44 protein-coding genes (1 of these 44 cut by a window edge) are annotated in these 57,671 nt (G+C 71.3%); 33 read left to right on the top strand and 11 right to left on the bottom strand.

Annotated elements, in window-relative coordinates:
• Positions 1 to 1,836 carry the 3' portion of a hypothetical protein gene (locus tag ACH4T9_RS24695; protein ID WP_396673718.1) on the top strand. Its footprint begins 78 nt before the window's first position, so only the last 1,836 of its 1,914 coding nucleotides appear in the window; the start codon falls outside the window, past its left edge; the stop codon is at positions 1,834 to 1,836.
• 131 nt (positions 1,837 to 1,967) lie between these two features.
• Here ACH4T9_RS24695 and ACH4T9_RS24690 read toward each other — a convergent pair whose 3' ends face one another.
• A complete protein-coding gene (locus tag ACH4T9_RS24690) occupies positions 1,968 to 3,200 on the bottom strand; it encodes a trypsin-like serine peptidase (protein WP_396673717.1) in 1,233 nt (410 codons plus the stop codon).
• A 266-nt stretch (positions 3,201 to 3,466) separates the two neighbouring features.
• Positions 3,467 to 4,654: an ROK family transcriptional regulator gene (locus tag ACH4T9_RS24685; protein WP_396673716.1), complete on the bottom strand. Its 1,188-nt coding sequence runs from the start codon at positions 4,652 to 4,654 to the stop codon at positions 3,467 to 3,469.
• Between the two features lie 288 nt (positions 4,655 to 4,942).
• Between ACH4T9_RS24685 and ACH4T9_RS24680 the strand changes: the two genes are divergently transcribed.
• The 8 genes from ACH4T9_RS24680 (at position 4,943) to ACH4T9_RS24645 (ending at position 15,137) form a co-directional block, all read left to right on the top strand.
• Positions 4,943 to 5,758 carry an ABC transporter permease gene (locus ACH4T9_RS24680; protein ID WP_396673715.1) on the top strand — a complete coding sequence of 272 codons (816 nt, stop codon included), beginning with the start codon at positions 4,943 to 4,945 and terminating at the stop codon, positions 5,756 to 5,758.
• Positions 5,755 to 6,537: an ABC transporter ATP-binding protein gene (locus ACH4T9_RS24675; RefSeq protein ID WP_396673714.1), complete on the top strand. Its 783-nt coding sequence runs from the start codon at positions 5,755 to 5,757 to the stop codon at positions 6,535 to 6,537. The genes ACH4T9_RS24680 and ACH4T9_RS24675 overlap by 4 nt, the downstream gene beginning before the upstream one ends.
• A complete protein-coding gene (locus ACH4T9_RS24670; RefSeq protein WP_396673713.1) occupies positions 6,534 to 7,529 on the top strand; it encodes an aliphatic sulfonate ABC transporter substrate-binding protein in 996 nt (331 codons plus the stop codon). The genes ACH4T9_RS24675 and ACH4T9_RS24670 overlap by 4 nt, the downstream gene beginning before the upstream one ends.
• A 29-nt stretch (positions 7,530 to 7,558) precedes the next feature.
• Positions 7,559 to 8,971 carry a sulfatase gene (locus ACH4T9_RS24665; RefSeq protein ID WP_396673712.1) on the top strand — a complete coding sequence of 471 codons (1,413 nt, stop codon included), beginning with the start codon at positions 7,559 to 7,561 and terminating at the stop codon, positions 8,969 to 8,971.
• Positions 8,972 to 9,081: 110 nt separating this feature from the next.
• Entirely contained in the window at positions 9,082 to 9,393 is a 312-nt protein-coding gene (locus ACH4T9_RS24660) for a YidH family protein (protein ID WP_396673711.1), read from the top strand.
• Positions 9,393 to 9,713 (top strand): DUF202 domain-containing protein, encoded by a 321-nt coding sequence (locus ACH4T9_RS24655; protein ID WP_396673710.1) that lies wholly within the window; start codon positions 9,393 to 9,395, stop codon positions 9,711 to 9,713. The genes ACH4T9_RS24660 and ACH4T9_RS24655 overlap by 1 nt, the downstream gene beginning before the upstream one ends.
• A 208-nt stretch (positions 9,714 to 9,921) precedes the next feature.
• The gene (locus ACH4T9_RS24650) at positions 9,922 to 14,283 is read left to right on the top strand and encodes a S8 family serine peptidase (RefSeq protein ID WP_396673709.1); all 4,362 of its coding nucleotides are present in this window, start codon (positions 9,922 to 9,924) and stop codon (positions 14,281 to 14,283) included.
• A gap of 287 nt (positions 14,284 to 14,570) precedes the next feature.
• Positions 14,571 to 15,137 carry a hypothetical protein gene (locus ACH4T9_RS24645; RefSeq protein WP_396673708.1) on the top strand — a complete coding sequence of 189 codons (567 nt, stop codon included), beginning with the start codon at positions 14,571 to 14,573 and terminating at the stop codon, positions 15,135 to 15,137.
• Positions 15,138 to 15,197: 60 nt separating this feature from the next.
• On the opposite strand, the gene ACH4T9_RS24640 is transcribed toward ACH4T9_RS24645, so the two are convergent.
• Genes ACH4T9_RS24640 through ACH4T9_RS24630 form a run of 3 tightly spaced genes read right to left on the bottom strand, consistent with a single transcriptional unit; the run spans position 15,198 to position 16,386 of the window.
• A complete protein-coding gene (locus tag ACH4T9_RS24640; RefSeq protein WP_396673707.1) occupies positions 15,198 to 15,434 on the bottom strand; it encodes a hypothetical protein in 237 nt (78 codons plus the stop codon).
• Complete coding sequence (locus ACH4T9_RS24635; protein WP_396673706.1) at positions 15,431 to 16,054, bottom strand: hypothetical protein; 624 nt, start codon at positions 16,052 to 16,054, stop codon at positions 15,431 to 15,433. The genes ACH4T9_RS24640 and ACH4T9_RS24635 overlap by 4 nt, the downstream gene beginning before the upstream one ends.
• Entirely contained in the window at positions 16,051 to 16,386 is a 336-nt protein-coding gene (locus tag ACH4T9_RS24630) for a PadR family transcriptional regulator (RefSeq protein ID WP_387021889.1), read from the bottom strand. The genes ACH4T9_RS24635 and ACH4T9_RS24630 overlap by 4 nt, the downstream gene beginning before the upstream one ends.
• 317 nt (positions 16,387 to 16,703) lie before the next feature.
• Here ACH4T9_RS24630 and ACH4T9_RS24625 point away from each other — a divergent pair, with 317 nt between their 5' ends.
• The 13 genes from ACH4T9_RS24625 (at position 16,704) to ACH4T9_RS24565 (ending at position 38,201) form a co-directional block, all read left to right on the top strand.
• A complete protein-coding gene (locus ACH4T9_RS24625; RefSeq protein ID WP_396673705.1) occupies positions 16,704 to 18,431 on the top strand; it encodes a substrate-binding domain-containing protein in 1,728 nt (575 codons plus the stop codon).
• A 159-nt stretch (positions 18,432 to 18,590) separates the two neighbouring features.
• Positions 18,591 to 20,636 (top strand): sensor histidine kinase, encoded by a 2,046-nt coding sequence (locus ACH4T9_RS24620; protein WP_396673704.1) that lies wholly within the window; start codon positions 18,591 to 18,593, stop codon positions 20,634 to 20,636.
• 89 nt (positions 20,637 to 20,725) lie between these two features.
• Complete coding sequence (locus tag ACH4T9_RS24615; protein WP_396673703.1) at positions 20,726 to 23,974, top strand: BTAD domain-containing putative transcriptional regulator; 3,249 nt, start codon at positions 20,726 to 20,728, stop codon at positions 23,972 to 23,974.
• A 101-nt stretch (positions 23,975 to 24,075) separates the two neighbouring features.
• Entirely contained in the window at positions 24,076 to 25,761 is a 1,686-nt protein-coding gene (locus tag ACH4T9_RS24610; RefSeq protein ID WP_396673702.1) for a bifunctional 3-(3-hydroxy-phenyl)propionate/3-hydroxycinnamic acid hydroxylase, read from the top strand.
• 1,138 nt (positions 25,762 to 26,899) lie between these two features.
• A complete protein-coding gene (locus ACH4T9_RS24605; RefSeq protein WP_396673701.1) occupies positions 26,900 to 28,993 on the top strand; it encodes a hypothetical protein in 2,094 nt (697 codons plus the stop codon).
• A 48-nt stretch (positions 28,994 to 29,041) separates the two neighbouring features.
• Positions 29,042 to 30,751 (top strand): GT4 family glycosyltransferase PelF, encoded by a 1,710-nt coding sequence (pelF, locus tag ACH4T9_RS24600; protein ID WP_396673700.1) that lies wholly within the window; start codon positions 29,042 to 29,044, stop codon positions 30,749 to 30,751.
• On the top strand, positions 30,748 to 32,280 hold the full coding sequence (locus tag ACH4T9_RS24595) for a hypothetical protein (RefSeq protein ID WP_396673699.1): 1,533 nt from the start codon (positions 30,748 to 30,750) through the stop codon (positions 32,278 to 32,280). The genes pelF and ACH4T9_RS24595 overlap by 4 nt, the downstream gene beginning before the upstream one ends.
• Before the next feature lie 37 nt (positions 32,281 to 32,317).
• Complete coding sequence (locus ACH4T9_RS24590) at positions 32,318 to 33,121, top strand: sugar phosphate nucleotidyltransferase (protein ID WP_396673787.1); 804 nt, start codon at positions 32,318 to 32,320, stop codon at positions 33,119 to 33,121.
• A complete protein-coding gene (locus tag ACH4T9_RS24585; protein ID WP_396673698.1) occupies positions 33,118 to 34,014 on the top strand; it encodes an NAD-dependent epimerase/dehydratase family protein in 897 nt (298 codons plus the stop codon). Before ACH4T9_RS24590 ends, ACH4T9_RS24585 begins: the two co-directional genes overlap by 4 nt.
• A complete protein-coding gene (locus tag ACH4T9_RS24580; protein ID WP_396673697.1) occupies positions 34,011 to 35,108 on the top strand; it encodes an endo alpha-1,4 polygalactosaminidase in 1,098 nt (365 codons plus the stop codon). The genes ACH4T9_RS24585 and ACH4T9_RS24580 overlap by 4 nt, the downstream gene beginning before the upstream one ends.
• Before the next feature lie 92 nt (positions 35,109 to 35,200).
• A complete protein-coding gene (locus tag ACH4T9_RS24575; RefSeq protein ID WP_396673696.1) occupies positions 35,201 to 36,547 on the top strand; it encodes a nucleotide sugar dehydrogenase in 1,347 nt (448 codons plus the stop codon).
• Positions 36,544 to 37,509 (top strand): NAD-dependent epimerase/dehydratase family protein, encoded by a 966-nt coding sequence (locus tag ACH4T9_RS24570; RefSeq protein WP_396673695.1) that lies wholly within the window; start codon positions 36,544 to 36,546, stop codon positions 37,507 to 37,509. Before ACH4T9_RS24575 ends, ACH4T9_RS24570 begins: the two co-directional genes overlap by 4 nt.
• Positions 37,509 to 38,201: a hypothetical protein gene (locus ACH4T9_RS24565; RefSeq protein ID WP_396673694.1), complete on the top strand. Its 693-nt coding sequence runs from the start codon at positions 37,509 to 37,511 to the stop codon at positions 38,199 to 38,201. Before ACH4T9_RS24570 ends, ACH4T9_RS24565 begins: the two co-directional genes overlap by 1 nt.
• Before the next feature lie 165 nt (positions 38,202 to 38,366).
• Here ACH4T9_RS24565 and ACH4T9_RS24560 read toward each other — a convergent pair whose 3' ends face one another.
• Positions 38,367 to 39,134, bottom strand: coding sequence for an IclR family transcriptional regulator (locus ACH4T9_RS24560; RefSeq protein WP_396673693.1), 768 nt, complete (start codon positions 39,132 to 39,134; stop codon positions 38,367 to 38,369).
• A gap of 119 nt (positions 39,135 to 39,253) precedes the next feature.
• Between ACH4T9_RS24560 and aceB the strand changes: the two genes are divergently transcribed.
• Positions 39,254 to 40,858, top strand: a complete 1,605-nt coding sequence (gene aceB / locus ACH4T9_RS24555; RefSeq protein ID WP_396673692.1) for a malate synthase A — start codon at positions 39,254 to 39,256, stop codon at positions 40,856 to 40,858.
• Positions 40,859 to 40,958: 100 nt separating this feature from the next.
• On the opposite strand, the gene ACH4T9_RS24550 is transcribed toward aceB, so the two are convergent.
• Entirely contained in the window at positions 40,959 to 41,756 is a 798-nt protein-coding gene (locus ACH4T9_RS24550) for an IclR family transcriptional regulator (protein WP_396673691.1), read from the bottom strand.
• Positions 41,757 to 42,103: 347 nt separating this feature from the next.
• Here ACH4T9_RS24550 and ACH4T9_RS24545 point away from each other — a divergent pair, with 347 nt between their 5' ends.
• From ACH4T9_RS24545 to ACH4T9_RS24515, 7 genes are read left to right on the top strand one after another with little or no spacing between them, the layout of a single operon-like run.
• The gene (locus ACH4T9_RS24545) at positions 42,104 to 43,813 is read left to right on the top strand and encodes an ABC transporter family substrate-binding protein (RefSeq protein ID WP_396673690.1); all 1,710 of its coding nucleotides are present in this window, start codon (positions 42,104 to 42,106) and stop codon (positions 43,811 to 43,813) included.
• Positions 43,810 to 45,312 (top strand): ABC transporter substrate-binding protein, encoded by a 1,503-nt coding sequence (locus ACH4T9_RS24540; protein WP_396673689.1) that lies wholly within the window; start codon positions 43,810 to 43,812, stop codon positions 45,310 to 45,312. The genes ACH4T9_RS24545 and ACH4T9_RS24540 overlap by 4 nt, the downstream gene beginning before the upstream one ends.
• 43 nt (positions 45,313 to 45,355) lie before the next feature.
• On the top strand, positions 45,356 to 46,846 hold the full coding sequence (locus tag ACH4T9_RS24535) for an ABC transporter substrate-binding protein (RefSeq protein WP_396673688.1): 1,491 nt from the start codon (positions 45,356 to 45,358) through the stop codon (positions 46,844 to 46,846).
• Positions 46,847 to 46,873: 27 nt separating this feature from the next.
• On the top strand, positions 46,874 to 47,863 hold the full coding sequence (locus ACH4T9_RS24530; RefSeq protein WP_396673687.1) for an ABC transporter permease: 990 nt from the start codon (positions 46,874 to 46,876) through the stop codon (positions 47,861 to 47,863).
• Positions 47,853 to 49,814 carry a dipeptide/oligopeptide/nickel ABC transporter permease/ATP-binding protein gene (locus ACH4T9_RS24525; protein ID WP_396673686.1) on the top strand — a complete coding sequence of 654 codons (1,962 nt, stop codon included), beginning with the start codon at positions 47,853 to 47,855 and terminating at the stop codon, positions 49,812 to 49,814. The genes ACH4T9_RS24530 and ACH4T9_RS24525 overlap by 11 nt, the downstream gene beginning before the upstream one ends.
• Positions 49,815 to 49,818: 4 nt before the next feature.
• Entirely contained in the window at positions 49,819 to 50,814 is a 996-nt protein-coding gene (locus tag ACH4T9_RS24520) for a succinylglutamate desuccinylase/aspartoacylase family protein (protein WP_396673685.1), read from the top strand.
• On the top strand, positions 50,811 to 51,821 hold the full coding sequence (locus tag ACH4T9_RS24515) for an ABC transporter ATP-binding protein (protein WP_396673684.1): 1,011 nt from the start codon (positions 50,811 to 50,813) through the stop codon (positions 51,819 to 51,821). The genes ACH4T9_RS24520 and ACH4T9_RS24515 overlap by 4 nt, the downstream gene beginning before the upstream one ends.
• Positions 51,822 to 51,863: 42 nt before the next feature.
• On the opposite strand, the gene ACH4T9_RS24510 is transcribed toward ACH4T9_RS24515, so the two are convergent.
• Entirely contained in the window at positions 51,864 to 53,471 is a 1,608-nt protein-coding gene (locus tag ACH4T9_RS24510) for an ADP-ribosyltransferase domain-containing protein (RefSeq protein ID WP_396673683.1), read from the bottom strand.
• Between the two features lie 204 nt (positions 53,472 to 53,675).
• Here ACH4T9_RS24510 and ACH4T9_RS24505 point away from each other — a divergent pair, with 204 nt between their 5' ends.
• Positions 53,676 to 54,353: a macro domain-containing protein gene (locus ACH4T9_RS24505; protein ID WP_396673682.1), complete on the top strand. Its 678-nt coding sequence runs from the start codon at positions 53,676 to 53,678 to the stop codon at positions 54,351 to 54,353.
• A gap of 24 nt (positions 54,354 to 54,377) precedes the next feature.
• Here ACH4T9_RS24505 and ACH4T9_RS24500 read toward each other — a convergent pair whose 3' ends face one another.
• Together ACH4T9_RS24500 and ACH4T9_RS24495 are read right to left on the bottom strand one after the other, a co-directional pair.
• Complete coding sequence (locus ACH4T9_RS24500) at positions 54,378 to 54,980, bottom strand: DNA-binding response regulator (RefSeq protein ID WP_396673681.1); 603 nt, start codon at positions 54,978 to 54,980, stop codon at positions 54,378 to 54,380.
• Positions 54,977 to 56,197, bottom strand: a complete 1,221-nt coding sequence (locus tag ACH4T9_RS24495) for a sensor histidine kinase (RefSeq protein ID WP_396673680.1) — start codon at positions 56,195 to 56,197, stop codon at positions 54,977 to 54,979. The genes ACH4T9_RS24500 and ACH4T9_RS24495 overlap by 4 nt, the downstream gene beginning before the upstream one ends.
• 120 nt (positions 56,198 to 56,317) lie before the next feature.
• Between ACH4T9_RS24495 and ACH4T9_RS24490 the strand changes: the two genes are divergently transcribed.
• Both ACH4T9_RS24490 and ACH4T9_RS24485 read left to right on the top strand, forming a co-directional pair.
• Complete coding sequence (locus ACH4T9_RS24490) at positions 56,318 to 56,698, top strand: hypothetical protein (RefSeq protein ID WP_396673679.1); 381 nt, start codon at positions 56,318 to 56,320, stop codon at positions 56,696 to 56,698.
• Positions 56,695 to 57,240, top strand: coding sequence for a hypothetical protein (locus ACH4T9_RS24485; protein WP_396673678.1), 546 nt, complete (start codon positions 56,695 to 56,697; stop codon positions 57,238 to 57,240). Before ACH4T9_RS24490 ends, ACH4T9_RS24485 begins: the two co-directional genes overlap by 4 nt.
• A 120-nt stretch (positions 57,241 to 57,360) precedes the next feature.
• Here the strand turns inward: ACH4T9_RS24485 and ACH4T9_RS24480 are convergent.
• A partial coding sequence (locus ACH4T9_RS24480; RefSeq protein WP_396673677.1) for a hypothetical protein occupies positions 57,361 to 57,671 on the bottom strand: 311 nt, incomplete at its 5' end.

The raw sequence follows: 57,671 nt of genomic DNA, 5'->3' as shown, positions 1-57,671 counted from the left end.
GCGGCCCTGCCTCCTCGGCTGCACAAGCGGCTGGACGCCACCGTCGGACGGCTGGCCGGTGTACCGGTCCGCCGGGTCGACGGCGGCGTATCGGTCGACTGCGGCGCCGAGGCCCTGGTCACCCTGATGCCCGGACCGACCGGCGCGGTCACCGACCCGCTCCAGGCGCGGTGCAGCTGCCTGCTGGCGCCCCGCTGTCTGCACCGGACGGCGGTCCTGGTCGCCTGCCCGATCGCCGACCGGGCCACCCATCCCGATCTGTCGTCCACCGCCGCATCGTCCACCCCGGACAACTCCGGCGTGGCCACCGGGCGGACCGGAGGCCCGGCTGGCCCGGCTGCCGGTCGTACCAGCCGGAGCACGGCACCGACGAAGGCGCAACGGGCCGCCGCGAGCGCGCTGTGGCGGGCAGCCGCCGCGGTGCTCGCGGCCGGCGTGCCGGCCGCCGGCGCGGTTCCCCAGGCCGAACTGCTGCGGGCCGCGCACAGCGCCCGGCTGGCCGGCCTGCCGAGGGCCGAGAGCGCCGCGCTGCGCACGGTACGTGGCCTGCGCGCCCATCGGGGACGACAGGCCGGCCACCGGCTGGCCGAGCTGGTCGAGGTGCTGCACGACCTGCTGTACGTGGCCGGCCGGCTGGCCGCCGGCGATCCCGACCCGGCGCTGGTCGGCATCCTCCGGCGGGCCTACCAGCCGGACGGCACGTTGGAGGTGTACGGCGTCTGCCGGGAACCAATGATCAGCGCGACCGGATACGCCGGGGTGGTCACCCACCTGGTCACCGCCGACGGGCGCCGGCTCTCCTTCGGCGACGTGAAACCGGGCGGCCCGGACCGGGCACGGGACTGCGCCCGGGCGGTCACCGAGATGGGCGCGGTCGCGGTCAACCACTCGGTGCTGGCCCGTGGCGGCCTGCGGATCACCGGCACCACCGTCTCCCCGGACGGCCGGCTCGGCGCCGGCAAGGGGGTCCGGGCCAGCCCGCTCACCGGGACCGACTGGTCCGCCGGACCGCTGGCGGAACTGTTCGCCCGCCCGCTCGCCGAGGTGGTGACCGCTCAACTCGCCGCCGACGACCCGGAGGACCCGGCCCGGGCCGGGACCGCGCTGGTCGGCTGTGACCTGATCGTGGTAGGTGCCGTCGGTGACCAGGTGCTGGCCCGCGAGCTGGCCCCCGCGACCGACGTCGGACCGGACCGTGCGCCTTTGCCGGACGGGCCGGTTATCCGGCTGGCGCCGGTAAACTCTCACCCGGTGCTGGCCCACGTGGCCAACCTGCGGCGGCTCGCCTCCTGGCCGGGCCTGCGGATCCGGGTGGTCGGCCGGCTGGACCCGGACCGGGCCAGCACGCTGCACCCGCTCGCGGTCGGCCCGGTGCCCGGTGCCGCCGCGACGCTCCGGCTGCCGGCAGGCTGGCACGGCCGGGTGGACCTCGGCTACGACGAGATCCAGGGCAGCCATCTACCGCCGCGCGAACCGGCCGCGATGACCGAGCCGGTTCTCGCCGTCGAGGCCGACGCGGTTGCGGAGTCCCCGCTGTGGCGGGTCCGCCGGCTGGTGGAGCTGGCCGTCTCCGGCGGTCGCCGCGCCGTCGCCGAGGCGGCCCGCGGCGAGGGCGGGCTGGCTGGTCCGCTGCGCCGCGCCGGCTTCACCACCGCCGCCGCGGTGGCCGCCGCGCTCGCCGACGAGTCCGACCGGCGTGGTCGGGATGCGTTCGGTCGGCTCACCGATCCCGACCCGGACCGGTACGCCTGGGCCTGGCTCGCCGTGACCGCCCACCTCGCCGCCACCGAGCGGGAGCTGATCCGGTCCTCCTGGACCGCCCCACCCGTCGGCTGACCTGCCGGAATCAGGGGTGACTGAGCTCCGGGCCGATGGGTGGCAGGCCAGGTGACCGCGAACCCGCGGATCACCTGGCCCCGGCGCCCGCCCGAGCCCCGGGCGGCACCGACCCTCCCGGACGGCCGTCCTCAGCCGTTGTTGTCGATCAGGCTGGCGATCTCGTTGTAGATCAGGTGTGCCTTCGCGCCCTGGTTCGACGGGCAGCCGCCTAGGTGGTGCAGGGCGACCACCCGGTGGCTGGCGTTCAGCACCGGCGAGCCCGAGTTGCCGCCGGAGGTGTCACAGCTGTAGCTGATGTTCGAGGTGTTGTAGTTCGCGTTCCGCACGCTGCACGTCGTGCCGTTCTGGGTGTCCTCGTAGATCGACAGTCGCTTCGGGCTGCCGTCGCCGTGCCCCGGGATGTAGATCCGGGTGCCGTTGGTGGTGGCGGTCGTCGCCAGGTACAGCGTGCCGAACGCCTGGATGGTGGCGAAGTTGTTCACCGAGTACAGGGCGTAGTCCAGGTCGCCGGAGCCGCCGCTGCTCACCTTGTGGAGGGTGGCGCCGCTCACCTTGGTGCCGGCGCCGGGGTTCGCGCCGCCGCAGGTGGCGCACTGGTAGTTGAACTGCATCTCGCTGCCGCTGACGGCGGACTGCGTGGAGAAGCAGTGCTTGTTGGTCAGCATCCGGTTGGTGTTGCCGACCCGCCAGGTGGTGCACATCCCACCGCCGCTGATCAGCAGCCGTGCCGCCGCCCTGCCGCGGGCGTACTCGGTGGGGTGGCTGCTCTGGTAGCAGACCACGTCGCGACGAGCGTCGGTGCTGCAGACGGACTGCGTGGAGAAGTTGTGCTCAGCGATCTCCGCGCGGTCGTAGCCGCGCCAGAACCGGTCGATGGTCGCGGCGTTGCCACGGGAAAGGCGGCTGCTGTGCAGCGTCACCACCGCGGTGTCGCCCTCCACAGACATCGCCCAGAAGCCCGGCTGTCCGTCGGTGGTGTAGTCCGAGCCGGTCGCCCGGTTCAGGTTGCGGTCGTACCGGTGGCTCTCCCGGCCGTCGGGGCTCGACACGGTCACGTGGTCGCCGGGGGCCAGTCGCAGTGAGCTGAAGTGCACCTTGACGTACGACGCACCGGGATGCCGGATGATCTGTTCCCGGCTGCCCCCGGCGTAGGACAACGAGCCGCCGACGGTGCGGAGCTCACCGACGGTGGTGACGCCCTCGGCCGAGAACTGGTCCGATTCGGGTGCCCGCTCGGACTGCGGTGCGAGAGGTTGAACCGGGTACGCCTCGGCGGCGGGTACCGACAGGAAACTCAGCCCGAGTGTGCAGGCGCCGAGCGCGACCGCCGCCGTTCGCAGACGGCGCAGGGTGTGCTTCATCGTCGCTCCTCTCCAGGAACCAGCACCCAGACGTGCTTTCAGCCTTCATACCCGAGCAAGCCAATACATGCAAATGTATCTATTGCTTTGCGCTGCGGGCGTTGTCCCGGCACTGCCCGCGCCCCAGCTCACGGATGGTACGAAGGCGTCGGTCGACGCGACGTCGACCAGGTCGGTGCGGAGGTGGTCGGCGTCGGCCCGGCCGACGAGCTCGCGCAGTAGCGCCGCCGCCGGCCAGCAAGGTGTGGTGGTTCGACGCGCCGGTCCTACACCGTGGGGAGGGCCGGCAAGGGCTCGGACACGTTGAGCCGTAGGGCGGCCGCGACCGCGCCCAGAGCGCCGCCCTCGTCGCCGAACTGGGCGGTCACGACGTCCAGGCGGCGCGGGTGACGGGGGATCGCCAGCTGACCGATCGCCGCCCGCACGGGCTCGAGCACCGCGTCGCCGGCGTGGGCCAGGGTGCCGCCGATGGCCACCTTGCCCGGGTCCAACTGCACCACCATCCCCGACAGGACCCGGCCGAGCAGCGTCGCGGCATGCCGGACCACGTCCTGGACGGTCGGCTCGCCGGCGCGTGCCCGCGCCACCAGGTCGGACGGGTCCGCGACGGTGACGCCGCGGCGGGCGCACCGCTCGATGAGGGCCGCCGGGCGGATCAGCAGCTCGAGGCAGCCCCGGCCGCCGCACGGACAGGGTTCGCCGTCGGGCTCGACGCTGACATGGCCGATCTCGCCGGCGGCGCCGTGGGCGCCGCGGGCGAGTCGGCCGTCGACGATCAGCCCCCCGCCCACGCCGTCACTCCACCGGACGTAGATGGCGTCCCGCACGTCACGGGTCGCGCCCCAGGTGCCTTCGGCCAGCGCCGCCAGCCGTGAGTTGTTGTCGGTGACGACGGCGACGCCGTACCGGTCCTGGATTCGCGCGCTGACCTGCTTCGCGGCCGCCGAAGGGCTGCCGCCGGCCGGACGGCCCCGGTCGGTCACCAGGCCGGGCAGGCCGAGGCCGATCGCCTCCAGCGCGCGCAGGTCGATGTCGTGCTCGTGCACGAGGTCGTCGGTCAGCTTGATCGCCGCGTCGGCGCGCCGGGCCGGGCCCGCCGTCAGCGTGACAGCGCGGCTGCCACGGGCCAGGATGTCGTGGCTGAGGGTGGCGACGATGACGGTGATCGTCGCCCGGCCGAGGTCGATGCCGATGATCTGACCGGCGGACGGGTTGAGGCTGACGGTCGTGGACGGGCGCCCCCGGCCACGGTGGCCGGAGAGCGCCGGCTCGCGCTCGACGACCACGCCGCGGGCGATGAGGTCGCCGATGATGTCGAACAGCGTGGTGCGCGACAACCCGGTCAGCCGGATGAGTTCGGCCCGGCTGAGCGGGCCGGCGTTGCGGAGCTGGGCAAGCAGGGTCTCGGTGTGCGCGAGCCGCACGCGTTGCATGGCATCCGGGCGTTCGATCACCGCACCATCATGACCGACGCCTCCGCCCGCGTGCCGGTCCGGCGGCGTGCGGCGCAGTGGCCCGTCGGGCAGCCCTGCGGCGGGGGCGGGCGTTTGTCCCCCTGCGTCACCCATGGGCCGGTGTGGCCGGAGGCCGGCGGCCTTGCGAGCACGGGGCAGCGGTCTGGGCTCGGCAATTTTAGTCCGAAGGGTTGACAGGATTAATCACGGCGCTCAAGATTCCCTTACCTTGAGCGCCGCCTCCCGGGCATGGGCGCCGACATCCGCCCTGGGCTACGGAGGACCACCGTGCCGATAGACGTTCAGCCGCCCCGGACCCGCGGGCCGGAAACCACCCGCGCGGCGTCCCCGCCGCGCCGCGCCGTGCCGCTGCTGGTGTGGAACGTGCTTGCCGTCGTGCTCGGCATCGGCATCTGGACCGTGCTCGCCCGGGCCGGGGTGTCGGGCCTTCCCGGGCCACGGGCGGTTGCCGTCCGCGCCGGGGAACTCGCCATGGACGGCACCCTGCTCGACGACAGCCTCGCCAGCCTGCGCCGGGTGCTCATCGGATTCGCGCTCGGCAGCGCCCTCGCGGTGCCGGTCGGCTTCCTCATGGGCTGGTACCGCACGGCGCGCGGCCTGATCGAGCCCTACGTGCAGTTCTTCCGCACGATCCCGCCCCTGGCCGTCATCCCGCTGGCCATCCTGCTGATGGGCATCGGGGAGACCCCGAAGATCTTCGTCATCTTCCTGGCCGCGTTCCTGTCCTGCGTCGTGTCCACGTACCAGGGCGTGGTGGGCGTCGACGCCACCCTGATCAACGCCGCCCGGGTGCTCGGCGCCGGGGACGCGGTGGTGTTCCGCCGGGTCGTCGTTCCCGCCTCCACCCCGTTCATCCTGGTCGGCATGCGCGTCGGCCTCGGCGCGGCGTGGGCGACCCTGGTGGCCGCCGAGCTGATCGCCGCGCAGGAGGGCCTCGGCTACCGCATGCAGCAGGCTCAGATCTACTACGACCTGCCGAGCATCTTCGTCGGCCTGATCACCATCGGCGTGCTCGGCCTGATCATGGACCGGCTTCTGCTCGTCGCGGAGAAGCGCCTCACCGGATGGCAGGAACGTCGATGACCGAGAAGATCTCCTTCCGCTCCACCAGCCGCGTCTTCGACGTGGGCGGCAAACCGTTCCACGCGCTGCAGGACGTCGACCTTGACATCGCCGACTGCGAGTTCGTCACCGTGGTCGGGCCGTCCGGCTGCGGCAAGTCGACCCTGATGAACATCGCAGCCGGCCTGATCGAGCCCACCGGCGGTGAGGTGCTCGTCGACTCGCGGCCGGTGAGCGGGCCCAGCCCGCACCGCGGCGTCATCTTCCAGCAGTACGCGCTCTTCCCCTGGCTGACCGTGCGCCAGAACGTCGAGTTCGGTCTCCGCATCGCCAAGGTCGCGCGGGCCGAGCGGCGACGCCGGGCGCAGCACTTCATCGACCTGGTGGGCCTCACCGACTTCGCGGACGTGCTGCCCCGGATGCTCTCCGGCGGCATGCGGCAGCGCTGCGCGATCGCCCGCGCCTACGCCGTCGACCCGGGCATCCTGCTCATGGACGAGCCCTTCGGCGCCCTCGACGCCCTCACCCGGGTGCAGTTGCAGGATCAGCTGCTGGCCACCTGGGGCTCCGAGCGACGCACCGTCATGTTCATCACCCACGACGTCGACGAGGCCGTCTACCTCGCCAACCGGGTCGTCGTCATGGCTGCCAGGCCGGGGCGGGTGTACGAGGTCATCGACGTCGACCTGCCGTACCCGCGTACCGAGGCCGTCCGCCTCTCGCCGGAATTCTCGCGGATCCGCAATCGGGTCTGGCGCGCCGTCTACCACCAGACCCCTCAGGAAGGTGCATCACAATGAGCCCTCTGTCCCGTCGCGCCGTTCTGGCCGGCCTCGCCGGCCTCGGAACCGCCGCCGCCCTCGCCGCCTGCGGCGACGACGAGCAGTCCGGAGCCGCCGGCGGCGAAGCGGTCAAGTTGGGCTACATCGCGGACTTCACCGGCGCGAGCCTCATGGCGATCGCCGAGGACAAGAAGCTGTGGGCCCAGCACGGCCTCAAGCCGGACCTGAAGGTCTTCACGAACGGGCCCCTGCAGGTGCAGGCGCTCGGCGCCGGCGACCTCGACTTCGGCTACCTGGGCCCGGGCGCGATGTGGCTGCCGGCCTCCGGAAAGGCCCGCGTCGTCGCCATCAACTCGCTCGGCTTCGCCGACCGGGTCATCGCCCAGCCGGGCATCACCTCCATCGCCGCGCTCAAGGGCAAGAAGGTCGGCGTGCCGGAGGGCACCTCCGGCGACATGATGGTGCGGCTGGCTCTGCGCCGCGCCGGGCTCTCCATCGACGACGTCCAGAAGGTCGCGATGGACGCCAGCACGGTGGTCACCGCGTTCGGCTCCGGCCAGATCGACGCGGCCGGCATCTGGTACCCGCTCATCGGCACGATCAAGAAGCGGGTGCCGGGCCTGGGGGAGCTGGCCAAGAACGAGGACTTCTACCCGGACATCAGCTTCCCGTCGGCCTACGTCGGGCGCAACGACGTGGTGACCGGCAAGCCGGAACTGGTGAAGAAGGTGATCGCCGTGCTGCGTGCCGCCAACGACGAGCGGGCGGCCGACGTGGACGGGGCCGTCGAGCTCACCGCGAAGTTCCTCAAGTCGGCACCGGTCGACCAGCTGCGCGCCGAAGCCACCAACGCCCGGTTCCTGACGTCCGCCGAGCTTGCCGCCAAGTCCACCGACGGCACCGTCGCCGGGTGGCTCACCAGCCTCAACGGGCTCTTCAAGGACCTCGGCAAGCTGCCGAACGCGGTGGACCCGAGCACCTACTACGACGCCGCCGCGTACGCGTCCTGAGCCTCAACCGCTCCAGAAAGGAACAACCCGTGCGGCCCAACATCGTCTTCATCATGGCCGACGACCACGCCGCGCACGCCGTGGGCGCCTACGGAAGCAAGATCAACGAGACGCCGCACATCGACCGCATCGCGGCCGGCGGTGCGCTGCTGGAAAACTGCTTCTGCACCAACTCGCTCTGCGCGCCCAGCCGGGCCACCATTCTCACGGGTACCTACAACCACGTCAACGGCGTGCAGACGTTGTCGACCGAGTTCGACAACCGGCAGCTCGTCTTCCCCGAGTTGCTGCGCCGCGCCGGCTACCAGACGGCGCTGATCGGCAAGTGGCACCTCGGGCACGGCCCGGAGCACGACCCCCGCGGTTTCGACCACTGGGAGGTCGTGCCCGGCCAGGGCCGCTACCGCGACCCCGTCTTCATCGGGATGGACGGCACCGAACGGGTCCGTCCGGGCTACTGCACGAACATCATCACCGACCTGGCCGTGGACTGGCTCGACCAGCGCGACCCGGAGCGCCCCTTCTGCCTGCTGGTCCACCACAAGGCGCCGCACCGCAACTGGGAACCCGACGACAAGCACCGCGACATGTACGTCGACGACGTGGCCGTGCCGGGCTCGTTCGACGACGACCACTCCGGGCACGCCGCCGCCGCCCGGGCCGCCCGGATGCGGGTCGACCGGGACCTGACCGCCCACGACATCAAGGAGATGCTGCCGCCCCACCTGGATCCCGACGAGGCCGCGCTCTGGACCTACCAGCGGTACATCAAGGACTACCTGCGCTGCGTCGCCAGCGTCGACGACAACGTCGGCCGCCTGCTCGACTACCTCGACGAGCACGGCCTGACCGACGACACCATCGTCGTCTACACCTCCGACCAGGGGTTCTTCCTCGGCGACCACGGCTGGTACGACAAACGGTTCATGTACGAGGAATCGCTGCGGATGCCGTTCATGATCCGCTACCCGGCGGAGATCCCGGCCGGCTCCACCAACGACGCGCTCACCATGAACGTCGACTTCGCCCAGACGTTCCTCGACTACGCCGGCGTGCCGGCCGACCCCCGCATGCAGGGGCGCTCGCTGCGGCCGCTGCTACGCGGCGAGGCCGTCGGCGACTGGCGGCAGTCGGTGTACTACCGCTACTGGGAGCACGACGACGACGAACACCACGTGTGGGCGCACTACGGCGTGCGCACCCACGACCACAAACTGGTCTACTACTACGCCGACGGGCTCGGCCTGCCCGGCACCTCCGCGACGCCGCAGGAGCCGGAGTGGGAGCTGTTCGACCTGCGAGCCGACCCGTGGGAGATGCGGAGCGTCTACGACGACCCCGCGTACGCCGAGACCCGGGCGGCGCTGACCGAGGAGCTCGCCCGCGTCCAGCGGGAATGTGGAGACACCCCGTGGCAGCCCCCGGCGCCGGTCGCGGGGTGACGGGCGGGTCATCTCCCACGCCGGTCGGCCCGGGCGAGCGGACAGGGCCGGCCGGCCGGAGCGAGCCGACAGGACCGGCCGACCGCCGTTGGCCGCGCCGGGTCTACGGGTTGGGCACGGAGCCGGACCCGCGGTTCACCCTCGCCAACGAACGCACGTTCCTCGCGTGGCTGCGGACCGCGCTGGGCCTCATGGTGGCCGCCGCGGCGGTCAAGGCCTTCGGTGCGGACGACTCGCAGTGGGCGGCGGTCGTGCTGGCGGTGCTCGCCGTCGTGGTGGCTGCCGAGGCGTTCCCCCGGTGGAGCCGCAACGAGCGGGCGCTGCGGCTGCAGCTACCGCTGCCGTCCACCCCCGTCGCGGTCGCGTCGGCGGTGGGGGTGGTCGCGGCCGGCGTGACGATCGCCGTCGTGGTGCTGACCTGATGGAGCTGCAGCGGCACGCCGACCGGGGCGCGCAGGCCGAACGCACCCTGCTCGCCTGGCTGCGCACCGCGCTGGCGACTGCCACCGTGCTGGTGGCCGTCGGCCGTGAGCTGCTGCCGCGTCATCCGTTCGCCGCAGCGCTCGTGCTGGCCTGCACGCCGGTCGCGGTCGCGGTGGCCGCCCTGGCCCGACGCCGGTACCGCACCGTCCGGCTGCCCACCCACCTCGGGCCCCCGGAGGGCGCCGCCCTGCTGGCCGCCGGCAGCGCACTGGTCGTGTCCGGCGGCGTGGCGGTCCTCGCCTACGTCCTCGCCCGCTGAGGGTGGGCCCACGCGCACCACCTGATGACGCGCGGTCGTCCGGCGAGGCCCCGGTGGGGTGAGCCGATTGATGTAGGTCATTGCCGAGCCTCTCGTGATCACTTAGGTTGTCACACGATCGCACCCTGTCGCACTGAGCACCTCCCCGCTCTGGTGAGGCCGCGAGACACGGACCAATCGCGCCGATCGGTGACATAAGGAGCTCACGGTGGCCCAGCCGCTCTATCGAAGAACCTTCCCAACCCGCAGGGCGAGCACTCGGCTGGTCGCGTCGGTGGCCGCAGGCATCCTGCTGCTCGCCGCGACCGCCGTTCCCGCCGCTGCGGCGCCCTCCCGCCTGCCGCTACCGGACGGCCAGGAGACACCTGCGGCACCCGCGGCGCCCGAGCGACCGGCACCCGAGCTTCCGCAGCCCAAGAGCGGGCTCTGGCTGTTGCGGATGGACAAGCCGTCGTTGGTGGCCGCTTCGAGGGCGACCACGGCACGCACCGGCAGGATCGACCCCCGGTCCGCCGCGAGCACCTCCTACGCCAAGGAGTTGGCGCGGCAGCAGGACGTGCTGGTGGACGAGATCGAGACCGCCCTGGGCCGCTCCGTGCGGGTCGCCCACACGTACCGGAACGTGATCAACGGACTGGCGGTCGCGGTCAGCGCGGACGAGGCCCAGCACCTGTCCGACCTGCCGGGAGTCGCCGCGGTCGTACCCGATGAGGCACTCACCCTGGAGACGGACACCAGTAACGCGCTGATCCAGTCGGCCGCCGTCTGGCAGGGACAGACCGCGGGGGAGGTCGCGACCCGGGGCGAGGGCGTCATCGTCGGAGTCCTGGACTCCGGGGTGAATCCCGGACATCCGTCGTTCGCGGCGGTGGACGGCGACGGCTACCGGCACACCAACCCGTTCGGCACGGGCAACTACGTCGGCGTCTGCGCACCGACCCACCCACGCCCCGAGGCGATCTGCAACGACAAGTTGATCGGCGCCTGGTCGATGGCCGCCGGCACCAACGCCCGAGACGACCACGGTCACGGCAGCCACACCGCCTCGACCGCCGCAGGCAACCGGCACCAGGCGACCATCACCGTCGGCGCGGACTCGCACACCCTCACCATCTCCGGGGTCGCACCACGGGCCAACATCATCTCCTACAAGGTCTGCGTGACGACGCTCTGCAACTCCTCGGCGACGATCGCCGCGGTGGACCAGGCGATCACCGACGGTGTGGACGTGCTCAACTACTCGATCTCCGGGCGCGACAACCCGTGGAACGACCTCGTGGACCAGGCGTTCCTCGAGGCCTACTCGGCCGGCATCTTCGTCGCCGCCTCCGCCGGCAACAACGGCCCGGCCGCCGGCACCGTCGCGAAGACCGCGCCGTGGAACATGTCCGTCGCCGCGGTCAGCCACGAGCGGGTCGTCGCCCACCGGCTCGACGTGACGGGGCCGACGCCGGCCCCGCCGGCGCTCACCGGCGTCGCCGCCGTGCTGGGGGAGGGCTCACCGAGCCCGCCCATCGAGGGAGAGATCCGGTACGCGGGCACGGTCGACCCGGACAACGCGCAGGGCTGCGCGGGCTTCCCGTCGGCGGCGTTCAGCGGCAGGGTCGCCCTGATCCCCAGAGGCGGCTGCGACTTCTCCGTCAAGGTGCGCAACGCCGCCACCGCCGGCGCCACCGGGGTGGTCGTGCACACCCAGTACGGCGGACCGCCGCTGACCATGGGCGCACTCACGGGGAGCGCCATCCCCGCCGTGATGGTCAGCCTCGCCGACGGGCAGCGGCTGCGCGCCCACCTGGCCGCCACCGACGGGCCCGTCTCAGTGCGGGTGGGCGCCGGCAGCGAGGTGCTTCGCGACGGGGACTGGACCGACGTGGTGGGCGACTTCAGCTCGCGCGGGCCCAGCCGGTTCGACATGCTCGCGCCCACCGTCGCCGCCCCGGGCCGGAACATCCTCGCCGCCACGATCGGGGCGGCCGGCAACCCGGCCCAGTACACCTTCATGCAGGGCACGTCCATGGCCTCGCCGCACGTCGCCGGCGCCGGCGCGCTGCTGGCGGCCCTGCACCCGGACTGGTCACCGACGCGGATCCGCTCCGCGCTGGCGGTCACCGCAGACCGCGACGGGGTGGTGAAGGAGGACGGTGTCACGCCAGCCGACGCGTTCGACATCGGCTCCGGCCGGATCAACCTGGGGCAGGCCGCCCGCACCGGGCTCGTGCTCGACGAGACGGCTGAGAACTTCGCCGCGGCCGATCCCGAGTCCGGTGGCGACCCGCAGACGCTGAACCTGCCGGCCGTCATCGAACACCACTGCCTGAAGGTCTGCACCTTCACCCGCACGGTGTCCAGCGTGGCCACCGTGGACGCGACCTACCGGGCGGCGGCGCAGGCCCCGGCCGGAGCCCGGATCACGGTCACGCCGACGCAGTTCACGTTGGCGCCCGGCGCAAGCCAGGAGCTGACCGTCACCCTGGACGTCACCGGCACACCCCGCAAGGACTGGCTCTTCGGCGCGATCAACCTGACCACCGACGCCCGGCACGGGTCGGACGGGCAACCGATCGCCCAGGCGCACTTTCCGGTCGCCGTCCTGCCGGCGTCCCCGGACCTGACCCTGGACCCGGCCACGCTGAGCAGCAGCCTGGATGTCGCGCAGACCGATAGCCACACCGTCAAGGTGGGCAACGCCGGCGGAGCCGAGCTCACCTGGCAGGCAACCGGCGACGGTACCGGCTGCTCCTGGCCGGCATGGGCGAAGGTGACGCCGGCAAAGGGAACGCTGGCCCCGTTCAGCAGCCAGGACATCAAGGTCACCCTCGACTCGACCGGCCTCGACGACGGCGGCGTGTTCCGAGCCGACCTGTGCCTGGCCAGCAACGACCCGAAGAAGCCCACACCGGCGATCGCGCTGGAACTGACGGTGGTGCCGGTACCGAAGATCGAGGTGGCACCCCGGTCGCTCTCGGCCCGGCAGCCGGCCGGCATGGTCACCAAGCAGTCGTTCACGGTACGCAACGCCGGGCACGGAGTACTGGACTGGCGGCTCGACGACCCGAACGCGGGCCCGGACGACGAGCGTATCCGGCTCCTGCGTGACGGCGTCCTGTTGATCCCCAACTCGGGCAGCGCCACCCGCGGGGTGATGGCGTTCGATCCGCACTCGGGGAACCTGATCGACCCGCAGTTCATCCCGCACACCGCGTTCGACCCGTCCACCAACCTGTACACGCCGTTCCAGATCATCGCCAAGCCGGACGGCAGCGGCTTCCTCATGTCCGACCAGGTCAACTCGGTGATCACCGAGCACGGCCTGGACGGCAGGTTCCGCCGCGTCTTCGCCCCGACCGCAGGCGTGCGGGACCCGGCGATCATGACCAACACCCGGGGCATCGCGCTCTCCCCGCGCGGGACCGTCCTGGTCACGGTCGCCAACGGGGACAACGCCAACTCCGTGGTCGAGTTCGACGCCGAGGGCAAGTACCTGGGCAGGTTCGTCGCGCCGGGGGCGGACGGGCTCAAGGGGCCGTGGTCGATCCTCTTCCGCGGCGACGACATGCTCGTCTCGGCCAGCGACAGCGACGCCATCCACAGCTTCAGCAAGGACGGCTCGCGCGCCAATGCCCGCTTCTTCAGCGGGCTGAGTTGGCCCGGCCAGCTCGTGGAGCTGCCCAACGGCAACGTACTCGCGGCGAGCTGGGGCAGTGGCTCCACCGCCGGAGTCTGGGAGCTGGACCGTGCCGGCAGGCTCCTCGGCGTCTACGCGCCCGGCGGCAGCGGCTACCAGGGCGTCCACCCCCTCGGCAACGGCAACATCCTGACCACCAGCTCGCGCGGTGTTCACGAGATCGACCGGGCCAATCACCTGGTCGGGGTCAAGAACGACAAGGGCGCGGCCCGGTTCATCACCCACGTACGGCTGCCGGACCTGCAACCATGCGTGACGCCTGACGAGGTGCCGTGGCTGAGGACGACGCGCATCGCCGCCGGAACCGGTGCCGGCCAGGCCAGCGAGGTGACGATCTCCCTGGACAGCACCGGGCTGGCCGCCGGCACGTACCGGGCCCAGCTCTGCGTAACCAGCGACGACCCCGCCAACTCCCTGGTGACGCTCCCGGTGAAGCTGGAGGTCACCGACCAGACCTGCGGCCAGGTGGTGAGCGGCGAGCACCGAGGCCCGTTGCTGGTCCGTGCCGCAGTGACCTGTCTCGCGCCGGGTGCCAGGGTGTTCGGGCTGGTGAGCGTCGAGAAGGGCGCTGGACTGGTCGCGCTCGACGCCGCAGTGACGGGACCGGTGGCCGCCGCCGGGGCCTCGGTGGTGGAGCTGACGAACAGCCGGGTCGACGGTCCGGTCTCGGTCACCGGTGCCACCGGCCGGGTCCTGATCGGCGGGACCCGGGTGACCGGGCCGGTCAGCCTGGTCGACAACCGTACCGGCGGCACCCCGATCCTGGTTTCCGGAAACCGGATCGACGGGCCGCTGCGGTGTGTCGGAAACCAGCCGCCACCGGTGAACGGCGGGGCGGCGAACACGGTCGGCGGCCCGAGGTCGGGCCAATGTAGTGGACTGTGATGCGGCGTCCGAGATAGCCCGTCGGTGAGGTAGCCGGATCCGCCGGTGTGGTCGCGGTCGCGGCCACACCGGCGGGTCACCGGCGCGCAGCCCGGCTTTCCCCTGCACGCCCTCGTCCCGGGCTTGAGCAACGCGACGTTCTCACGCTCAGCGAACGACAGATGCCGGCCCGACGTCGGCTTCAGACACAGTGGCGGCAGGCCGCCGCCCTGACGACGGCGCGGCGAGCAGTGCAGCTTGGTCAGGTCCGCCGTAGGAGCGTCGGAGGTCCCGGTTAGCATCCGCCGGTGACGCTCACACCTGACGACCTGATCGGCTACGTCGAGCGCGACCTCGACGCCGACCTCGCACGGTGGCTCTCCGGCCGTTCTCCCGTCACCGTTCCCGTGGAGACCCGGCCGGTGGCGCCGATGCTCGACCGCCTCCCGCCAGCGTCCGCTACGGCGCTGGCGGCATTCGACCGTCGCGTGCGGTCGGGGCGTATGCCCCAGTTCCTGGACGTGTACGACTGGTCCTACGGGTTCGACTTCGCCGCGAACGACTGCGGGATCCTGGACGCCGACTACCAGACGGAGCTCACCGACGACGACGTCTACCCGATCGGCGCCGACGGCAGCGGCAACCTCTACGTGGTGCTCACCGACGGGCGGGTCGGCCTCTGGTTCCACGAGGAGGAGGTCGTCGAGGGCGACAGCCGCTTCGACAACCTTGACGTCTTCCTCTGGTCAGCCGTGCGTTACCAGGCGGTGCGGGCGGGAGTGCTCGAGCGGGCCGTGGTCGAGGCCGACTTCCTGTCGCTGGGCCAGGACGGCGCGTTGCGGCCCGACATCGGGCTGCTCAGTTCCATGAAGTAGGGCGACAACCCGCACGGATGCCTCTGGCTCGCGGCCTCGCCGGGGCCCGGGGCGAGGGGTTCATGTGGGGGGACGTGACCTGATCGATCGGATAGGCACGGGGGACTGGCGAGCAGCGCGGATGAGCAGTGCCAGGCGTTCGGGGCGTTCTCGGTCGTTGACGACCCAGCCGACGAGGCTTACCGCCATGCCCGTGGTCACGAGGAGCAGGACGACCATGGGCCAGCCCGCCGCGGCGAGGACGGAAAGCACGCCGCCGCTGGCGATGAACATGCTCAGCCTTCGCGCGGAGGTCATCCTTGGTCTCCCTCATCGTGCCAGGGGTTCTCGCGAAGGCTTCGGCGAAGCGATGGCGCTGAGATCAGCAGCCGTGTGGCGTAGGCGAGTTGACGCAGCAGTCCGTCCAGTTCGGCGAGCTCCGCCCAGAACTCCTCGCCGTACCGGGGGCGCTCCACCTCGGGGATGATCCGCAGTGCCATCGTGAGGAGGCGGATCGCGGCGGGTCGCGTCCGCGGTCGTGCCGGACGAGCCCGCGCGGTGATGGTGATGGGGGCTGGAAGGACCGCCGCAGACGCCCCACCGGCTCTGAACGCTCGTTCCGTCCCGGCCCGGTAGCCGCGGAAGTAGTGGCTGGCGTTCGTGGCGATGGCGGTGGGATTCCGCATCACGTGCTGCGGAGCGTACTGCCCAGCCCAGGCAGGAAGGTTCATCGGGTTGCTGCCCGGCACGCGTCGCGGCAGCGGCCCACCGGGGGATGCGTGCCACGGGGGGATCCCGGCTACGCGCCGATCGCTCCGCAGTTGGGTCAGCACGCGGACCAGTACCTCGTCGGTGGCGTCGGGTGTCTGGTGGTGGCTGGTCGGCGGCTTCGACCGCGGTGCGGGCAGCGGCTGGCGCTCGCCGTCCGCCCCGGTCATGCGCACCCCCCGGACAGCCCCGGTCGCAGGGCCGTCAGGCGGTTCACGGTCGCGGACGCACGCGCGAGGGCGTCGCGCGCCTTTTCGGCCCCGTGCGGGGTCAGCGAGTAGTAGCGGCGGCGTGGCCGCCCGGCCTCGTGCGGGTCGCGGTCTTCCCAGCGCGACTGCAACCAGCCGATGCGTTCCAGCCGAGCCAGGATCGGGTGGAGCGTGCCGCTGGCGAGGCCAGCGGCTGCGCAGATCTCCAGCCCGTAGAGCTCCTGATTGGGGCGCTCCAGGAGTGTTCGCAGGACGAGTTGGGTGGACAGGGTCATCCGTACTTCGGGGGGCATGGTGGAACTCTACCAAGCTAGGTAGAGAACTACTAACGACCGCGCCGGGTTGCTGCCGGCGGTGATTGCGACGCGCCCGGCGGGGTCCGGCTGGACAGCGGGATCGTGGCGGGGTAAGACAGCACGGCGAGGCTCCCGGTCGGGGCATCGGATCCTGGTCGGTTGCTGTGCTACCTGGAACCTCGCCCTCATTGATGTCCGGGTTGCCCGTACCCACCGTGATCAGCATGATCACGATGAAAAGGCTCGATGTCGACACCGTCAGCCGACATGCTGGAGGACCAATGTTCACAGGTCGACCGAACGCTCGGCCGTGGTTGCCGTACACCGCGGCCATCGTGGCCGGGGTCGCGGTCATCGCGGCGGCCTACCTGATCGTCCGGCCGGCGGCGGACGTCGGGTGTACGCCGCTGGAGGTCAGCTCGTCGGTGGAGAAGGACGTACTCCTCGGCGAGTTGGCCGAGCGCTACAACAAGAGCGATCGGCGGTTCGGCGGCCGCTGCGCCACCGTGTCCGTGCATGGCCTGACCTCCGGTGCGGCGACGGATGCGCTGGACGGCGATTGGGCCGTCAAGCAGCCGGACCTCCCACGACCGCAGGTGTGGTTGCCGACGTCAACCCTGTGGACCGGGCAGTTGAAGCTGCTCGACGAGGCCGCCGGGCGCCCGGCGCAGACCTCCGGCCGATACCTGTCGATCGCGAACAGCCCGCTGGTCATCGCCGTGCCGCGCCCGAAGGGAGAGCTTCTCCAACGGCAGGGGCCGCTTGGCTGGGGCGAGATCCTGGGCTTGTCCGGGCGGACGGGCTGGGCCGCCTTCGGTCGCCCCGATTGGGGGCGGTTCACCTTCGGCAAGGTCAACCCGAACCTGTCCACCTCCGGGCTGGCAGCCATCATCGCGACGTACTACGCGGCCATCAACCGGGCCAGCGACCTGACCGAGAGCGACCTGGCAAATCCGAGGGTGACCCAGTTCGTCCGCCGGATCGAGGCCAATGTGTCCCACTACAGCGACGACGTGGTGGACCTGCTGAAGGACCTCGCCGAGGCGGACCTGTCCGGGCCCGGCACGTCGGCCTCGACCGACGTGAGCGCGATCGTGACGCAGGAGGAGCTGGTCTACCAGTACAACGAGGGGGAGTTGAGCCCGACCCGGGGTGAGAAGCCCAAGGTCCCGCTGGTCGCGCTCTATCCGAAGGAGGGCACGTTCAACCTCGACCACCCGTACGTGGTCCTTCCCTCGGCCGACCCGGAACAGCGGGCCGCCGCCGCCGACTTCCGGGAGTACCTCCAGGAGCCGGCACAACAGCGGAGCTTCAGCCGGCTCGGGTTCCGCGACCACGAGCGGAACGCGTCCGACCCGCTGGTCGCCTCCGTCCGCGGACGCGGGACAGCCGATCTCACCTACTTCGATCCGCCGAATCCCACCGTGGTCAAGGCGATCCTCAGCGGCTGGGACACGCTGCGCAAGAAGGCGAACATCCTCGTCGCCGTCGACACGTCCGGTTCGATGAACGCCAAGATCGGTAACCAGAGCAGATTCCAGGTGGCGACCGCGGCCGCCGCCAAGGGCTTCGGTCTGTTGAACTCCGAGGACCAGGTGGCGCTGTGGTCGTTCTCGTCCGAGACACCACAGCGGCCGAAATCGCCCTACAGCGAGGAGGTCCGACTGTCGGCGTTCGACCAGAAGGTCCTCACCAAGAAGATCAAGAGTCTCCATGTCGAAGGGAACACCGCGTTGTACGCCACCGTACGGGCGGCACGCCGTTACATGCTCGACCACTACGACGAGTCCCGGATCAACGCGGTGGTCGTGTTGACGGACGGCAAGAACGAGTACAACAAGGACACCAAGCTCGCCCGGCTGCTCCAGGACATCGCGCTGGATCCGCAACGTCCGGTCAAGATTTTCTGCATCGCGTTCGACGAGCAGTCCGACTTCGAGACCCTGGACCGGATCGCCAAGGCGTCCGCGGGCAAGGCGTTCGACGCCCGCGACACGGCGAAGATCGACGACGCGTTCGTCAAGCTGATCAGCAGCTTCTGACGCGGCAGTGGCGGTACGTGACCCTGCCGTAGGTGTTCGACGCCGAGACAGCGGCGGATGCGCGGTGGCACCGAACACCGCGACCCGGCAAGATACGTGCCACGCGGCCCCGGGGTCGGCCGCGCCGGACCGGGGCCGGGGCAGTTGCGGAGGTTCGGCATGACGGGTCCCGGCAGCGACCGGCGCAGCCCCGTCGTGGCGTGGGCGGTGCTGATCGTCACCAGTGGACTCACCGCGGCGTCGGTGGCCGCCTGGTGGGTCGCGGCCCCGCCGTGGCATCCGGGGCTGTCCTACTCCCTGGTCGACCTGGTGGTGGGCGCCGTCTACGGCGTGGTCGCGTGGCTCACCCTCCTGCGCCGCGCCCACCTGGCCGCCTGGATCATGGCCGCCGCCGGTGTCGGCGGCTCGGTCTCGGCGGCCGCCTCCTGCTGGGCCATGATCGTGCACCGGTGGCCCGACCTGTGGGGACCGGAGCAACTGCTCGGTGCCGCCCACTGGACCCGGATTCCCGGGATCTACGCGCTGATCGTCGTCCTTCCCTGGCTGCTGCCGGTGCGGCCCCTGCGCCGGGCCACCCGGATCGCCATCGGCCTCGGAATGGCTTTCATCGCGCTGGCCCAGGCCTGCGTGCTGACCCTCCCCGACGGGGGGAATGCGATCCCGGTCACCGATCCCACCCTGCTCACCGTGCGGGCGGCGATCGAGCCGTGGCGGGAACCCGTGCTTGTCCTGCTCGGACTGGCCGCGGCCGGCGGGGTCCTGGCCCGCCGGCACGCCGTGCCCGCGGGGCAACGGCACGGCCTCGGCTGGCTCGCGGTCGGCACCCTGCTGCTCTCGCTGGCGTTCCTGCCGCCCGCGCTCGACCCCGTGCTGCCGCTCTCCGTCCCGGTGCCGATCGCCGCGTTGGTGCTGCTCTGCGCCCAGGCGTTCCTCCCGGTATCGGTTCTGGTGCTGCTGCTGGGGCACCGACTGCGGGACCTGGAACCCGCCGTCCGCCGGATCCTGGTCTGGGCGTTGACGACCGGGCTGGCGATCGGCGCCTACACCGGCGGCGTGCTGCTGCTCAGCACGCTGACACCCGCCTCCTCGGCCGTGTCCGGGATGCTGATGACCGCGTTGCTGGTCACAGCCTGCCAACCCCTGCGCCGGTGGGTGCGGCGCCGGGTCGACCGCCTCGTGCACGGCGACGCGGATCAGCCGTTGATCCGCCAGGTCGCCGACCGGCTGAGCACCACCGATCGAGGACGGCAGATGCTGGACGCCGTTGCCGATGGGATCGCCGACTCGCTGTGGCTGGCGGAGGTGACGATAACGCTCACCGGCGAGCCGCCCCCTGCGGCGATACCACGACCACGCCGGCCCCACGGCCCACCGGCCGCCGCCGGGCCGCCGCTGACCATCCTGCTCGCCGGCCCGGACAAGGAGGTGGGCGTACTGCGGGCCTGGCCACGAGCCGGCGAACGCCTGGCCCGCCGCGCCAACACGGTGTTGGCCGATCTCGCCCCCGTGGTGACCGCGCTGGCGGAGCTGGCGATCGCCCAGGGGGACCTGGAACGGTCCCGCCTGCGGTTGGCCCACGCACGCGACGAGGAGCGCCGGAAACTACGCCGGGACCTGCACGACGAGCTGGGACCGGCGCTCAGCGGGATCGCCCTGGCACTCGCCGCCGGACGCAACATGCTGCACCAGCACCGCCGCTTCCCCGAGATCGCCGCCGCCGACGATCTCCTCGAACGGTTGGTTACCGAGGTGGAGCGGCAGGCGGTGGGTGTCCGGGACATCGCCCGGGACCTGCGGCCGCCGCTGCTCGACGACGGCGGGTTGCTGCCGGCGCTGCACCGGCTCCGCGAGCGCTACGCCACCGTCGGGCTGACGGTGCTGGTGCGGGCGCCGCAGTTGAGCCTGCCCGACGCCGTGGCCACCGCCGTCTACGGCATCGTGTCCGAAGCGGTCCGCAACGTGCACCGGCACGCTGACGTGGACCGGTGCACGATCGAGGTGGGGAGCGGGCCGGACGGCCTGGAGGTGTGTGTGGCGGACGAGGGGGTCGGCACCGGGGCCGGCGCGAGTGCGGGGGTGGGCACCCACTCCATGCGGGAACGGGCGGAGGGCATCGGCGCTGAGCTCACCACCGGTCCCGCGAGCACCCGATCGGTTCGTCCGGGCACCCGGGTCCGTCTGGTCCTGCCGGGCGGCACATGGTGACACAGCACCGGGACGCGGGCGGGCGTTGTGGTGCTGGTGTGCAGTTCCACGTGCTGGGTCCCCTTGAGGTTGTCCGAGACGGCGAACCGGTGGCGGCCGGCGGTCCCAAGCAGCAGGCGTTGCTGGTCCTGCTGCTGTTGCGAATGAACCGGTTCGTCGCCGCCGACTGGCTCGTCGACGCCTTGTGGAACGGCCGGCCGCCGGCCAGCGGGCAGATGACCCTGCGCACGTACGTCGCCGGGCTACGCCGGGCCCTGGAGCCACAGCGCGCTCCTCGCGGGCCGGGCGGAGTGCTCGTCGGCCACCCGAAGGGGTACGAGCTACGGATCGCGCCGGACACCGTCGACGCGGTCCGGTTCGAGCGTCTGGTCGGCCGGGCGGCGGAACTGCTCGCGGCGGGCGATGCCATGGCGGCCGAGCGGTGCTACCGCGCCGCGTTGGCACTGTGGCGGGGAGAGCCACTGACCGCTGCGGCCGATCTGGACGCGGTACGTCCCGAAGCGGCCCGGCTGGCCGAGTTGCGTCTCGGTGCCGAGGAGGGACGCCTCACGGCGGGCCTTGCTGCCGGCCGGCACGAGACGCTCCTGCCGGAGCTGCGCAGGTTCGTGGCCACGCAGCCGCTGCGGGAGGTGGCCCGGGCACAGCTGATGCTGGCGCTGTACCGGTCGGGGAGGCAGACCGACGCCCTCGCCGTCTATGACGAGGGCCGACGGCTGTTGGCCCGCGAGTACGGGCTCGACCCGGGCGAGCAACTACGCGAGGCACACCGGCTCGTCCTGGACCAGGCCGTGCCCGCGGCGACGGCGGGCACGCCCGCCCAGGCGGGGCTCGTGCGGGAAACTTCCCGCGCTGTGGCCGGGTCGCCGGTGGCGGGCGGCGACCGGCACGCCGCTGTGACGGCCGGAGAGGTGCCGGGCGAGCCGGCCGTAGCTGGCGTGGGATCAGGCCCGGTCATGGCACCGGGTGGCACGGCACCGGGCGGCGGGGTGGCAATGGCCGAGGTGCCGGGCGCGCTCGCGGGGCGTGACGCGGAGCTGGCGCAACTGGGCGAGGCGCTGGTCGCGGCGGTGCACGGCGACGGTCGGTTGGTCGCCGTCGTGGGTGAGGCGGGGATCGGCAAGACCAGCCTGGCCGCCGCGGTCAGCGCCAGGGCCGTGGCGTCCGGGACTGCCGTGGTGTGGGGGAGGTGTCCGAATGTCGGGCAGGCGCCTCCGTTCTGGCTGTGGAATCAGGTGGTGCGGAGCCTGCGGGCGATGCCGCAGGCCGGCGAGTCAGGCAAGGCGCGGTCACTGGGCGGGTTCGCCGCCGAGCCGCTCACCGCGTCGGGCGCCGAACTCGACCCGGCGGCGCGGTTCCGGGCGTACGAGGCGGTGGCCGACCTGATCCGGGCCGTTGCCCGGCAGCGAGGGCTGCTCGTCGTGCTGGACGACCTGCACGCCGCCGACCCGGACTCGTTGCTGCTGCTGCGGTTCCTCGCCCCGCTCATGGCGGGCACCCGTGCCCTCGTCCTGGTCACGTCGCGGCCGTACCACCGCAGTGCCGGGCTCCTGGCGACCGTTGCCGAACTGGCCCGGCAACGGAACTTCACCCGGCTGGCGCTGACGGGCCTGGACGCGTCCTCGGTGGCGATCCTGCTGACGGCCGGCACGGGGGTGCGTCCGCCGGCCGAGGTCGTGGCGAGGCTGGTGACCCGTACCGGAGGGAACCCGTTCTTCATCACCGAACTGCTCCGGTCGGGAGCCGACCCGGCGGACGTGGAGTTGCCGGCGACCGTTCGGGACGCCGTCCGGCTGCGGCTCGGCGATCTGCCGGAGGCGGCCCGGGACTGCCTCGACCTGCTCAGCGTCGCCGGACACGAACTTGATCTGCACGTGCTGGCGGGGGTCCTCGGCACGCCGGTGGAGGAGGCGGGCGAGCGGCTCGTGCCCGCGTACGCCGGCGCGCTCGTCGCCGAGGCGGGGCCGGGCAAGGTGCGCTTCCGCCATCAGCTCTTCGCCGAGGTGGCCTACGCCGAGCTGGCGCCTCCGCGTCGGGCCGCGCTGCACGCCCGGCTCGCCACCGCCGGCGAGCGGGCCGGCGGCGGTCTTGCCCCCGCCGAACTTGCCCACCACTACGGCCAGGCAGTCGGCCTCGGCCACGGCGACGACCATCTCCGCTGGTCGCTGCTCGCCGCCGACGACGCGACCGGGCGGGTGGCGTACGAGGACGCCCTCGGTCACCTCGGCCGCGCCGCGCGGCGGCTCGCCCCGAACTCGGCGGTCTCGCCGGAGACGGCGCGGACCGAACTGACGGTCCAGCTGCACCGGGCAGCCCTGCTCCAGATGACCGCGGGGATCGGCAGCGACCCGGTCGACGAGGTCTGTTCCCGGGCCCGGAAACTGTTGGCGATGGTAGGGCCGGAGGTGGACCTGCGGCCGGCGCTGTGGGCGTTGGGCGAGCTGGCCGCCAACCGGGCCGACTTCGGGGTCTGCGTCGACCTCGCCCGGCGGCTCGGTGCCGCCGAGGATGACGGCACCGGCCTGATCAGCGCGGCAGCTGAGTACCTCCTGGGCGTGGTCGGCTACTTCGCCGGCCGGCTGCCGGAGGCGGAGCGGCATCTCACGGCTGCGGTCAACCGGCTGCGCGAGGTGGACCTGCGGCTGCTCGGCCAGCAGGTCGGCCGGCGGCCGGCGCTGGCCGCCCACAACTTCCGGGCGTTGGTCCGCTCCCTGCGGGGGCGGAGCGCGGCGGCGCGGGAGGACATCCGGGCCGCCGAGATTCTCGCCGACCAGGTCGACGATCCGCACGGCCGTGCCAACGCGGCGCTCTTCGATGGCTGGAGGGCGTTGCAGGAACGCGACGTCCCCGGGGTACGTGCCGCGGCGGACCAGTGCCGGTTGGCCGGCGCGGCGACCGGGCTGCCGCACTTCGTGACGACGGGCGAGTTTCTCGCCGCGTGGGCCACCGCCTACGGCGGGGACCGTGGTCGGCTGCCGGCGATGAGGGCCGCCGGCGAGGCGATCTACCGTCCTGGGCTGCGCGCGACCCGCACCATCACCCTGTGCGCGGTCGCTGAGGCGTACCTGGTGGCGGGGGAGCGGAACACCGCGGCGGAACTGGCCGAGCAGGCGTTGTCCGTGGCGGAGCAGTTGGGGGAGCGGGTCTGCGTCGCCCAACTGCACCGGATCCGCGGCGCCGCCCGCCACGACCCGGTGGAACTGCGTGCCGGCGTCCGGCTTGCCGTCGAGCAGGGGGCCGGGCTGCTGCTGACCAGCTTCCCCGGGACGGCTCCACCGGCATCCCCGCGCCGGCCGACGCGGGGCGGGCCGGACGACACGGATCGCCGCCGGGCCGGCTGACCTCCACACGGTCTCCACAGGACATCTGCGCCCGCCTGGTGTCGTAGACGGGCAGGAGCGACGGCGGCCGTTGCGGGGTTCCTGTCGGAAGGAGACGCCCCATGCCCCCGGTTGAGGAGAAGGTCTACGACGTCGACGTCGCGGTGATCGGCTGCGGACCCGTCGGCGCGCTGACCGCCAACCTGCTCGGTGCCCGCGGGGTCCGCACCCTGGTCGTCGAGCGAAACCCGTCACCGCGCGGCCGACCGCGCGCGCTTCCCTGCGACGACGAGGCACTGCGCAGCTACCAGCAGGCCGGCCTCATCGAGCAGGTGAGCCGCGACATGCACGCTGTCCCGGTCGTCGAGTACGTCAACCGTGGGGGCCGAGCCTTGGCAACCGTCGCCCTGGCGGAGGTGGACTTCGGCCTCGGTCACCCTCCGCTGAGCTTCGTCGACCAGCGGCCGTTGGAGCAGACCCTCCGTGCCGGCCTGGGCCGCTTCGACCAGGTCGCCCTCAGTCTCGGCGTCGAACTGGTGGCGTTGCGGCAGGACGCCGAGGGGGTGACCCTGGTCCTGCGCGACATGATCACTCTTGAGAGCCGGACGGTGCGAGCCCGCTACGTGCTCGGCTGCGACGGCGCGCGCAGCACCACCCGCGCCGCTACCGGCGTCGCCCTGGCGGGTTCCAGCTACGCGGAGCCCTGGCTCGAAATCTCAGGGGACGTGGCGCCGGACGCAATCCGCGTCGAAAGGACGACGTTCGTCTGCGACTGGCGGCGTCCGGCCTTCGCGTCACCCGGGGCGAAGGGAAGCTATCGGATGGAGTTCATGCTCCGCCCCGGGGAGACCGCCGACGAGATGCGCCGGCCCGAGACCATCGGCACGCTCGTGGAGCCGTACGTCGACCCGTCGCGGTTCGCCGTCACCGGCGCGGCGGTCAACACCTACCACCACTTCGTCGCACGGCAGTGGCGCGTCGGCCGGGTCTTCCTGCTCGGCGATGCCGCCCACCAGATTCCCCCGTTCATGGGTCAAGGACTCTGTAGCGGGCTGCGGGACGCGGCGAACCTCAGCTGGAAGCTCGCCCTGGTCCTCGCCGGTGACGCCGATCCGACGCTGCTGGAGACGTACGAGATCGAGCGGCGCCCACACACCGCGGCGATGGCGCGGACGAGCGCGCGGTTGGGACGGCTCTTCCAGGTGCGGAGCCGGTCGGCGGCGTGGTTGCGCGACAACGCACTGGGGGTCCTGCAGACCGTCCCCCGGATACGCCGGTTCGTTCGGCACTTCGAGTTCAAGCCGTTGCCGGCCTATCCGACCGGGCTGATGGCGGGCGGTCGGCGCGACGGCGGTGTCGGGACGATGTTCCCCCAGCCTCGGGTCGCGACGGTGGCCATGCCCGCGCCGCACCTTCTCGACGAGGCGCTCGGCGCCGGCTTCGCCGTGCTCGGGCTCGGCGGCGCTGCCGAGCCGTCGCGGGGAGAGTGGGGGGAGTGGCGGGAGTTGGCGGTGCGTTTCGCCGTCGTGCACCAGGCGGGCACCGCGCCGGAAGGTCTGCCGCCGGCCTGCGGGTACGGCGGGGTGGAGCGGGTCGACCTTGTCGATGTGGACGGGACGATCAGCGCCTGGCTGCGCCGGTATCGCGTCGAGGCGGTGGTGCTGCGGCCGGACCGGTTCGTGTACGGCGTCGTAGCGGCCGACGAGACCGGCCGGGTGGGCCACGCCCTGGCGGCGGCCCTCGGCACGCCGCAGGCGTCAACTCGGCCGTCGGTCTCGGCGAGAGGGGCCGGACTCGCCGGAGGCTGACGCACCGGTCAGGGAGCTTTTCCGGCCCCCGGCGGTGGCGGGAACGCGGTGGTGCGAGGGGCCGCCGCGCGGCCTGTTCGAGTCGTTCGGCGGTGCCGCCGGGCACGTGCGGGCCGTGACCAGGATATTCGTCGAGCGGGCGTGGGAATCCCTCGATCCGGCCTACGGGATAACGCGGCCTGATCCCATTCTCTCGTCGGGGAAAGGCCGAACCTGTCGGACGCCACTGACGCCCCGCCGGCGATCGACGGAATCGCCCGGGGTGCCGCACCGATCCCAAGGTGAAAGCCGTCGTGGACGAATAGATCGACCTGTTGATGGACCTGGTCGGTGAGGTACGCGGCTGCCGTGCAACCTCGGCTGTCGCGCGTTTTCAAGATCCGTGCCCGCCACGGGTAGTCGTCGCCGTTCCGGTCCAGCGGGGTGGCGTAGCGCCGGCGGTCGTCCTACCCGATGTTCGGGATCTGCGCGTCCTACGCCACGCGTCCGTCACGTCGCCTGCCGTCCACACCGCAGGGCCTGACGGCTGACGCCCAACTCCCGGCCCGTGTCGCGGATCGCGAGGCCGGAGTACTGCTGCCAGCGCGAACATCGGCTGCCCGGCATCTCCTGATGCCTGCGGTCCCCACTTTGTCGCGAGTCAGCCGTAGGGATGACTGGTATATCAGTCGAACGCATGAACGATGTGGACTGAGTGGCCACACTTGTCTCTCGGCAATTGGGGGCGACGAAGCGATCAGCGGTCGCTCTCGACCGCTTCGGCCCGACCGGGGCTGGAATTTCGGCCACGCCCGACTGGGTTCTTGTGAAGTGAATATGAATGACGTGTTGCGGCGGCCCTGGAAAAGAGCACGTCAGCCCGGACGGTGCCCGTGAAACGCGCATTCAAGATCCATCGAAACGTGCTACTGCAAGCGGCTTTAGGATCTTGTCGCACTAGCACCCGACCGCGCTTGCGTCAATGCTCTACATGCGACACGCTCGAGCCTCCGAGATCCGAAAAGCTAATTGCTAGCCTTCGGCGGCAACCCCGCAGTCCACAAGGGACTGTGTCATCAGTCGTCTCCTCATCGGAGGTCACTACATGGTCCCCATCGGACCTGCGCGCCGTCGCGCGACACGACTCGCCCTCGCCGGGTTGACCGCGCTCACGGTCGTCCTCGGCACTCAGGCTCCGGGCCTTGCCCGGCCGCCGGCCGCGCCGACCGTGCCGGCCCAGCCGCCGACCTCGCCCGGTCTCGGTCAGGTCGCGAACAAGAAGGAGGCCCGCCCCGGCCCGCTGCCCACGAGGTCCGGCACCGTCAAGGTCGCCGGGGCCAAGCAGAGCGCCCGCAGTGGCGGCGTCGGCACTCAGGCACTCAACGACAAGGTCGCGCTCCGGGCGCTGATCGTGGCCACGAACACGGCGGACTTCGGCGTAGCCACGCTCACGACGACCCTCAACCGGGTCGGCGCGGCCTACGACATCATCTACACCGCCACCGAGTCGATCACGCCGAGCACGCTCGTCCGCACCGACGGCGTCGGCAAGTACAACGCGATCCTGCTCACCAACAGCATGCAGCTCTACGAGTCGGGCGGTAACTACCTCAGCGGCCTGACCAGCACGGAGTGGAACACCCTCTGGGCCTACGAGCGCAACTTCCAGGTCCGGCAGGCCGCCCTCTACACCAGCTACGGAACCTGGCCGGAGGACTACTGCCTCACCTCCAACGGTGAGAGCGCGGTCGGCGACACGCCCCTGCCCGTCTCGCTCACCAGCAACGGCGCCGCGGTCTTCGACTACCTCAGCAGCTCCGCCCAGATTCCCGTGACGCAGTCGTACGTCTACCGCACCTCGATCAGGTCCGGCTGCAGCGCCGACGCTCTGATGACCAACGGCTCCGACGTGCTGGCCGTGCGCAGCACCTCTCCCGACGGCCGGGAGCGGATCGCGCTGACGTTCACCTCGAACCAGTACCTGCTCCACTCGGACCTGCTGGTCTACGGCCTGTTCCGGTGGACGACCAAGGGCCTGCACTTCGGTGAGCAGAAGCACCACCTGAACGTCGACATCGACGACTGGTTCAACACCTCGGACCACTACCACGATGACGGCACCGTCGAGTACAGCCCCGGCTTCCAGGTCAGCGGCCACGACACGGTCAACCTCGACGCGCAGCAGACCGCGCTGCGTACCGCCCACCCGCAGGCGGCCGGATTCACCTTCAACATCGCGTACAACGGCGCCGACATCGACCCGTTCGCCGGCGACACGTGCAGCCCCAACGGCGACGCCACCACGTTGACCGCCACCACGAAGTGCCTCAAGAACAACTTCCGGTGGACCAACCACACGTTCAACCACCCCGAGTTGAACACGACGGACTACAGCACCACCTACAGCGAGATCAACACCAACCGGACCGCGGGCGCGGCGATCGGGCTGAACGCCCCGACCACCGTGCTGAAGACCCCCGAGTACTCCGGCCTCGGTGTCTACAACGACGACCCGGACAACGACACCGGCCCGCCCACCGACCACGGGTTGGCGGCGTCGAACCCCGCGCTGCTGGAGGCCGCGGCGGATCTCGGCATCAACGCGGTGGCCGGCAACATGTCGTTCCCCAGCCACGTGCCGGCGAACTTCAACGGGGCCACCGCACACCCGCTGGACCAGAGCATCGCGGTGGTGCCGTGCTGGCCGACGAACATCGCCTACCACACCACCACCCCGGCGGAGGAGACGGTCTTCTACAACTCCTTCTACGGCCCGAACGGCCTCTTCCCCTACTGGCCCACCGACCGCACCTACCCCCAGGTCCTGGACTACGAGTCCGGGGTGGCGCTGCAGCACGTGGCGTCCGGCTCGATCTACGCGCACACGTTCCACATCGCCAACGTGCGCGACTACGGCGCCGGCAAGAGCCTGGTCACCGACTGGGTCAAGGGCGTGCTGACCAAGTACGACTCCTTCTACGCGGTGCCGCTGCTGAACTCGGCGTGGACGGACATCGCCGCGTACACCAAGGCGACCACGGCCCACTTCGCCGCACGCGCCGCCGGGGCCGAGGCGATCTACGACCGGACCACCGGTGACATCACGGTGACCTCGCCGGCCGCCGGCACGCTCCGGCTGGGCGGCGTGACCACGGCCACCACGGGTGCCACCACGTACGGCACCGACGTGACCGTGCCGGTGACGCTCGTGGCGAACACCGCCGTGACGTTCGACGCCGCTCCTCGCCTGTAGAGCCAGGCAGCGACAAGCAGTAAACGCGAAGGTGAACGGGAGCAACTGGTGAGGATCGCTCTGGTCTCGGAGGGCACCTACCCCTATGCGATGGGCGGCGTGAGCATCTGGTGCGAGCAGCTCATCCGGGGGATGCCGGACTACCGGTGGGAGGTTGTGGCGCTCACCGTGGACGGTACCGAGAAACCGGTGTTCGACAGGCCGGCGAACCTTGACCGGGTGCACTCGATCCCGTTGTGGGGCGGACGGCCGCCAGGCCGCCGCCCCCAGCGGGGGGTGCTGGTCCCGTCCGGGCGGCCCGGCGCGGAGTTCCTCGAGTCCTACGAGGTGTTCCTGCGGGCGCTGGTCACCCCACTGGAGTCGACCCGTTCCCAGGCGGGCTCGGTCAACCGGAGCACCTTCCTGCTCGCCTTGCGCGGCATGTTCGAGTACGCCGCCGGTGGTGGCGACCTGAGCGCGGGCCTGCTCTCCAACGAGGCTTTGAGGATGATGCTGGAAGCCTGGCACACCCTCCGGGTCGACGAGACCGGGCCCGCGCCCAGCGTCGCCGACGCGCTGGAGGCGGCCTGGCTCATCTCGCACATGATGCGGCCGCTGAGCGCGCCGCCGGTGCGCGCCGACATCGTGCACTCCTCGATGAACGGCCTCGCCACGCTCGTCGGCATGGCTGCGACGTGGACCTACGGCACCCCGTTGGTCCTCTCGGAGCACGGCATATATCTCCGCGAGAGGTACATTTCGTACCTGAATGACAGTGCACCGCATCCGGTGCGGGTGCTGGTGCTGAGCTTCTTCCGCTCACTCGCCGGGGCGGCATATCTGATCACCGGCGCGCTGGCGCCGCACTCGCAGTACAACCGGCGCTGGCAGTTGCACAACGGGGCCGACCCGGAGCGGATGTGGACGATGTACAACGGCGTCGACCCGGACGAGTTCCCGCCGGCGGTCGGTGAACCGGAGGTGCCGACCATCTCGTTCATGGGCCGCATCGACCCGCTCAAGGACCTGCACACCCTGATCCGGGCGTACGCGCTGGTCCGCGCGGAGATCCCGACCGCCCGGCTGCGCATCTTCGGCGGGACACCGGTCGCCAACCAGGTCTACCACGCCAGCTGCCAGGCGCTGATCGACGAACTCGGACTGACCGGGCACGCCACGCTGGAGGGCCGGGTCGGCAACGCGGTCGAGGCCTACCACGCCGGCAGCCTGGTCGCGCTGACCAGCATCTCCGAGGGCTTCCCGTACACGGTGGTGGAGGCGATGGCGTGCGGGCGGCCGACCGTGTGCACCAACGTCGGCGGCGTCGCCGAGGCGGTCGGTGACACCGGATTCGTCGTCGCGCCGCGGGATGTCGCCGCCGTCGCCGACGCCTGCGTGCGGATGCTGCGGGACCGGGACCTGCGGCTGCGACTCGGGGCGGTCGCCCGGGCCCGGGTCCTGGAGAAGTTCACCCTGCAGCGCTCGCTGCAGGCGTACCGCAACATCTACGAAGGGCTCGCCGCGCCACGGACGGTGTCCGCACCGCCGCGGCATCTGCGCGGCCAGGCGCAGGGCTGGGTCAAGGTCCCGGACCGCAAGATCCGGCCCGGGGTGGCGCCCGTCCCCGCCCGCGTGCCCCGACAGCGTGGACCCGAAGAGTACGGAGCCACCGCGTACCCGCCGCGCCGTGACCCGAACTCGTCCGTGCGTCCGGCGGTGTCGTATTCGGACGGCGAGTCGACGGTCGGAATGCTGCGACCCACCGGCGGCCGGCGGTGACCTCCTACAAGGACGCTGACGTCACCGACCCACTGTGGCGACCCGGCGTCACGTTGACCACCGGATCGGCGCCGCGCGGCGACGGCCGGGCGGACGAGCCCGAACGCACGATCCTGCTGCCCAGGATCTCCACCGATCCGGTCGACGACCTGGTCGAGCGGGTCCGGCCCCAGCTGACCCGCGTGGTCGACGCGCTGCAGGTCGCCGCCGCACTGGAGGCCGACGGGCACACCGACCGGGCTGCCCAGGTCGAGTACGGCTACAGCGACGTCTTCGTGCTCGCCTCCGAGGTGTTCCGGCGGATGGGGCCGACCTCGCCGGTCGTCGACGAGGCACAAATCTCGCCGACGACCGGTCGGGGCCGTTGGAACGGCCTGCGAACGATCTCGCACGGCCTGCTCTACGTGTTGCCGAGTGCGGCGTTCCCGGCCGTGCTGGCGGTCGTGGGGCGACCGGGTCTGGTGCTCGGGCTGATCCTCGCCGGGACGCTCGGCTGGATCTACTCGGGCGTGATCGCCTACTCGGCATATCGACTGCTCGGCCTTGGCCGGCCACGCTCGGCGAGCCGGCTACTGCGGACAGCCGCGCTGACCGCGCCCCTGCTCGGCGCGGTGGCCGGCGGCGTGGTGCTGCCGTACGGCGGCCTGTCGCTCGCCACGATGATGGTCTTCCAGTTGGCGTACCAGCTGGCCAGCACGCTACTGATCTTCTACCGGCGCGAGTTGTGGCTGGCCCTGGCGATGATCCCGGCCTTCCTGTTCGGGGGGATCTACCTGGTGTCCGGCGGCACGACGCAGCAACGGTGGGCCGTGGGCGCGGCGGCTGTCGGCGTGCTGGCGACCCTCGCCGCGGCGCTCTGGGTCACCCAGACCGCGGCCCGGGCCGAGGAACCGGCACCACGGGATCCGCTCTGGCCGGAGGCGCCCGCGCTGCTCGGCGTCGCCGGTTACGGGCTCTGCTCGGCGGCGCTGCTCTTCCACGCGCAGGCGCCGTACCTGTTGGGTCGGTTGGACATCGCGGCGGCGGCGGTACCGCTGATTCTGTCCATGGGGTTCGTGGAATGGCGGACGAGCGTGTTCTGGGCGAACGCGGTCGCACTGGCCCGGCACACCCACGAGCCGCACGGTTTCGTCGTCGGGGTCTGGCGCATGATCGGCCGGGAGGTCACCGCATGCCTCGTGGTGCCGGCGGTGCTGGGGGCGGCGCTACTGGCCGGGCTGTTCCACGCGGGCATGCTCTCGGCTGCCGGGGTCGTGATGACGGCCGCGCACGTGGCACTTGCCGGCGCCTACTACCTGGCCTTCCTGCTGGTCGGCCGGGGCCGGTACGGCTGGCTGTGCCTGTCCATGGCGGTCGTGATCGTGCTGCACACCGGAGTCGGCGGCCTGCTCGGCGTCGCGCCGTTGCTCGGGCAGGACGGCCGCGCGCTCGCCGACACCTCGCTCTACCTGGGCAGCGTCGTGCTGCTCCAGGCGCTGTTCGCGCTCGGTCTGGTTCCGGTGATCGGGCAGGTCCGGCACTACCGATAGTCCACTCGAGGCCCTTGGGGAGGTCCGGTTGCACGCGGTGATCCTTGCCGGCGGCAAAGGGGTGCGGTTACGGCCGTATACGACGGCGCTGCCGAAGCCCCTGATGCCGATCGGCGACAGCCACTCGATCCTGCAGATCGTGCTCGATCAGCTCGCGTCGCGCGGGTTCACCTCGGTGACCCTGGCGATCAACCACCTCGGCCCGCTGATCCGGGCCTTCGTCGGGGACGGCCACCGGTGGGGGCTCGTCATCGACTACGTCGAGGAGGACAGACCGCTCTCCACGGTCGGCCCGTTGTTCGAGCTGAAGGACAGGCTGCCCGACGAGTTCCTGGTCATGAACGGTGACATCCTCACCGACCTGGACTACGGCGACCTGCTCCGCACCCACAAACTATCCGGCGCGGGACTGACGCTGGCGACCTCCGAGCGGGTGCACCAGATCGACTTCGGCGTGCTGGATGTGGACGCCGGGCGGATCGTCGGGTTCCGGGAGAAGCCGGCGCTGCGCTACCCGGTCAGCATGGGCGTGTACGGGATGTCGCGGAAGACGCTCGATCCCTACCCGGCGGGGCTCGCCTTCGGCTTCGACCAGCTGGTGCTGGACCTGCTCGCGGGCGGCGACCCCCCGGTGACGTACCCGTTCGACGGGTTCTGGCTGGACATCGGCCGGCCGGAGGACTACGACGAGGCGAACCGTTCGTTCCCACAGCTCAAGCCGATCCTGTTGCCCGCCCGCCCGAGGCCGCTGGGGGTGGCCCTCGGTGACGGGACGGCCGTCGGCGACCCGCTGGCCGTCGCAGACCTGTCGGCCGTCGTGCGAGCCGGAGAGTTGACGTGACGCGGGTGCTGCTCTTCGGCGCGTCCGGCTTCATCGGTGGGCACGCGCGTGCCGCTCTGGAGTCGGACCCGCGGGTGACCGAGGTGATCTGCCCGGGCCGGGCGACCTTCGACCTGCTCGACGGCGAACCGGACGCCCTCGCGGCGATCCTGCGCGAGGTCGCCCCGGACGCGGTGGTCAACTGCGTGGGCGCCCTTGCCGGCTCCGCCGCACAGCTGGTCACGGCGAATACGCTGGTCGCGGCGAAACTGCTGGAAGCGACCGTCGCCGCGGTGCCGCAGGCCCGACTGGTCCGGCTCGGTTCGGCCGGCGAGTACGGCCCGGTGCCGGATCGTGCCTCGGTCACCGAGGAGGAGCCGGCGCAGCCGGTCAGCGCGTACGGCGTCAGCCACCTGGCCGGGACCCGGCTGTTCCAGCTCGCCGGCGAATCCGGGCAGGCCGATGCGGTTTCGCTGCGGGTCTTCAACCCGATCGGTCCCGGCATGTCGGAGGAGAACCTGCTCGGTCGGGCGGCGGCGCGCATCCGTAGCGCGCTGGCCGACGGCGCCCCGGAGATCACCCTGGGGCCGCTCTCGGCGTACCGGGACTTCGTGGATGTGCGGGATCTCGCCGCGCTGATCGTCGCGGCGGTGCTCGCGCCCGAGCTACGGCACCGGGTCTTCAACGCGGGCAGCGGCCGGGCGGTCACCGCGCGGGAGGCGGTCGAGCTGCTGGCCGGCACGGCGGGCTACCGTGGCCGGATCCGCGAGGCCGGCACCGGGCCGCAGCGCTCGATGACGGTCCACTGGATCCGGGCCGACGTCAGCCGGGCGGACCACGAGCTGGGTTGGTCGCCGGTGCGCGACCTGGCGACATCGATCAAGGACATCTGGGCCGCCGGGGAGACGCGGTGAGCCACCGGTCCCCGGGCGGCGGTAACCAGCGGCTCCTCGTGGCCGCCCTCGCCGGGGTGGCCGTGCTGGTGGCGACCGCGATGTGGGGGTTCGTCGGCCGCCGGCCGGGCAGCGGACCGGTGTCGGCGCCGCCATCCGGCACCAGCGCCGCACCGGTCAGTTCAGGCAGTCCGGGCAGTTCGGTCGGTCCTGGCCCAGGTCCGGCCGGCGTTTCCCCGTCCGCGGCGCCGCCGATCGACCCGGCCACCGCCGTACCCGGCGGTGTCGTCACCACTTCGCCCGGGACGATCACCGACTGGGCGTACCAGCTACAGGGGTACGCCGACGGCCGGCTCGACGCGCTGACTCGGGGCCGGTACCAGCTCGCCGTCGTCGACCTGACCCGGGACGGGCACACCGGCTACTTCACCGCTGCCGAGATCGGCGCGCTGCGCCGCAGCGGCAAGCGGGTGCTGGCGTACTTCGAGATCGGCAGCCTCGAGAACTTCCGCCCGGAGTACCCGGTGATCCGCCGCGATGCCCGGGACCTGCTGGCCAACGAGTGGACGGACTGGCCCGGCGAGTACTTCGTCCACTACTGGGACACCCGTTGGTGGGAACGGGTCGTGCGGCCCCGGGTCGATCAAGCACTGCGCGCCGGCTTCGACGGGGTCTACCTGGACACGCCGCTGGCGTACGAGGAGATCTCCCTCGATGCCACCCAGGGCCGCGACCGCGCGCGGCTCGGTGCCGAGATGGCCGCCCTGATCGTCAGGATCAGCGAGTACGCCAAGGCCAAGCGGCCGGGTTTCCTGATCGTTCCACAGAACTCTCCCGAGCTGCGCGAGCAGTCGGGCTATACCGCCGCCGTCGACGGCATCGCGATGGAGGAGCTCTTCTACCTCGCCACGGACGAGCCGTGCACCCGGAGCTGGTGCGCGGAGAACCTGGCGCACACCCGGGCGCTGCGCGATGCCGGCAAGTTCGTGCTCGCGGTCGACTACGCCGTGCGCGCCGACCACGTACGCGGGGCCTGCCGCCGCTACCGCGCGGAACGGTTCGCCGGCACGGTCACCGTCCGGGCACTCGATCGGCTCACAGCCCGCTGCGGCTGAGTGCGTCGCGGACGGCCGGGCCTCCGCGACGGGAGGTCCGGGCACCGGACCTCACCTCAATCACGACACACAGGAACGGAAGGAAAAGACGAATGAGCACAAAAATCGGAGTCGTCGGCCTGGGCTACGTGGGGCTCACGCTCACCGCCGCCCTCGCCGACAAGGGCTTCACGGTGTACGGCGCAGACGTGTCACCGGCGGTGCTGGAGTCGCTCTCCCGCGGTCGGCCACACATCTTCGAGCCCGGCATCGAGGACGTCTTCGCCGCCCACCTCGGCAAGAACATCCACGTGGGCGCCGACCTGCCGAAGGACACCGTCGACGTGGCGGTGATCAGCGTGTCGACGCCGGTCGACAACATCACCCAGCGTCCCAATCTGGCGAACCTGGCCGCCGCCGCCCGGGTCGTGGCCGCCAGTTGCCGCCCGGACACCCTGGTGGTGGTCCGCAGCACGGTGCCGGTCGGCACGAGCCGCCGGGTGGTGTTGCCGGAGCTGCGGGCCGCCTGGGGCGAGCAGGTCCGGCTGGTGATGGCGCCGGAACGGACCATCCAGGGCCAGGCGCTGCGTGAACTCGTCGAGCTGCCGCAGGTGATCGGCGGCCTGGACGCCGAGAGCCTCGCCGCCGGGATCGAGTTCTTCAACGGACTGGTGCGGGCCGTCGTACCGGTGTCCGGACTGGAGACCGCCGAGCTGGTGAAGCTCTCGAACAACTGCCACACCGACCTGATCTACTCCTTCGGCAACGAGATCGCGCTGATCGCCGAGCGGCACGGCCTCGACCCCCTGGAGGTGATCAACGCGGCGAACGTCGACTACCCACGCCCGGACCTCGCCAAGCCCGGGTACGTCGGGGGTGGCTGCCTCTCCAAGGATCCGTACATCATGATCGACAGCGCGGGTGACCGCCGGCCGTTCCTCGTCGGCAAGGCCCGCCAGCTCAACGAGTACCTGCCCATCCACGTCGGTGAGACCGTGGTCCGGATGCTGATCGAGGCGCGCGGCCGTAGCCTCGGTGCGCGCCTGGCGGTGCTCGGCTGGGCGTACAAGGGGTGGCCGGCCACCGACGACATGCGTGGCACCCCGATCGCCACCATGATGCGGGTCTTCTCCGCCGCCGGCGTCACCGTCCTCGGTCACGACCCGATGGTCACCGACGACGTGATCCGGCAGTACGGGGGCGAACCGGTCAGCCTGGACAAGGCGTTCACCGACGCGGACGCCGTCCTGATCATCAACGACCACCCGGACTACCGGGCGATCCAGGTCCCCGAGGTGCTCGGCGCGGCGCGGCCGGCGTTCATCTACGACTCGTGGCGGGTGCTCGACTCCGACGCGGTCATGGCCGCCGGGGTCCGCTACGCGGGCCTCGGCTACCTGCCGCCCGCCCCCGCCGCATCCGGGTCGGCCGCACCGGCCCCGCAGGTGGTGCCGGCATGAGGGCGCTTCTGCTCGGCGGGGCCGGCTTCATCGGCCTGCACCTCGCCCGCCGCCTCGTCTCCGACGGTCACCAGGTGACGATCGTGGACGACTTCTCCCGTGGCCGTGACGACGCCGACCTCGACCGCCTGCGGAGCGACCCGGCGGTGCGGGTGGTCTCCGGAGACCTGACCGCCCCGGACACCTGGGCCGCGCTGCCGACGGGCTGGGACCAGATATACCTGCTCGCCGCCGTCGTCGGAGTCCGTAACGTGGAGCAGGATCCGGCCCGGGTCGTCCGGGTCAACACCCTCTCCGCGATGCACCTGCTCGACTGGGTGGCCCCTGGCGAGCGGGTTTTCTTCGCCTCCACCAGCGAGGTCTACGCCGGGGGCGTGACGGCCGGGGTGGTACCGGTCCCGACGTCCGAGGCCGTCCCGACGATGATCTCCGACATCTCGGCGCCCCGCTTCGCGTACGCGGCCAGCAAACTGCTCGGTGAGGCCGCCTTCCTGCACACGGCCCGTGCCCGCGGCTTCGAAACCGTGGTGGGCCGCTTCCACAACGTGTACGGACCACGGATGGGCGCCGACCACGTCATTCCGGAGATGTCCCTGCGCGCCCTGCGGGGAGCCGACCCGTTCCCGGTCCCCGGCGCCGACCAGTACCGGGCGTTCTGCCACGTGGACGACGCCGTCGAGGCCATGCTGCGGCTGATGGCCGCCCCGGCCGCCGCGGGTCAGATCGTGCACATCGGCAACGACCGCGAGGAGACCAACATCGGAGACCTCGCCAAGCTGGTCCTCCGTGTGGCCGGGGTGAGCCCCGCCATCGCGCCCGAGACCGCGCCGCCCGGCTCGGTCGCCCGCCGCTGCCCGGACCTGTCCCGGCTACGGGAGCTGACGGGCTACGAGCCGACCGTCAGCCTGGAGGAGGGCGTGCGCACCACCTTCTCCTGGTACCGAGAGCACGGGTGGCCGTGATGAGCCGACGTCCCATCTGTTTCTACTACGGCGACGGGCATCTGGACCACCTCGCCGGGTATGTGCGGGTGGTCCTGCAGCCGGATTTCTACCAACCCACCGAGCTGCGATACCTCGCGGACCAGGACGTGCAGACGCTCGCCTACCTCTCGCTGTCGGAGGACCAGGGCCCGCCCGCGCCCTGGCAGCGCCAGGAACGCAACCCGGACTGGGGCGGAGCATTCGTTCAGGTCGGCCACCCGCTCTGGGTGGCGCACGTGGTCGGTGCGGCGAAGAAGGCGATCGCCCAGGGCTACGCGGGGCTCTTTCTGGACACGCTCAATGTCGAGCTGACCTATCCCGAGGACGTGCCACACCTGCTCACCCTGGTCGCCGCGATACGGGAGGAAGCCAAGCCCGCGTACCTGCTGGCCAACCGAGGCTTCGGCATGCTGCCTCGGCTGGCCGAGATCGTCGACGGCATCGTCTTCGAGTCCTTCTCGGCCCGATGGACCGAGGACGGCTACGCCCCGTGGCCGCCCGACGTGCTTGAGTTCCATGCCCAGATCGCCGAGCAACTGCTACAGCTGGAGCTGGACCTCTACAGCCTCGACTACGCCGACAGCCAGGGGCTGACCGAGTTCGCCGAACGCCGGGCCCGCCAGTTCGGTCTCCAGTCCTTCGTCAGCGACCGCGCCCTGTCCAGGACCTGATCGCCTGACCTTCGTCGCCCTCCCCGCCGGGCCGGGGCTGGAACGCGCGAGTTGCTCCCAACCGCGCGACCGGCTTCAGCTCGGCGGGAAGGGCCGGGCTCCCGTCACCACGCTCGGCTTTCGGCTGCCGCGTGACGGCGGGCCGTCTGAACGACCGTCAGGCCGTCAGTTGCCGGCGGCGATGTCGGCGGCGAGTCGTTCCGCGGCCGAACACAGCGCCGGTGCGATTCGTTCGGCGGCCTGTCGGGTCAGCCGTCCCTCCGGGCCGGAGACGGAGAGCGCGGTCATCATGGGCGCGCCGAGGACCGGTGCCGCGACGCAACGGACGCCCACCTCCTGCTCGCCCTCGTCGATCGCGTATCCGGCCGCGCGGACCCGGTCGAGTTCGCGGTCGAACTCCGCCAGGTCGGTGATGGTGTGTTCGGTCATCGCCGGCATCCCGGTGCGAGCGAGGATGCCGTGCGCCTCCGTCGCCGGTAGTTGGGCCAGCAGCGCCTTGCCCACTCCGGTGCAGTGCGGCAGCACCCTGCGGCCCACCTCGGTGAACATCCGCATCGCGTGCGGTGACGGCACCTGCGCCAGGTACACCACCCGGTCGCCGTCCAGGGTCGCCAGGTTGGCCGTCTCGCCGGTTGCCGCGACGAGGTCGGCGAGCACCGGCCGGGCCCGTTGGCCGAGGTACCGGTTGGCGGTGTCGCCGAGTCGGATGAGTCGGGCGCCCAGGGCGTAACGGCGGGACGGCTGTTGGCGCACGTACCCCATCTCGACGAGGGTCCTGATCAGCCGGTGGATGGTGGGCTGGGGGAGACCGGCGACGGCGGCGAGTTGGGAGAGCCCCATCTCGCCACCCGCGTCGGCGAGGTGTTCGAGCAGGTCGAAGGCGCGCTGAAGGGACTGCACGCCGGACCGGCCGGTCGGTGCTTCCTGCGGCACCAGGGCTCCCCTCGTGGTTCTGGTCGCGGTACCGGATGGCCCGCCCTGATGATATGGTACCCATCGACTTCCGCGATGCGGAAACTTGTATTCACGATGTGAAAGGCAGGGGTTGGGGTATGGCCACAGATGCCTCGGTGACGATCGTTGGACCGGCCGTCGTGGGCGGTGCGGAGGTGCTCACCCCGGACGCGCTCGCCTTCGTCGCCGACCTGCACCGTCGGTTCGCCGCCGACCGAAACCGGATCCTCGCCGACCGGGTGCGCCGCCGCGCTGAGATCGCCAGTACCGGGCGTCTGGACTTCCTGCCGGACACGGCCGACGTCCGGGCGGCGGACTGGCGGGTCGCGCCGGCACCGGCCGACCTGCGCGACCGGCGGGTGGAGATCACCGGACCGACCGACCGGAAGATGACGATCAACGCGTTGAACTCCGGCGCGCGGGTGTGGCTCGCCGACTTCGAGGACGCCAGCGCGCCGACCTGGGCGAACGTCGTCGGCGGCCAGCTCAACCTGACCGACGCCATCGAACGTCGGATCGAGTTCACCAGCGCCGAGGGCAAGCAGTACCGGCTGACCGGCGACCCGCTGCCGGCGATCGTCGTCCGGCCGCGCGGCTGGCACCTCGACGAGCGGCACCTGCTCGTCGACGGCGCGGCAGCGGTCGGCGCGTTGGTCGATTTCGGGCTCTACTTCTTCCACAACGCCCGTCGGTTGATCGCGGCCGGGAGCGGACCGTACTTCTACCTGCCGAAGCTGGAGGGCCACCGGGAGGCCCGGCTGTGGAACGACGTCTTCCGGTACGCGCAGCAGGCGCTCGGCATTCCCACCGGCACGGTCCGTGCCACCGTGCTGATCGAGACCATCACCGCCGCGTTCGAGATGGACGAGATCCTCTACGAGCTGCGCGAGCACGCCTCCGGCCTGAACGCCGGACGATGGGACTACCTGTTCAGCATCATCAAGACCTTCCGCGATGCCGGCTCCGGATTCGTGCTGCCGGACCGTAACTCCGTGACGATGACGGCCCCGATGATGCGGTCGTACACCGATCTGCTCGTCGCGACCTGCCACCGGCGCGGCGCGGTGGCGATGGGTGGCATGGCGGCCTTCATCCCGAACCGCCACGAGCCGGAGACCACCAGGGCGGCGCTGGCCAAGGTGCGGGCGGACAAGGAGCGCGAGGCCGGCGACGGCTTCGACGGTTCCTGGGTGGCGCACCCGGGCCTGGTCGCGGTCTGCCGGGAGGTGTTCGACGCGGTCCTCGGGGACCGGCCGAACCAGGTCGGCCGTCAGCGGGAGGACGTGAAGGTCGCGGCCGATGACCTGCTCGACATCGCGGCCACACCCGGCACGGTGACCGAAGCGGGCCTGCGCAACAACATCGCGGTCGGGCTCCGCTACGTCGAGGCGTGGCTACGCGGTACCGGCGCGGTGGCCATCTTCAACCTCATGGAGGACGCCGCGACGGCGGAGATCTCCCGGTCCCAGGTCTGGCAGTGGGTGCGCACCGGGACGGTGCTGGACACCGACGCGGTGGTCACGGTGGACCTGGTCCGCGGCCTGATCGCCGAGGAGATCGCCGCGCTGAGGGTCGAACTGGGCGTGGAGCGGTTCGCCGCGAGCCGGTACGAAGTGGCGCGCGAGGTGTTCGAGGAGGTCGCGCTCGGCGCGAGCTACGTCGACTTCCTGACCCTGCCGGCGTACCGGTTGCTCGACGACTGAGGCGCCCGGCCGGTGAGCGTGGGCTTGCCGGCGGGTGTGGGCTGCCGGGCGGAATTCCCGGCTGCCCCGGCGCTGCCGGGCAGGTGATCAGGAGCCAACCCTAACGGTGTGACCGGGGGGCCGGCAGTCCGGTGTGGGCGGCGCGGGTCGCCGCGGCGATCACGGACGACGACTGCTGCAGCAACGGCACGGCCCGGGCGACCAGGCTGTCGTTGATCCGGGCGGTCGGCCCCGACACCGACAGGGCCAGGGTGCCGGGTGGACCGGGAACGGCCACCGCGACGCAACGCACCCCGACCTCCTGTTCGCCGTCGTCGGTGGCGAAGCCGTTCGCCCGCACGGCCCGCAGCTCCCGCAGCAGGTCGTCCAGGCTGGTGATGCTGGTCGGCGTGGTCGCGACGAACTCGGTGTTGGCGTACACGTCGGCGATGACCCGGTCGTCGAGTTGGGCGAGCATCGCCTTGCCGACGGCGGTCCGGTACGCCTCCACCCGCCGACCGACCTCAATGAACATCCGCATCTGGTGACGGGAGGCCACCTGGGCGAGGTAGACGATGTGGGTTCCCTCGAGCCGGGCCGCGTTGGCGGTCTCGCCGAGGGCCTCGACCAGCGTCGCCAGGTGCGGTCGGACCAATGGGGCGATCATGGTCAGGGCCTGGTCGCCGAGGTGGATGAGGGCGCTGCCCAGGGCGTACCGGCGGTCCGGCTCCTGCCGCAGCATGCCGGCGCTGATCAGCGTCCGAAGTAGCCGGTGGATGGTGGCGATCGGCAGGCCGGTGGAGGTCGCCAGCTCGGACAGCCCGCACGGCGCTCCGGTGTCGGCGATTACATTCATGATCTGCAATGCCCGTTTGACGGACTGGACGCCCCCGCCTCCGCTGTCGCCTTCGCGCTCCATGTCCCCTCGTTCCCGTGCCGCCGTGATCCGCGCTGATGCCTGCGCGGCGCACATCGTATGCCGTGCGGCGGGGTCGGCGCTGCAGCCACCCGTGCGCCGTTCGGCGCTGGTGACGGAGTGTCCGCCCGGCCCAATTCAGATCCTCCGAACGAACTCTTGACGTGCGCGATGCGGATACTACTATCCACCATGTGGAAAGAAGCCCCGGTCAACGAACGCCGCCTGGTTCTGGTGCGCATGCCGGGGCCGTGCCGGTTAGCCAGCCTGGCCTCCCGGTACCAGCGCATCACCGTCTGATGCCCGACCCCGCGCAGCACGACGAACGTCCACGTACCGGGAGGTCATCCGTGTCTCACCGCAACCCTCACCCCCGCCTCCGGGCGGCGACAGCCGGGCTCGCCCTGCTGCCCCTACTGCTCGCCGCCTGCAGCACCGGCGGGGGCGACGAGAACGTCGGCGACGGCATCAAGGCCGGGCAGGTCGATGCCAACCAGGCCAAGGTCAAGGACGGCGGGACGCTCGCCTACTCGATCGAGGTCGACGTCAAGAACTGGAACATCCTGCACGCCACCGGCGACGTCTTCGGCTACCGGCAGATCCTCAACCCGGTGCTCCCGCACGCGATGATCTCCCAGCCCGACTTCACGATGGCCAAGAACGACGCGCTGGTCACCGAGGTCAAGGTCGTCAAGGACTCGCCGCAGACCGTCGAGTACCGCATCCGGCCGGAAGCCGCCTGGTCGGACGGGACCCCGATCACCGCCGACGACTTCAAGTACACCTGGCAGGTCCAGGACCCGCAGCAGTGCTCCGCCTGCGAGCCGGCCACCCAGGCCGGGTACGACCAGGTGGCCTCGGTTACCGGCAGTGACAACGGCAAGACCGTCACCGTCGAGTTCAAGAACACCTACCAGCCGTGGCGGCTGATGTTCCCGCACCTGCTGCCGGCGCACATCGCCGCCCAGCACGGCGACCTGGCCACCTCGTTCAACGACTACTTCGCCAGCACGGTGCCGACCTGGTCGGGTGGGCCGTACCTGATCTCCGAGTACGTGCCGAACCAGTCGGTCACCATGAAGAAGAACCCCAAGTGGTACGGCGACGGCCCGCACCTCGACCAACTCGTCTTCCGGATCCTCACCGACGAGCGGCAAGCGGTCACCGCGATGGCCAACAACGAGATCCAGGTCGTCGTGCCCCGTCCCACCCTCGACCTCGTCGAGCAGCTCAAGGGCATCAGCAACGTCACCACGTCGCTGGCCTCCGGGTTGGTCTACGAGCACCTGGACATCAACACCGCCCACCCGGCGCTGGCTGACGTCGCCCTGCGCCGGGCGATCTTCACCGCGGTCGACCGGCAGGCCGTCATCGACAAGACCATCGGCCAGTTCGCGGCCGGCACCAAGCCGCTCGGCAACCGCAACTTCATGCCCGGCCAGACCCTCGAAGGCGCCGCCGCCTACACCGACACGGTGACCCCGGCGGGGCTCGGCGACGGAAACCTCGACGCGGCCAAGAAGATCCTCACCGATGCCGGCTACGTGCTCGGCGACGGCAAGCTCACCGACCCCAAGGGCAAGCCGGTACCGGCGCTGCGGATGCGCTACAGCAAGGGCAACCAGGTTCGGCTGGACACCTCGGTGCTCGTGCAGAACCAGCTCAAGCAGCTCGGCATCACACTCCAGCTCCAGGAGACCGACAGCCTCGGCACCACGGTCAACACCGGCGACTTCGACCTGATCGTCTTCGGCACCAACCTCGACGTCATCCCCACCGCCACCGCGCAGTCGGTGTTCGGTTCGAAGGGCACCCACACCGGCTACAAGGACCAGGAGATCGACGGCTGGCTCACCGCGGCGGCCCGCACCCTGGACCCGCAGCAGGTCGTCGACCTGCTGAACAAGGTGGACACCCGGATCAGCGAGCAGGCCGTGACCCTGCCGATCTACCAGACGCCGACCCTGGTCGCGTACCGCAGTGACCTCGGCAACGTGCGGGTCAACCCGACCCGCTTCGGCACCAGCTACAACAGCCAGGAATGGGGTGTCAAAGAGTGACGGGTGAACACCGGTCCGGTCGTGACTTCATCGTCGAGGTCCCGGCCCCGGCCGTGGAATTCAACGAGGTCTACCGCAACTTCGTCGGCTCGGCCGGCTACTTCGTGGCGAACAACATCTACAGCCGGCTCGTCGTGTTCGACACCGGATCCCCGGCGGCGTACCCGGACCTCGCCGAACACTGGGAGATGGCGCCCGACGCCCGTACGCTGCGGTTCCAGCTCAACCGGCACGCCCGTTGGCACGACGGTGAGCCGGTGACCGCCGAGGATGTCGCGTACACCCACCTGACCGCCCTGGCCAACGGCTACCACGCCGCGTCGTTCCTGCACGACGTGCAGGACATCGAGGTGCTCGGCCCGCACGAGCTGCGGTACGTGCTCCGTCAGCCCAACGCCGGGTTCCTCGCCCAACTGGGCAACCTGGTGTTCGCCCACATCCTGCCCAAGCACCTGTACGAGGGCACGGACTGGGCGACCAACCCGTACAACCAGCAGCCGGTCGGCTCCGGCCCGTTCCGGTTCGTCGAGCACGTACCCGGCGAGCGGGTGGTGCTGGAGGCGTGGGACGGCTACTGGGGCCCCCGCCCCCAGATCGACCGGGTCATCCTCGACATCGAGCCCGACCTCGACGAGGCCGTCCGCAAGGTCGCCGACGGGCGGGCCCACTACCTGGTCCAGGACGTGCTCACCTTCCCCCGGCTGCACCTGGCCGAGGGGAGCGAGGTCGCCTCGGTGTGGCGCAAACGCGGCCCCGGGATCGCCGTGCTCGGCTTCAACCACACCCAGGACCGGTGGCACGACCGACGGGCCCGCGCCGCCGTCGCGCACGCGGTCGACCGCCGCCGGCTGATCCCGCTGTCCGACCCTGGCTGGTCCGAGCCGTACCCTCACTACCTGCCGCGCAGCGTGGACTGGGCGTTCGCCGATGACGCGACCGCACCGGCCTTCGACCCGGCGGAGGCGGTCCGGCTGCTCGACGCGGCCGGGATCACGTCAGCCGGCGCCGACCGGCCGACGCTGCGGCTGGCGTACATGAGGAACTTCACCGGCCACGCCGGTATCGCCGCGGCGGTCGCCGAGGACCTGCGTGCCGTCGGACTGGACGTCGAGGTCGCCGGGCTCGACTCGCCGACCTGGGCCCGCCAGGTGGCCGGCGACGCCGAGTTCGACCTCACGATCAGCGGCGGCAACATGGTCCCCGACCCGGAGATCACCGCCAGCCGGTTCGAGACCGGCGGCGGACGCAACCACGCCCGGCTGTCCGACCCGGAGGCCGACGCCTGCTACGCGGCGGCCCGGGCCACCATCGACCCGGCCCGGCGCGGCGAGCACTACCGGGAGCTGCAACGGGTCTGGGCCCGCAACGTCGACTGGGTGCCGCTGTTCTGGTACGCGGCCTACTACCTGCGCAGCGACAGCTTCTTCGGCTGGCCGGACCAGGTCGGCTTCCGGGTGCCGTTCTGGCACTGGGGCCGGATCCGGCCCGTCGAGCGCTGACCCTTCCATCCACAGTTCCCACCCCAACCACCGAGGAGAGGTCTTGGACGAGTACATCGTCGTCGTACCCAACGGTACGACCGAGATCAACGAGTCGTACCGCAACTTCGTCGGGGGCGCCGGCTACTTCGTCGCCAACAACATCTTCAGCCGCCTCGTCGTCACCGAGGTCGGCGGCGCCGCGTCCTACCCGGACCTGGCGGAGCACTGGGAGTGCCTGGACGGCGCCCGGCGCTGGCGGTTCACCCTCAACCGGCACGCCCGCTGGCACGACGGCCAGCCGGTCACCGCCCACGACGTCGCCTACACCCACCTGACCGCCCTGGCGAACGGGTACCACGCCGCGTCGTTCCTGCACGGCATCGCCGACATCAAGGTGCTCGACGACCACCGGGTCGAGTACCACCTGGAGGAGCCCAACGCCGCGTTCCTCACCCAACTCGGCAACTTCGCCGCCACCCACATCCTGCCCAAGCACCTGTACGAGGGCACCGACTGGGCGACCAACCCGCACAACCAGCAGCCGGTCGGCTCCGGCCCGTTCCGGTTCGTCGAGATGGTGCCCAACGGGCGGATCGTGCTGGAAGCCTGGGACGGGTACTGGGGGCCGCCGGCCGGCGTGGACCGGGTGACCATCGTCGTCGAACCGGACCTGGACGAGTGCGTCCGCATGATCGCCGACGGCAGGGCACACTTCGCTCCGCAGGACGTGCTCACCATGAAGCGGCTGCCGCTGGCCGAGGGCTCGGAGCACGCCAGCGTGTACCGCGAGCGTGGTCCCGGCGTCGCGTTGCTGAGCTTCAACTACCGGCAGGAGCGGTGGGCCGACCGCCGACTGCGGTTGGCGCTCGCGCATGCCGTGGACCGCAGCCGCCTCGAACGCTTCGCCGAGCCCGGCTGGTCGGAGCCGTGGGCCAACTTCTTCCCCGGCAACAGCTTCGCCGTGGCCCGCGACGTCACGGCGGTCGGCCATGACGCGGCGACGGCCGAGAAGCTGCTCGACGAGGCCGGGTACCCGCGCGGCGCGGACGGTCGTCGGCTGTCGGTGCGGATGTACTACATGGCGACCTTCGACGGCCACGGCGGGCTGGCGCGCAGCGTCACCGAGGATCTCGCGGCGATCGGCGTGCACGTCGAATACGCCGGGCTGGACTCGGAGACGTGGTCGCGGCAGATCGGCCGGGAGGGCGACTTCGACCTGACCATCAGCGGCGGGAACATGATGCCCGACCCGGACATCACCGCCAGTCGGCTGGAGGGCGGCGGGCAGCGCAACCACCTCGCGCTGGCAAATCCCGACGCCGACGCCTGCTACGTCGCCGGCCGGTCGACCACCGACCGGGCCGAGCGGATCGCGCACTACCGACAGCTCCAGGAGGTGTGGGCCCGCGACGCGAGCGTGGTGCCGCTGTTCTGGTACTGCATCTACCTGATGCGCAGCGACCAGTTCTTCGGCTGGGCCGACCAGGTCGACTTCCGGATCCCGTTCTGGCACTGGGGACGTCTCCGGAAGATCACCGGCGGCGAAGGCTAGCCGGCAGCGGGCGCGGGAAGGTTCCTCATGGAGATCGTGGGCTTCGCCCTGCGGCGGCTGCTCGTCGCCATTCCGGTGCTGTTCGTGTCGACGTTCCTGATATTCCTGGCCGTGGCCAAGTCCGGTGATCCGCTGGCCGAACTCCGGGAGCGACAACCACCGGTGCCGCCGCACACGATCGCCGCCGAGGAGGCACGGCTCGGGCTGGACCAGCCCGTGCTGCAGCGGTACTGGGACTGGCTGACCGGGGTCGTCCAGGGCGACTTCGGTCCGTCGGTCGACCGCAACGCCGACATCGGCATGGAGATCGCCTCGCGCCTGGGCATCACGATGCGGTTCGTCCTTCTCGCGATGCTGATCGCGGCCGTGCTGGCGATCCTGGTCGGGGTCGTCAGCGCGGTCCGCCAGTACTCCTGGCTCGACTACCTGTTCACCTCGACCGGCTTCCTGTTCCTGGCGATGCCGTCGTTCTGGCTGGCCGTGCTGCTCAAGCAGGGCGGCATCGAACTGAACACCCTCGCCGGCAGCACACTGATCTACACCGTCGGCGACAGCTCGGTGATCCCGCCACCCACCCTGGGCGGCCGGATCGCCGACCTCGCCGGCCACCTGGTGCTGCCGACCATCACGCTCGTGCTGATCAACTTCGCCGCGTGGAGCCGGTTCCAGCGTTCGTCGATGCTGGACGTGCTCGGCAGCGACTACGTCAAGCTGGCCACCGCCAAGGGCCTACGACGGCGCACGGTGCTGCGCAAGTACGCCCTGCGCACGGCGCTCACCCCACTGGTGACGGTCATCGCGCTGGACTTCACCGCCGTCTTCGCCGGGGCGGTGGTCACCGAGACCGTCTTCCAGTGGCGGGGCATGGGCGACTACCTGCTGGAGTCCATCAACGGGCGGGACGTCAACGCCGTGATGGCGTGGCTGCTCGTCGCGGCGGTCGCGGTGGTCCTGTTCAACCTGCTCGCCGACATCCTGTACGCCGCTCTCGATCCGAGGATCCGTCGTGTCCGTTGAACCGCCACCGGTGCCCGTACCCGCCGCCGTGCCCGGTCCGTGGCGCGGTGTCCTCGCCCGGTTCCGCCGGCACCGGCTCGCCGTGGCCGCGCTGGTGGCCCTCGTGTCCGTCGCGTTGTTCGCGTTCGTCGGCCCGCTGCTGTGGCGCTACGGCCACGACGACATCACGCCCGACAACTCGCAGCCGCCGTCGGCGACCCACCCGCTGGGCACCGACTCGCTCGGCCACGACCTGCTCGCCCAGGTGATGCGCGGTACCCAGCAGTCACTGCTGATCGCGCTCACCGTGGCGTTCGGCGCGGCGGTGGTCGGCACCGTGGTCGGCATCGTCGCCGGCTACTACCGCGGACGCACCGACGCACTGCTGATGCGGCTGGTGGACCTGTTCCTCACCGTGCCGACGATCGCGGTCGCCGCCGTACTCGGGCACAACTTCGCCGGCAGCGGCGGCGGGTGGGTGCTCATCGCGGTCGTACTCGCCTCGCTGATGTGGACCAGCGTCGCCCGGGTGGTCCGTGGCGTCGTACTCGGCCTGCGGGAACGTGAGTTCATCTCCGCGGCCCGGGCGTTGGGATCGTCCGATCTCCGGATCATGGTGCGGCACATCCTGCCCAACGTGGCCGCCCCGATCATCGTGTCGGTGACCATCCTGGTCGCCACCGCGATCCTCGCCGAGACCGCGCTGTCGTTCATCGGCTTCGGTGTCCAGCCGCCGGACACCTCCCTCGGCCTGCTGGTGGCCAACGCCCAGTCCGCGGTCGCCACCCGGCCCTGGCTGTTCTACTTCCCGGGCCTGGTCATCCTGCTCATCGCCCTGTCCATCAACTTCGTCGGAGACGGGCTGCGCGACGCCCTCGACCCGACCCAGACCAAGGGCCCGCGCCGTCGCCGGTACCTGGCCCGGCCGGCGGCCCGCACCGATGCGGTACCCGACGACGTGCTGCTGTCGGTCCGCGACCTGCGGGTGGTGTTCGCCGCCGACAGCGGCGACGTGTCCGCCGTCCGCCACCTCGACCTGGACCTGCGCCGTGGCGAAGTCGTCGGCCTGGTCGGAGAGTCCGGCTCGGGCAAGTCCGTCAGCGCCGCGGCGCTGATGGGGCTGCTGCCGCCCACCGCCACCGTCAGCGGCTCGATCCACTTCGCCGGCCAGGAACTCGTCGGGCTGGCCGAGCCGCAGTTCCGGCGCCTGCGGGGCAGCCGGATCGCCATGGTGTTCCAGGACCCGATGTCCTCGCTGAGCCCGGTGCACACCATCGGCGACCAGGTCGCCGAGGCTGTCCGGGTGCACCAGGGCTGCTCCCGGGCCGCCGCCCGGGCCCGCGCCGTGGAACTGCTGGACACCGTCGGAATCCCGGACGCCCGCAACCGGCTCGGCGACTACCCGCACCAGTTCTCCGGCGGCATGCGCCAACGGGTGGTGATCGCGATGGCCATCGCCAACGACCCGGATCTCATCATCGCCGACGAGCCCACCACCGCACTGGACGTCACCGTGCAGGCCCAGGTGCTCGCCGCGCTGCGGGCCGTCCGGGAGCGCACCGGTGCGGCGATTCTGATGATCACCCACGACCTCGGGATCGTGGCCGAGACCGCCGACCGGATCGCGGTGATGTACGCCGGCCGGCTCGTCGAGGTCGGCACCGCCGCCGACGTGTTCGACAACCCCTCGATGCCCTACACCCGGGGCCTGCTGGACTCCGTACCCCGCCTCGACCGGCCTGCCGACGAGGAGCTGTGGGCGATCCCCGGTTCACCGCCGAGCATGACCGCGCTGCCGGCGGGGTGCGCGTTCGCCCCGCGCTGCGGGATCCGCACGCCCGACTGCTCGGACGCCGTGCCGAACCTCGTACCGGTGGCGGCCGGCCACCTGGCGGCGTGCCTGCGCGTGACCCCACCCGGCGATGCCCTGACGGGGACCGCCACCACCTCGTCGATCCCCGAAAGGCCGTGACGACATGACCTCCCGCGCACCGCTGCGAACCCGTGCCGGGGAACGCGAGATCCTCCGGTTCCCCGTACTGACCGATCTGGACGGCTCGGAACTGGCCATCCACGCCCACGTGGTGACGGGCACCGCCGACGGGCCGACGCTCACCCTGCTGTCCGGGGTGCACGGCAACGAGTGGTTCTCGCACGCGGTGCTGCGCGCGGTGCTGGCCGGCACCGACCCGGCCACGCTGCGTGGAACCCTGGTGGTCGTGCCGGCCGCCAACCCGTACGCCCTGCGGACCGTCACCCGCTACTCCAACGACATCCAGCAGGTCGGCTTCGTCAACATGAACAAGGCGATCCTGCGCGACACCGAGTCGATCACCGGACGGACCGGCCAGGTGCTCGTCGAGCAGATCATCGAGCGCTCCACCCACCTGCTGGACTTCCACCCCGGCCCGTGGGGCACCACCTGGGGCGTCGTGCTCTACGACGCGACCGGCCCGCTGTCGGCCGCCAGCCGGGAGATGGCCGTCGCCTTCGGCATGCCCTACATCCAGGGTGAGGACGCCGCGGTCGCGTTCCCGAACTCGGTGTTCGACGCGGCCAGCGCCGCCGGGGTGTCCGCCGCCGGCGTCGAGGTCGGCGGCCTCGGCTTCGGCTCCCGCAGCGAGGACGCCTGGATCGCCCGGAACGTCGACGGCGTCCGCCGGGTGATGGTCCACCTGGGCATGCTCGACGAGCCGGCACCGCCCCGGACGGTCACCGACGTCGAGGTCGCCTGGGACCTGCGGCCCGGGCACGGCGGCATGCTGGTACCCGAGATCACCGAGGACCGACTGCTGACCGCCACCACCGAGGGAGAACTGCTCGGCCGGTTGCTCTCCCCGGTCGACCTCACCGTTCTTGAGGAGTACCGGTCACCCGGCGACGGGATCCTGCTGTCGGTTCCGCGCAGCAATCCGGTACACCCGTACAACTTCGGTTTCGTCATCGGCCGGCTCTGCGGGAGCGCGGCATGACCCGCGACCTGCTGCTCGATGTCGACGGTCTGACCAGGCACTTCCCGGTCCGGCGAGGAAGCCTGATCAAACGGTCGGCGGGGGTGGTCAAGGCCGTCGACGGCGTCTCGTTCCAGCTTCGGGCCGGCGAGACGCTGGGCATCGTCGGTGAGTCCGGCTGCGGCAAGTCGACCCTCGCCAAGCTGCTGACCCGGCTCGAACAGCCGACCGGTGGGCAGGTCCGCTACCGGGGAACCGACATCGCCGGGCTGCGCGGCAGGGAGTTGCGCGACCTGCGACGGCGTATCCAGGTCGTCTTCCAGGACCCGTACTCGTCGCTCGACCCGAGGATGACGATCGGCCAGATCATCGCCGAGCCGTTCGCCGTGCACGGCGAGCTGGGCGCCGCCGACAAGCGCCGGCAGCGGGTCCAGGAACTGCTGGAGACCGTCGGACTCGACCCGGAGCACGTCAACCGCTACCCGCACCAGTTCTCCGGCGGGCAGCGGCAGCGGATCGGCATCGCTCGCGCCCTGGCGTTGCAGCCCGAGGTGGTGGTCTGTGACGAGCCGGTGTCGGCGCTCGACGTGTCGGTACAGGCGCAGGTGATCAACCTGCTCCGGCGGCTGCAACGGGACCTCGGCCTGGCGTACGTTTTCATCGCCCACGACCTGTCCGTCGTGCGGCACATCTCGCACCGGGTCGCCGTCATGTACCTCGGCAAGGTGGTGGAGACCGGCACCGTGGCGGAGATCTTCGACCGCCCGGCTCACCCGTACACCAAGGCGTTGCTGTCCGCCGCGCCGGTACCGGACCCGCACCACGAGCGTGAGCAGATCCTTCTCCGAGGCGATCCACCCAGTCCGGTGAACCCGCCCAGCGGCTGCCGGTTCCGGACCCGCTGTTGGCAGGCCATCGACGCCTGCGCCGAGGAGCAACCCGCCCTGGTCCCGCGAGGCGGCGGGCATCCCGTGGCGTGCATCAACGAGGTTCCCCCGACGGCGCGGCGCCTTCCGGTCATCGCATGACGCCTCCGGTGCCGGCGTTGTCCCGGCACCGGCCTCGACTGCTCACGCCACCAGGTGCTGCTCGGCCAGTTCGGCCAGCCGCACGGTGCACAGGCCGTTGCGTTCGGCCCGCACGTCGGTCACCTCGAGCTGCGTGCCGGGGGCGAGGATGAACTCCTCCTCGCCGGTGAACGCGGAGAACCTGCGGATGCCCACCGCCCGCACGGGAAGCACCTCGAAGAGCGTCCGCTTGCCGCGGCTGCCGAGGAACGCCTGGGCCACGCTGAGCTTCGACGTGCACGAGGACACGCCCCACCACGTCACGGTCTGGCCGAGCGGGTACTGCGCCCGCAGGTCCAGCGACACCCCGCGCCACAGCGGCTCCGTGCGGGCCGGAAGCCGCGACACGGCCGAGAACAACAGTCGCAGGTACGGCAGGTACGGGAGGATCTTACTGCGGTCCGGGTTGCGCAGGGTGGCGTTGATCTGTCGGTAGAACGCCGACTCGCAGGTGTACAGGTAGAGGGCGGCGACCTCGTCGACGGACAGGCCGTGGGCCCCGCCGTTCACCTGCGTCTCGCCGAACTGGCGCGACTGCTCCACGTGCCGGTCGAGCCCCGACAGCAGCTTCGCCACCGGCTCGGCGGCCTCGCGGAAGTCCATGAGGGGGGTGTCGAACACGCCGGTGATCGCGGGAAGTACGAGCCCCTCGTCCTTGACGCTGGCGAGCCGCTCGAGGTAGAGCTTGTGCAGCTCCATCGTGGAGGCGATGAACGCCCCCATCCGGTCGGCCATGTCCGCGTCCGTGCCGCCGGCCTGCCCGGTCAGCTTGCTCCACCCCTTGCTGGGCAGCCAGTCGATCTCCTCGGCCCCCAGCGTCCTGAGGGCCGCGTTCACGTCCGCGAAGTGGTTCCCGTCGCAGAAGATGTCACCCTGTGCCGCGGGGTTGGGGTGGTCGATGTGCCGGACCTCCACCTCGGGGTACTTCTTCTCGAGCTGGAGCACGACCTTCTTCAGGTTGCGGGCGTGCGCCCCCCACCACGCGAACACCACGCCCCGGTCCTCTTCGTCGGCGTGCTGCTTCGCCCTCAGGATCTCCTCGACGAGCCTCTCGACGACCGGTTGCCAGAACGCGGTGTGCTGGGCGGTGGACATCGCGCCGTCGCTGCTCGCGGTGAGTGCCGCGTTCAGGAGCAACACGCCCTGCGTGAGCATCGCCTGGAACCACTCCGGCGGCTGCACGGTGTCGTGTTCCTTCAGCAGCGCGCGGATGTCCCCGATCGGCGTCTTCTTGGGGATGCCGTGCTTCCACATCGCTGCGGCCTTGATGATGCAGCGGATGGTGACGACCCTGCCGAACTGGCTGTCGGCCCAGTCGTGGAAGGTGTTGTCGAACATGGCGATGCCGGTGGCGCTCTCGGGCCGCGGGTACGGGTTCTGGCCGAAGACGACGACCTTCCACTTGTGCGGTGGGTTGGGCTTGAGCGCCTGGAAGGTCAGTTCCCGGACGGGTACGACCTTCGGGGCGCGGCCCGGGCCGATGAACGTGGCTGCGGCCGGCTGCGCCTCGATGACCGGTTTCAGGAGCGGCAACCACGGCTCGCCGCCGCCCTTGAAGAGCTCGGCGAGGGCCAGCGAATCGGTCGGGTCGGGGGCGTCGGCGTCGCTCATCGTGGGCTCCTGAGGTGGCGACCCGTGGCGGTGACGGCACGGGTGATCAAGGTGCGGGAGGATTGTGCCGCGCGAGTGCGACAGATGCGTTTTCGGGAAGCGGGACAGCCCACCCGTCGGCGTTCCACCCGGCACTTCGTGCGTCGCCCGGCGCGGTATCTTGATCTACGTCGGACACCGCACTTCCCGCCATCGGAGCGAGCCATGACTGCCGATCTTGAAAAGCCGCTGCTCAAGGTGGTGCTGAAGGACGTCAACGCCAAGGTGGTGCAGGCGTGGCGGGCGGCGTTCGCCGACACCCCCGAGGTCGAGATCCACAAGGGGTCGATCACCAACGAGCACGCCGACGCCTGGGTCAGCCCGACCAACTCGGCCGGCCGGATGGACGGCGGGGTCGACGCGGTCATCAAGCGGCACCTCGGGGCGGGGATCCAGCTACGCGTCCAGCGCGCGATCCGCGATCAGTTCGGCGGGTCGCTGCCGGTGGGAAGTGCCGTGTGTGTGCCGTCCGGGGCGACCAACCCGAAGTTCCTGATCTCGACGCCGACGATGGAGCAGTCGGTGGAGAACGTGAGCGAGACGTTGAACGTGGCGCTGGCGTGCGCCGCCGCGTTCCAGGCGATCCACATGCAGAACGAGAAGGAGCCGGGCAGCATCAAGTCGGTGGTGCTGGTCGGCATGGGCGCGGCCACGGGCCGGGTGGTGCCGCGGGTGTGCGCCAATCTGATGTGGACCGGCTACACCCTGTTCAACGACTACCGCTTCCGGGACTACGACGACCTGCGGAGGACCATCTGTACGCAGCTCGACGGCATCGAGAGCCGTCCCGAGGAGGAGCGGGTACGGGTGACGCCCCCCACGGCACCCGGCTCTCACCGATGACGTCGTGAACGCCGACCCACCCGGCTAGATCCAGCCCTCCTCCCACGCGCGATGCGCGGCCGCGTGACGCGAGCTGACGCCGAGCTTGGTCATGGCCGCGGACAGGTAGTTGCGGACGGTGCCCGGGGCGAGGTGAACGTGCGCGGCGATCTCGTTGACCGAGGCGCCGGCCCGGGACGCGCGCAGCATCTCCAGTTCGCGTTCGGTCAGCGGACAGGCGTCCTCGGTGAGGGCGGACGCGGCGATCTCCGGGTCGACGTACCGCCGGCCGGCCGCGACGTCGCGGACGATCTCCGCGAGCCGGGTGGCCGCCGTGCTCTTCGGCACGAAGCCGCTCACCCCGGCGGACAACGCCCGGCGCAGCACGGCCGGCCGGGCGTGCCGGGTGACCAGCACGATCCGGGTGGGCAGCACGGCCCGGATCTCCTCGGCGGCGCGCAGCCCGTCGGTCGGCGGCATCTCCAAATCCAGTACGGCGATGTCGGGCCGATGTTCCAGAGCCAGGCGCGTGGCGTCGGTGGAGGTCGACGCCTCGGCCACGACCGTGATGTCGGCCTCCAACCCGAGCAGCGCCGCGAGGGCGCCGCGGAGCATCTCCTCGTCGTCGGCGAGCAGCAGGCGGATCATGCCGCACCCACCGGCAGCCTCGCCGCGACGACGAAACGGTCCCCGTCGTGCCGCCAGGTCAGGTCGCCGCCGGCCGCGGTCAGCCGCCCGGCGAGCGTGGCCAACCCGGTGCCGGCCGCCGCGCCGGGCACCTCGACCGCGCCGTCGTTGCTCACCCGCAGGTGGGCCCGGCCGCCGTCGACCCGGTACTCGACGTCGGCCCGCGCGGCGCGGCTGTGGCGCAGCACATTGGTCGTGGCCTCGCGCATCACCAGCCCGAGCAGGTGTCGGTTGGACGCGGACAGGCTCTCGGCGGCCGGCCGCAGCTCCATCCGCGCGTCGATGTCGGCGGCGGTCAGCACCCGGGTCGCGTTGGAGATCTCTTCTTCCAACGTGGTGCGGCGGTAGCCCTGCACCAGGGCGCGGGTCTCCCGCAGCGCGTCGGTGGACAGCCGCCGCACCTCCCTCATCTCGGCGGCGGCCCGGTCCGGGTCGACCTCGGCCAGCCGCGCCGCCAACTCGCTCTTCACCGCGATCACCTGAAGGTGGTGGCCCTGGATGTCGTGCAGGTCGGCGGCGAACCGCAGCCGTTCGTCCTTGACCGCCAGCTCCGCGGCGAGCCGCCGGGCCTGGTGCAACCGGCCCGCGACGTCCCACGCCCACAGCGGACCCAGTGTCGTCCAGGCGGTGAAGGCCGTCAGACCCAGCGGGAACGCCGCCGCGTAGAGCAGGTCACCCTCGCCGGAGCGCAGGCAGACGAGCGTGCCGGGCACCGGGGTGACCGCCAGCGCGCCCGTGACGAGCGCCCGCCGGCCCCGCGCCGACAGGAACGCCGCGCCGATCGCCACCATCATCGCCGGGGCCACCGCCCACAGCCCGTACTCCCGCAGGGCGAGCTGAATCGCGCCCAGCACCGCGGCGCCTGCGCCCCCGGCGATCAGCCATCCGGCGGGCCGGCCCCGCACCACGTCACCGGGCACCGGGATCAGCCGCCGGTTGAGCAGCACCACGCTCGCGACGACGGTGACGGCGAGCGCGGCGCCGCCGACGCTTCGGGCCCAGGCCGGCACGCCGCCGCCCAGCAGCCAGTCGCCGGTGAAGAAGACCAGCATGCTCACCACGGCCCCGGTCAGCGTCCACCAGGTGTACCGGCGAAAGCCCGTGAGCCCCGTCCCGTGCTCGATCGGCTCGTCCACCACGCCGCCATTGTCGCAGTTGACCGGCATGACAGGTGTCATGAGATCTCGTGACGGACCCACGCCCCCACGTGCGGGTTCGGCACTACTGGCGGTCCGTCGCCTCGCCCAGTGTGGACGGTGCAAGTTGACCCCTTGTCCATACCCGGAGGGAGCAGTCAGATGAGGCGCCACTTCGTTCGGCACTACCTGGAGATGGTCGCCGCGATGGTGGTCGGCATGCTGGTCCTCGGCGCGGCCCGCGCCGGGGTCCTCGCCCTCGCCGGCGTCGACCACTCGGCGGCACGGCACCCCGAGATCGCCGCGTTGGCCATGGCCTTCGACATGTCGGTCGGGATGGTCGTCTGGATGCGGTACCGCCGCCACGGCTGGGCGGGCACGTTGGAGATGGTCGGCGCGATGTTCGCACCGGCGATCGTTCTCGCGCCACTGAGTTGGCTGAGCGTCATCTCGGGCGACCAACTGATGATCGCCACCCACGTCGTGATGCTGCCACTCATGCTCGTCGTCATGCTCTGCCGCCGCGAGGAGTACGCGCGATGACCCGCACGATCCGCACCCTGGGCCGGCGCTGGCCCACCCTGCTGGCCCTCGCGTCGGCCGCGCTGAGCCTCGGCGGCGGCGACCGCGCCGGCAAGGTGGCCGGGCTCGGCGAAGTTCTCCTGATCCTGCCCCTGCTCTACCTGGTCGTCGCCAGGGCGGGAAGGCGGGGCCTCTCCTGGCCGGTGCTGGCCGTCTGCGTCCTGCTCATCACGGGCCTGCGGCTGGCGGAGATCCCAGCGACCGCCGTCATCGTCCTGGTCGCTCTGGGCGCGCTGATCTGGAGCGCAATCGGCGGTCACGCGCTGCGGCCCGGCATGATCCGGATCCAGGCGCTGGGCATGCTCGCCTTCGGCGCGCTCGCCCTCCTCGGGCTGGCCGTGGACCCCGACCTGGGCCGCTACCTGGTGGCGGCCGGCTGGCTCTTCCACGGCATCTGGGACTTCGTCCACCTCAAGCTCGACAAGGTCGTGGCCCGCTCGTACGCCGAGTGGTGCGGCGTGTTCGACATCCTGATCGCGGTCCAACTGGTCGTCCTGGGGTAATCGATCTCAGGGTGCCCGCGTCTCGGGGGAGTCCCAGCAGCCCGAGGTGGGCAACCCGATGCCGAGCGGGCGGGGAGAGCGAACCCTCGCCCTCCCCGCCCGCTCGCCGTGGTGTGCCCGTCAGGTGGTGATGGCGATCCCGCTGACCTGCCCGCCGCCGCTCATGGTCAACCACGAGGCGTAGGCGCCCTGCTTGGCGAAGAAGTTGCCGCCGCCGACGAACGCGAACCAGTCCTGACCGCTGACCGCGATGTCGCTGACCTGCCCGCCCCCGGCGATGGTGAGCCATTCGGCGTAGATGCCGTTCTTGGCGTAGTAGTTACCGCTCTGTTGCCAGCCGATCCAGTTGCCGCTGAGTGCGACTTTGGTGGCTCCGCCGCTGTTGACGGCCTGCCACGACGAGTATGCGCCGTCCTTGGCGTACAGGACGC

This window comes from Micromonospora sp. NPDC020750, assembly GCF_044334565.1.
Classification (GTDB): Bacteria; Actinomycetota; Actinomycetes; order Mycobacteriales; family Micromonosporaceae; genus Micromonospora.
The sequence above is the reverse complement of the archived record's forward strand: the minus strand, read 5'-3'. Positions and strand labels throughout refer to the sequence as shown.

Excerpts from the sequence above, each read along its gene's own strand:
- ACH4T9_RS24690 (WP_396673717.1), bottom strand. The coding sequence starts at position 3,200 with ATGAAGCACACCCTGCGCCGTCTGCGAACGGCGGCGGTCGCGCTCGGC.
- ACH4T9_RS24675 (WP_396673714.1), top strand. The coding sequence starts at position 5,755 with ATGACCGAGAAGATCTCCTTCCGCTCCACCAGCCGCGTCTTCGACGTG.
- ACH4T9_RS24670 (WP_396673713.1), top strand. The coding sequence starts at position 6,534 with ATGAGCCCTCTGTCCCGTCGCGCCGTTCTGGCCGGCCTCGCCGGCCTC.
- ACH4T9_RS24655 (WP_396673710.1), top strand. The coding sequence starts at position 9,393 with ATGGAGCTGCAGCGGCACGCCGACCGGGGCGCGCAGGCCGAACGCACC.
- ACH4T9_RS24640 (WP_396673707.1), bottom strand. The coding sequence starts at position 15,434 with ATGACCTCCGCGCGAAGGCTGAGCATGTTCATCGCCAGCGGCGGCGTG.
- ACH4T9_RS24635 (WP_396673706.1), bottom strand. The coding sequence starts at position 16,054 with ATGACCGGGGCGGACGGCGAGCGCCAGCCGCTGCCCGCACCGCGGTCG.
- ACH4T9_RS24630 (WP_387021889.1), bottom strand. The coding sequence starts at position 16,386 with ATGCCCCCCGAAGTACGGATGACCCTGTCCACCCAACTCGTCCTGCGA.
- ACH4T9_RS24620 (WP_396673704.1), top strand. The coding sequence starts at position 18,591 with ATGACGGGTCCCGGCAGCGACCGGCGCAGCCCCGTCGTGGCGTGGGCG.
- ACH4T9_RS24610 (WP_396673702.1), top strand. The coding sequence starts at position 24,076 with ATGCCCCCGGTTGAGGAGAAGGTCTACGACGTCGACGTCGCGGTGATC.
- ACH4T9_RS24575 (WP_396673696.1), top strand. The coding sequence starts at position 35,201 with ATGAGCACAAAAATCGGAGTCGTCGGCCTGGGCTACGTGGGGCTCACG.
- ACH4T9_RS24570 (WP_396673695.1), top strand. The coding sequence starts at position 36,544 with ATGAGGGCGCTTCTGCTCGGCGGGGCCGGCTTCATCGGCCTGCACCTC.
- ACH4T9_RS24565 (WP_396673694.1), top strand. The coding sequence starts at position 37,509 with ATGAGCCGACGTCCCATCTGTTTCTACTACGGCGACGGGCATCTGGAC.
- aceB (WP_396673692.1), top strand. The coding sequence starts at position 39,254 with ATGGCCACAGATGCCTCGGTGACGATCGTTGGACCGGCCGTCGTGGGC.
- ACH4T9_RS24550 (WP_396673691.1), bottom strand. The coding sequence starts at position 41,756 with ATGGAGCGCGAAGGCGACAGCGGAGGCGGGGGCGTCCAGTCCGTCAAA.
- ACH4T9_RS24530 (WP_396673687.1), top strand. The coding sequence starts at position 46,874 with ATGGAGATCGTGGGCTTCGCCCTGCGGCGGCTGCTCGTCGCCATTCCG.
- ACH4T9_RS24520 (WP_396673685.1), top strand. The coding sequence starts at position 49,819 with ATGACCTCCCGCGCACCGCTGCGAACCCGTGCCGGGGAACGCGAGATC.
- ACH4T9_RS24515 (WP_396673684.1), top strand. The coding sequence starts at position 50,811 with ATGACCCGCGACCTGCTGCTCGATGTCGACGGTCTGACCAGGCACTTC.
- ACH4T9_RS24510 (WP_396673683.1), bottom strand. The coding sequence starts at position 53,471 with ATGAGCGACGCCGACGCCCCCGACCCGACCGATTCGCTGGCCCTCGCC.
- ACH4T9_RS24505 (WP_396673682.1), top strand. The coding sequence starts at position 53,676 with ATGACTGCCGATCTTGAAAAGCCGCTGCTCAAGGTGGTGCTGAAGGAC.
- ACH4T9_RS24500 (WP_396673681.1), bottom strand. The coding sequence starts at position 54,980 with ATGATCCGCCTGCTGCTCGCCGACGACGAGGAGATGCTCCGCGGCGCC.
- ACH4T9_RS24495 (WP_396673680.1), bottom strand. The coding sequence starts at position 56,197 with ATGACACCTGTCATGCCGGTCAACTGCGACAATGGCGGCGTGGTGGAC.
- ACH4T9_RS24490 (WP_396673679.1), top strand. The coding sequence starts at position 56,318 with ATGAGGCGCCACTTCGTTCGGCACTACCTGGAGATGGTCGCCGCGATG.
- ACH4T9_RS24485 (WP_396673678.1), top strand. The coding sequence starts at position 56,695 with ATGACCCGCACGATCCGCACCCTGGGCCGGCGCTGGCCCACCCTGCTG.